We start from the raw sequence: 57671 nt of genomic DNA on the forward strand, positions 1-57671 counted from the left end.
CGGCGGTAATGCTGCGATCGCAACAATCTGCAAAAATAGGTGATGTTGAGTCCATATCCCGTTGGAATCTCTGGTTATCTGCCGCTAGGGAAACAGAAGAATTACGCGCCTCTAGTTGGCAGATGGGGCGATCGCTGATTCAATTACTTGGTAAACTAGAACCGCAGATTGTACCTATTGCCAATGCTGTGGGTAATCCTTGCAATTATGCGATCGCTTTTGGTATTGCGATCGCACATTGGCAAATTAGCATCAAAGCTGCATTACTCGCATATCTGCATAGTTGGGCGAGTAATTTGATTATTGCTGGCGTGAAACTTATTCCCCTTGGACAAACAGCAGGACAACAGTTATTGCTAGATTTGCAACCATTATTTAGCACTGCGACATTACAAATTTTGGCGTTGGAGGATGATGAACTCGCTTGTTGTAGTTGGGGTTTATCACTAGCGAGTATGCAGCATGAAACACAGTATACAAGGTTGTTTAGAAGTTAGGGAATTGGGAATTGGGAATTGGGGATTGGGGATTGGGAATTGGGGATTGGGGATTGGGAATTGGGAATTGGGCATTGGGGATTGGGCATTGGGCATTGGGCAAAAACTAATGACAAAGGACAAATGACAATGAATGCATTTAGAGTGGGGGTTGCTGGCCCGGTGGGTTCGGGGAAGACGGCTTTGGTGGATGCTTTGTGTAAGGGATTGCGTGAACAGTATCAGATTGCGGTGGTGACTAATGATATCTATACTCAAGAGGATGCTCAGTTTTTAGTGCGTTCTCAGGCCTTGTCTAGCGATCGCATTTTGGGTGTAGAGACTGGCGGTTGTCCTCATACTGCTATCCGCGAAGATGCTTCGATGAATTTGGCAGCAATAGAACAGTTAGAAGAACGTTTTATCGATTTGAATTTAGTCTTTTTGGAAAGTGGTGGCGATAACTTGGCTGCTACCTTTAGTCCCGAATTGGTGGATTTAACAATTTACGTCATTGATGTTGCCGCAGGTGATAAAATTCCTCGCAAAGGTGGCCCCGGCATTACCAAGTCTGATTTGTTGGTAATTAACAAAATTGATTTAGCACCTTATGTCGGTGCAGATTTAAGTGTGATGGAACGAGATGCTAAAAAAATGCGCGGTGAGAAACCTTTTATTTTTACTAATTTAAAAACTCAGTCAGGACTTGCAGATGTAATTAACTTTGTTTGCACAAATATCTGTTGAAAAAAGATTATAAGCCCGTGTTCATGTAGGGGCAATTCATGAATTGCCCCTACAAGTCTAAGGAACGTGGATTAAATAAAATGTAAAACTTTATCCTGTCTCTAGCTTCCCTCTCCTTAATAAGGAGAGGGATTGAGGGTGAGGTTGTATGTTATTTAATTCTTATTCCTAACTACGAAGCCCGTAAATGACGACTTCGCACGCGTTCAGGACTACCAGTAGGAATCGCTGCAATTAATTTTTGCGTGTATTCCTCTTTCGGTTCCAGGTAAATGCTTTCAGATGTCCCTTGTTCAACAATTTGACCGCGATTCATAACTAAAATGCGATCGCTCATAAATTTCACCACACTTAAATCGTGAGAAATAAAGATATAAGTAAGCTGAAAATCTGACTGTAATTCTTTGAGAAGATTTAATACCTGCGCCTGTACAGAAACATCCAGCGCTGATACTGATTCATCGCAGATGATAAACTTAGGATTCAATGCCAAAGAACGGGCTATGCAAATCCGTTGGCGTTGACCACCAGAAAATTGATGAGGATAGCGGTTAATTGCATCTGCACTCAACCCTACCCGTTCTAAAAGTTCGATTACTCGCTGCTTTCGTTGTTGCTTTGTCTTACCAACAGCGTGAATTAACAACGGTTCCATCACCGCGTCCCCAACCTTCATCCGGGGATCGAGGGAACTAAAAGGATTTTGGAAGACTATTTGCATTTCCCGCCGCAGTTTTTGCAACGGTTCACCTTTGAGGCTAGTAATATCTTGTTTCTCAAAGATAATTTGACCACTCATCGGTTCAATTAAGCGCAGCAGGGTTCTGCCAAGGGTAGTTTTACCACAACCAGATTCTCCCACCAAACCTAGTGTTTCCCCTGGTTTGACATCAAAAGAAACGCCATTCACTGCCATATTGTAGCGTTTTGTTCCACCAAATACCCCGCGCACCGGAAAACCAACTTTCAGGTTGCGGATTTGCAGCAGGGGTTCCAATTCATTGAAGTTTGCCAATCTTGTAGCAATCTCTTCGGTGGTGACATCTATGGGTTGTGCGGGTTCTTTTGCCTGAATAACTACTTGTCCCGTTGCTGTCTCCTCTGCACTCATGTAGTCAGAAACGGTGAGTAATTTTTGGGGACGGCGGTCAAGTTTAGGGCGACAAGCTATCAAACCTTTAGTATATGGATGCTGGGGACTGCTAAAAATTTGTTCAGCAGTCCCAGATTCGACAACTTTGCCTTTATACATCACCGCTACTTCGTCAGCAATTTCCGAAATTAGCCCCAAGTCGTGGGTGATGAAAATCATTGCCATATCACGGCTTTGCTGCAAGTCTCGCAACAAGTCCAAAATAGTCGCTTGCACCGTCACATCTAAAGCTGTGGTTGGTTCATCGGCAATTAAGATTAAAGGGTTGCAAGAAATTGCCATTGCAATCATTACCCGTTGCAACTGACCCCCAGAAAGTTCATGAGGGTAGCGTTCTAGCATGGCTTCTTTGTGTTCTTTAACCAACCGTGCCAACTTTGATGGTTCTGGTTTTGATGAAGTTTCGGTATACTGCTGCTGGATCTCCTCATCACTAGGTAAAAGTTTAACCTCTTGCAAACCTGCGATCGCAATTTGTCTTGCTTGGGATACTGAGACATTTTGATGTCGCACAATCGCTTCTGTTAGCTGAAACCCAATGTTATAAACCGGATTAAGCGAACTCATCGGTTCTTGAAAAATCATCGCAATATCGCCACCCCGGTATAGCTGCATTTGCTCAGGAGGCAATTTTACCAAATCGATGGGGTTGCCATTCTCCTGGGGACGAAACCAGATTTCACCGCCAGTAACTATACCGGGAGTTTGCAACAAACCCATCACAGCTAGGGCTGTCACTGATTTACCACTCCCCGATTCTCCGACTATTCCTAGAGTTTCACCTCGATGTAGGCTAAAGGAAATACCATCCAAAGCTCTGTTAATGTTGCCATCACCGGGAAATTCAACTTGTAAATTGCGAACCTCTAGGACAGTTTCTCTCATAGGAGTTGGGTAGAAATATTATCTTAAAATTATTTGGATTTTAACAAGAGCTTTGATCTATTATGCCGACAAATCTGGTTTTTACGCTCCCTAGAGAGCCAGTCCAGTAGAAGGTGTTGACAAACTAAACAGATTGTGGATTGTTAAAGCTAGCCATTTCTTGAGTAGTATCGGATATCCGAGCAAGAACGTGGAGATTGTGGACAACAGCCATACGTCGAAGGTCAAAAAGGTTTTTACGTAAGCCAATGTAGCGAGCTTTATCTCCTTGCCATTGACCAATATGAGCAAGAGTATGCTCAACACTGACACGTTCGCGGAGTTTGGCACGTCCGCTTTCAGTGGTTTGACGTTCGCGGAGTTCCACAAGTAAAGACTCATCTGGGTGAATTGAGATGCTACGATCAAGCTTGCTCTGGGTACATTGAGAACGTTTTGGACAACTGTCACATTCGTGTTTGGAGAAGTGAACAACACTCCCCTCTGTAAATGGTAAAGTGACTTCATTGGGACAACGAATTAAATGATTTTCCCAATCGAGAACAAAAGCTTTTTTATCAAAAAACTTACCGTTTTGAACTTTCCAAGCTTTACAAACAATAGTCATACCTGGGATGCGCTGTTTAACCCAATGACTAACCAAATATGCACGGTCAATTTGCAATTCTTTGATGTTTTCGAGAGTTAATTGCTGGGCATTTAAATCGGACTCAATCTCTGTAGTTACAGATGCTTCCGGTTCATTTGCTCTGGTAACACCAACAGCCCTGATCATTTGCAGTTCTAAATCTTTGAGAACATGACGTTTGTAACCGTCAACTTTTTGACTACGGCTTTTACGACCATGACGCATATCCTGATCCTCAATTGAAATGCGTCTTTCCTTAGCAACACCTTTACGGAGCTTTGGGGAACCATCCACTGCCTCCTCGACATCCTGCGCTTCAATTTGTCTTGCATCTTGAATGCTTTTGTTTACACGCTTGGTTGTCAAGTCATCCAAATCTGTTTTTTGTGTGACGCAAGATTCAACTGAGTTTAATGCTTGCAATATTGTAGACAGTTCCACATTACGAGCTTCTGGGTCATCCCAATCTAAATCCAAAGCGGCTTTCAGGCTCGTTCCCGTGATAATATCTGCCCCCATAGTCGCTGCAACAGTTGCTAAATCCTGTTGATAATTTTGGGCTATTACTTCTAGTGCTTTCCTGAGTGCATGACCTAATAAGTTGTACGTATCTTCAACTCTTGCTGCTCCCCATAATGGGCTTGAATCTAACGCTACTCTTAATGACTTGGAATTGTAACCTTTGCTCACATGTGCCATTTCAATTGTTTTCTCTACTAGCCTTCTATCAAACGATTTAGACATTAAAAGCGCACGAAATCTTACTAATGTTCCTTTGCCAAAAGGTGATTGTTCGCAATCGAGACAATCTAAAACTAGTTGCCATCGTCTATTCATTTCAATCGCTTCCATTGCCTCCTCATCTGAAACCCCTGTATATGCTTGTAGGATGACTACAAGTGCTAGTTGTGCAGGTGCTATTGGACATAACCCGACACTACTGTCTTTGAATACCGTTGCTAACTCGGTTTGAAAGTCTGAGTCAAATAATTCGTGGCGTATTTGCCTCAAAAATACGAATAATTTCGCTTTGCGTATACGTTTTACGACTTTTTCTTCTTTCGTTGACAGGGAGATTGGTGGGTTCCAGATTAATGGACGCATAGTGCAAGACTCCTAATACCGTATTCTCCAATAATTTAGCCTCTGCAAAAACTGTGCATCTTGTCAACTACTTCTACTGGACTGGCTCTCTAGCAGTTTTTCACCCACAACAAACATCACATACTTCCACAATATATACACATTTGCGATGTCCAACTGCTTGTGATTTCTGCAAATCGTCATCGGCTCATGGTATCCTCTGTTTTCAGAGTTCCAGTCTTTAACATAATAGAATTAACTAAAAAAATTGCCACCACGAACAAAACAGCCAGGAGAACAAATCCGTAAATTGGTTAATGATCGTCGCCAGTCTGCAATGCTGAGTTATGCATTTGCAGTGCTTGTTCTCATGGGGACAGTACTGTTATTCAGTATCTTCAGAACTTCTTTTGTGGGGATGTTGCTCTCGCTAGGGGCATTGGTAGGCTCATCCTACCTGTATCGTAATGGGCAACACTTAATGAAAAGAGCGAGTGATGCTCAACGTGGTGCTACAGCCGAAACCGAAGTAGCTAAATTATTGCGCCCTTTGGAACATCAAGGATGGAAATTAGAATACAACCTCCGAATTAGGAGATGGGGAGATGCAGATGTAGTGTTGCATTCTCCTCAAGGTAAGTGGTACGTAGTCGATGTTAAGTCCCATAGCGGCACTAAAGTTTATGAAAGCGGTCGTCTACGTAAACGCTACGGCAGGAATACCTTTGATTTTAACGAAGGTGATTTGATAGCCAAAGTTAAAGGACAAGCAACAGAAGTAAAACACTTAAAAAGCGCACGGTGGGTGACTGCACTGCTTTGTTTTACAAAAGGTAATGTCAATATTTCTAGCAATCAAGTTGATGGTGTTTATGTTGTAAATGCCGATAATTTAGTTAATACTTTGTTACACTTAGACAAGTAATAGATATTCTCTGTAAAATTGCTTAAGTATAACTTATATAGATAGAGTTAAATGAAAGTGAGCGATAAATTTACTCATGGTTATGCACTATTAATTGGTGTAGGGGAGTCTAAGTATAGTAAGTTTTCGCTACCAGTAACAGTAAAAGATACTCAAGCAATTTATGCTGCTTTAATTGACCCGCAACTATGTGCCTATAACGATGATAAAGATCATATTCGGGTGCTAAATAATCAAGAAGCAAATAAAGCAGCTATTCTAGAAGGATTGAATTGGTTAAAAGATAAATCAGCCACAGACCCACATGCAACGGTATTTGTTTATTATTCAGGACATGGCTGGGTAGATAAAAATACACAAAACTATTATTTATTACAACATGATGTTAAGCCAGCTAAACTCGCTAATTCTGCACTTGCAGCCGAAACTTTCACGGATGCATTAAGGCAGATAAAAGCAGAACGTTTATTAGTTGTGATTGATAGCTGTCATGCAGCAGGAATGGCAACTTCTAAAGAGGCCGATTTAGAGCTAGAAGAAGAATTTGAAGATTTTATTCGTGTTGCTCCATCTGAAGGTTTGATTGATAATTTGAAACAAGGCAAAGGTAGAGTAGTTTTTACTTCCTCTGAAGGAGAGCAACAATCTTGGATAAAAGATGAATCAAGTAGCATCTATACTTATCACTTTCTCGAAGCTTTGCAAGGTGCTGGAAATCAGCCCGGTGATACAGAAGTTCGGGTTTCTAATTTAATGAATTACTTAGGTAAAACTGTTCCTGAAAGTGCGCGTAAGCTGTTCAATGCAGAACAAATTCCGCATTTTGATATGGATGCAGGGGATTTTGTAATTGCCAAACTTCAGGGTGGTAAAGGTTTACCTGATAAGGGATGGGATGAAGTGAAACCCCAAGCTACACAAAAGATTAATAAAATTGCCCAGACGATAAACCAGTATGGAAAGTTTATCACGAATATTAATGAAGCTCGCTATCTGCATATTGGTGATGTGTACAACAAATAACTGCTGCGTAAAATATATACTTGGCGTAATTTTTATTAGTATCCCAGTTAATTAATAATAATACATAGAAAACTTAAATCAGTAAGGCAATCTGGAGGTAATTTTGAACGCAGCTAGCAAAGTAGATGCAATTATCAATGCGTGGTTCGATTACATTGCTTTGGATGATTACAGCAACGCTAGGATTGAAGCAGCTAATCAGGATACGGTAAAACAGCGTGGTGTCAAGCTAGCGAACGACCATGTATTGATTGAGTCAACCATTTTTTTAGAACTGCAACAAAAAGTTTCCAAAGTGCAACAAGGTCAACAGGAAACTTTGTGGGCATTGTCTTTCCCCCAATTTATTGATGTAGACAAGGGACAATCTTTTTTCTGTCCTCTGTTTAGTTTGGATGTAACATCTATCCTCAAAGGAGAGTACCGAGAAACTGGGTGGAGTCTTGATAAGTTAAAACTAATGGAAGCAGGAGATAACCTAGCCACCTTTCTTGGATTGGATGATGAACAACGTGAACAGTTGATTACCCAAGATGGACTACGACGATTTCTTGAAACCACATTTGGGCAAGAATTTCAGACCTATGAGGAGTGGATGCAACACGTTACGATACCTCGTCGCTACCAAATTCAACGACAGCCATACTTGTTTGCGTTTACAGGAGCAATATATTCTAGGAATCTCAAGCAAGACTTGAAAGAAATTAAATCAGGTTCCAAAAATTGGTTAAAACTAAGACATCCAGCTTATGAATATTTGTTCGGTTTGCCTCAAATCCCAAAACACGAAGTTACTTATATGGGTGCTTTCCCAACCCACGCACCGACTAAATCGCAATCAACAGCACTCAAGCACGCCCAAACCGAAGCAATGACGGCTGTCCAAGGGCCACCAGGTTCTGGGAAAACGACTCTTATCCTTCATCTCATTGCTCAACAGGTAGTCCAACGCGCACTCAGTCTAATTGAAACTGACCAAGACATTAATAACTTAACTGTTATTAGTAGTACCAATAACAAAGCTGTTGAAAATGTCATTGACAAGTTAGATGATTGGTTAAAAGATAAATCTTTAGAACATGATTTTCTGTATCTTAAAGGAGGGAGTCAAATTAATATCCAATCTACTGGTGGCGCTTTAGAACATTTACAGCAAGCACTAGACTATTTACAAAAGAATACTTTTGACAAAAGCTGTTTTGATACTCTAAAAAAGCAAATAAAACAAATTAAAAATGAGTTAGAGGCTGAAGAATCTAATTTTTTAGAAAAACGTCGCCAAAGAATCTTAGATGAAAAACGACTTACTGAAATTTTAGAAAAAATACAAACATTTCAACAGTATTTAGAAGAAATATTAGATACCAGAACGAGCTTTCAGAGACGAGCATCACAATTATCCGACTATGACAAACTTCCAGTAGAAGCTTATAGACAACTTGAGGTCATACTAAATACTGCTAAAATGCGACTACCGGAAGGAAAAATATCTTGGTGGAAGAAGATATTACTTTGGTTTTCTGGCAGAACAGAAAGACAGATTTTGACAAGAACGGCTGAAATCTGTCAACCAGCAATTTTAAACACTGTTAACACTATATTTCCTATCAAAGTTCCTGAAACTCGCAATGATTTAATTCAACAATCATGGTTAGTTAATGAACGACTAGCAAAAGCGGATGAGTTAAACACTGTAGCAGGAAGATTACAAAATATTTCTGGAGATATTGTAACTACAGAGCAAAAAAGAGATGAGGCAAATGAAGAGTTAGTTTTTTTAAGAAATAGGTTGGCTAATCAACTAGAAGATTTTTATGATTACTTTCATCAAAATTTTCATGCACAGCAGCAGGAACTATTTAAGTTATCACAGGAATTGCTTATTCAACAAGCACTATGCTATAAAGACCGTGTAAAATCTTCTTTAGAACTGTATTCAAATGTTCTTTCTAGAGATCGCAAAGATATCAAGAAGATGGCAGAAAATCTAAACGAGCATCTTAAAAATGTGAGTTTATTTTTTCCTGTCATTACTAGCACATTGCTTTCCATCAGAAATATACTTCCTTGGGTTAAGGAATGTGTTGACCGCACAATTGTAGATGAAGCGGGAATGATTCCTCTGCATCAAACATTTCCCTTATTGGTGCGATCGCGCAAAGCTATTATTGTAGGCGATCCTCTACAAATAGAGCCTGTAATCACTCTCAGTAACCAAAGACGCGATGATTATCGCCAAACAGCGTTTATTGACAGAGGATTAACTGAACTTGATTACCATCGTTACAGTCCAGAGGAAGAACATAGTGCTACTAGCTATCACCGTGCTGCTGGAGCAACTGGAGAAGACAATGATAAAGGTCAAGGGATTTGTTTGATTGAGCATTACCGTTGTCAACCTAGCATTATTGAATATTGCAATGCTATTGCTAAATATGGATTAGAAGTAAAAACAGAACTAGTTACTTCTTTATTAAACTCACACTTAGTTGCTTATCATGTTGAGGGAAATATTAGTAAGAATGTTAATGATGAAGAAATTTTGGCTGTGATTGATGTAATCCAGCACTTGCAAAAGCAAGGTTATTCATTACAAGATATCGGCGTTATTTCTCCTTTTAATGTTCATGCTATGGCTTTAAGAGAGGAGCTAACTCAAAAATTCTCTGGATTAGACAAAAAATCTGTTGGGACAATTCACACTTTCCAAGGTTCTGAGAAAAAGGTCATTATCTTATCTACAAAAGTGTGTGGAAGACAAGATAATGTTAATTGGCTTAATAAGCGCCCAAACCTACTTAATGTTGCAGTATCTAGAGCAAAAGAACTATTTATTTTAGTTGGTAATCTTCACAGATTACAAAAAGGCAGACTGACTGGTAAGCTTGTTGAACACATTGGGGAGCATGGAGATATCTTAGACTACAAATCTGAAGCTGAAATACCTCCGCAGCAGCCTGGAACTACTCTAGTTTATGATTGTGATCATTTAAAAGTTTTTAGAGAAGCTCTTGAGCAAGCTGAAGAAGAATTGGCAATTGTCACGCCTTGGATTCGTGATGATGAATCAAAACGGTTTGTGAATGATATTGTTTTAGCTTTGGAGAAAGGAGTTAAGGTTAGACTAATTTATGGTAATAAAGGTAGCGAAGATAATGATGGAAACGATGCTCAACTTGAAAAAGATTTGGAGAAACTCTTTTCTCAGTATCCCGGTTCGCATCTAACTTGTCTAGGTAAAAAAATACATATAGAAAGTAGAGGAACTAATGAAAAAATATTGCTTTGTGACACTAAATTTGCTGTAATAGGAAGCTGGAATTGGCTTTCTCATCCTTATAGAAACCACTGTAGCAGATCATCAATAAATTATAAGGTTCAAATTCGCAGAGAGACAAGCATACAATTTTCTGATTCATTATCTATCGATGAGATAAAAGCGAGAATTTTACAATTAATTATATAACATAATAATTCTCAAATTATTGTATGGTGTGTTAAGCATATATTTAGTAGTAACACATCCTACTTAAAATTTACTAAAAATTAATTACATTGACATCTAAGAACAGACAATCCGAAAACCAAATTCTTTATCAGTGACACTTGCATTTTCAGAAAAACGAGATGCAGAACGACATAAATAAGTAGGAGAATCCCAAGAACCCCCCCGCAAAATTCGATATTCCGAATTTCCATCATTCAGCCAAGAGCTACCATCTAATGGTGCGCCTTGATAGTCTTTGTGTTCATAGTCAGCACACCATTCCCAGACTAAGCCGTGCATATCATAAATTCCAAAAGTATTGGGTAGAAAACTGCCAACTTCTGTTGTCTGCTGGTGATAAATACTATTAATATTTTCACTTTGTCCACAATAATTTGCTAAATTAGTCGTAATTATTTTGCCAAAATGGAATGGAGTTGATGTTTGGGCACGACAGGCATATTCCCATTCAGCTTCGCTAGGTAAGCGGTATTTTCTTCCTGTTTCTCGTGAAATTCGCTCACAAAACTCTTGTGCATCATACCAAGAAATTCTTTCTACAGGTAAGTTATCTCCTCTAAAACAAGATGGCTCTAGTTCAAGACGGCGTTTAATTTTTGGAAGCTTTGCAATAACTCTCCACTGGGCTTGAGTAATAGGATACTTACCTATAAAAAATGGATTCAAAGTTACTATGTGCTGGGGACGTTCATCTTCAAGTGATTCAGATTCATCTTGAGGTGCGCCCATTTGAAATTTACCACCAGCAATAGAAACCATTTGCGATATAATGCCATCTGCTAAATTTTCTATAAAATAATCAGCTTGTTTAAGACAACGCTTAGTTTCTATTCCTTGAATGTCTACAGTTATGACTTCAAACTCGAATTGTGTAATAGCTGGTAGGATTGAAGGAGTAGATTGTTGTTTTTGTAAATTGCTTTTTTCTAGTAAATCTTCATTTACAGTTTGAGATAAAAAATTAGCTTGAGCATAATTTTCTTGAGGCAGTTTGTCTGGATTAATACTATGAAGTAGCTCCGTTAATACTTCTTGAATAACAGCTTTGATGGTTTGAGCATCTGTATTATAGTAAGTGCGATCGCCAATATGAATATCCTTGCCATCAGCAATATTTATAATGTTATTGCCCACTTGTAGGACTTTCTGATTATTGCTATTTTTCAGAAATTCTTCTAATAGTAAAATATCTTTATCATCTTGAATCCCATCCCGGATACGGTCAAATATGCCAACTAATTCGTCAGATGTAGTCATTTCCTATAAAGTGAAACGCTGTCCAAAAAGAATATATCGTTCTTTATTCTTGACTTGCCACTGGAGTCAGTGATGTTTTACCACAAGATGCAAAATATCAACGCAGACAAAAAAATAGCACATCCTAAAGGATGGCTATTGGTAGAAATTGTCTAATTGTAATGTTAGTTAGCAAACTGAATACACGCTCAACTACCAACTTTAGAAGGGAATATCATCTGGATCTGGTTCTTGCTCTTTCACTGCTGGATAAGTGGTTCGCTCATAATTTGTGGGTTGAGGTACGGGTTCGTAACTTGGCGCTGGGGTAGGTGCTGGACGTGGTGAATCGTAAGTGTTAACTTCTTTTTGTGGAGGACGAGATGCTGAAGATGCTTGTCGGGGAGTAGTTTCAGCAAATGATTGATTTACGGTTGCAGAAGGTAATGGATCGGTATTAAAACTACCTCCAACAGGTTGAATTTGTTGCACTGTCAATTCAGCACGTTTTTCTTTAAAACCTTCCATCGGAACAGTATTCATGCCTAAACGACCTACCAGGATGACGCGATCGCCTTGGTGATAGTTTTGCTGGATTTCTGTCGCTAAATTCCCCCAGCCGACAACTTTTAGGGTAGCTGGCGGATCTTCTGGTTTCAAGGAATTGGGAAACTGCACCAGCATTTCTGTAACTCCCAAATTGTCTGCTGTGTAGCGGAGTTGCGGCTCGTTAATAATTTCCGCCATCAAAACGCAGCTGTTCATTAAAATTACTCCTGACTGCAAAAAGTACTGATTGAAAAAGAGGGATTTTTCTATGTAGTGCCAATTAATATCTAGATATGTTTAATTGATCGCATTTTTTAATAATGCCTGAGTTTTTAGTTATTTCTAGCATAAAAGCCAAGCGATCGCTTTGAACAGCATTAAGTATACCGTCCGCCACTTTCGCTTGACTAAATTGAGCATTCAATTCTGCATGAGTAGTATAAGTGTACCATCTATTCCAGAAATATCAAAAATTCTTGGCAAAAATTAAGTCTTGACGTGAGAGGGAAAAACACCGAAGGCGATCAACCTGGCTGGTAGATCGCGCAAGATGGGGAAGCGCAAAAATGCAGGTGGTACAAAGGTGCTATTTGAGGTGAGAACGGGGGCAAATACCCGTTTTTGGATAAAAGTTTGAAACGCCTGAATGATGCGTGTGGGTAACTCGCGTTGACGTTGTACTTTTGCTAGGTCGCTAAGTTGTACTTTTCGGTTCTTAAGCGGTTTGCTGAGTACATTCGCCGCAACTACAGCATCTTGAATCGCGTAGTTAATGCCAACTCCACCCACGGGGGACATTATATGAGCTGCATCACCGATTAGTAATAGTCCTGGATGATACCAGCGTTTGACGCGGCTAGATTCGACCGAGAGAAAAGCTATTTGTGACCAATCATGTAAATTTTCGATGCGTTGCTGGAATTCTGGTACTACTTCCACAACAGATTTTTTTAATTCCTCCAAACCCTCAGCCCGCAGTTGTTGATAGCCTCCCTTGGTGATGACATAAGCAACTTGCCACTCATCACCACGATCAAGCATGGCGATGATTTTACCTTGACCAAAGCGCCCCATTCCCCCCTCTGAGTCTTCTGGCTGACGCGGTAGGCGAAACCAAAGAACATCCATTGGCGGCGACGTTTCGATGGATTCAAACTCACCCAGGTGGCGCAAACGTGAGTGGCGACCGTCTGCACCCACTGTCAGTATTGCCAGAACTTCATGCCAGCCACCGCTTCCCCGATAGCGGACACCTTGAATTACGCCATTTTCGGCAATTAATTCTTGCACATTCGCACCCATTACCAGATGGAAACTCGGATATTTTTGGGCTTCTTGAGTGATGAACTCCAGAAATTTCACCTGGGGAAGCATTGTAATGTAGGGGTAGCGGGTTTTTAGATGGCTAAAATCTGCCAATGTGACGGTATCTTCAGGAGTTTTAAACCTAATTTGGCGCATTTTTGCATGGGGGAGTTCTAGCAAAGCTTTACTAAGTCCCAATTCTTCCATAATTTCCATCACTGATGGATGAATAGTATCACCGCGAAAATCGCGATCGAAGTCTTTGTGTGTTTCCAGCAGCATCACCGAAATGTCTTGACGCGCTAATAACAGCGCCAAAACTGCTCCGGCTGGCCCCCCACCCACAATGCAACAATCTGTGGTTTGTACGTCTAGAATGTCATGGACAGGATTAACGCTTGGATCTTGGGTAATATTTTTAGGTACATCGGTAGTCATAACAACACCTCCTGACAGCCCTAAAATTAAGCGTAGTTTGCTTTTGATAGTGCAAACTATTTTGTTAACTTTTCGTATTTACAGAGAACGTGTATTATGGGCGCTAAACTGTCATTAGTCATTCGTAATTATCCTCCAATTCCCAATTCCCAATTCCCAATCCAATAATTAGTTGTGTCTCAAGTTGTTTTAGAAAACGTTTATAAAAGTTTTTCCCCACGTAAAGGGGAAAGTGTGACCTCACAAAACCAATCTCCTTTCACCTCTGGAGATAAAACTGATGCAGCCCAAGAACGTGCGGGAAGTGTTAATGTCTTGCGGCGGATTAACCTGACGATCGCAGATGGCGAGTTTATGGTGCTGGTAGGCCCTTCTGGTTGTGGTAAAAGCACCTTGCTGCGGTTAATCGCTGGTTTGGAAGTAATGACTGGCGGTAATATCTGGGTAGGCGATCGCTTGATCAATGACTTACCACCCAAAGAACGCGATATCGCAATGGTGTTTCAAAATTACGCCCTCTATCCCCACATGAGTGTGTACGACAACATCGCCTTTGGGTTACGCCGTAGGGGAAGCAGGGAAGTAGGAGTAGAAATTACTCCCTCATCTCCCTCATCCCCCTATCTTCAGACGTGGGCAGAAAATCTCTTCGTAGGGGTGACAAGAAAGTTACCTAAAGGACTGCGCTATGTTTCTGATCAGGAACGGGCGGTTGATCAACAGGTGCGTAGTGTTGCTCAACTGTTACAAATTGAAACATTGCTGAATCGCTTACCCAAACAGCTATCTGGGGGACAAAGACAACGGGTTGCATTGGGAAGAGCGATCGCGCGTGACCCCCAAGTATTCTTAATGGATGAGCCGCTTTCTAATTTAGATGCCAAACTGCGGGCGGAAACCCGCGCTCAAATTGTGAAATTGCAGCGCCAACTGGGGACAACGACAATTTACGTCACCCACGATCAAACAGAAGCGATGACAATGGGCGATCGCATTGCGATTATGTCTGAGGGTAAAATTCAGCAAGTTGCTTCTCCCCTAGAACTTTACAACCGTCCTGCCAATCTTTTTGTCGCAGAGTTCATTGGTTCACCACCAATGAATTTTATACCTGTAGAATTTCATGCCCCACAGTTGATTACGCATTCCCAGTTTCGTTTCACTCTTCCAGAAGTCTGGGGAAAAGCTCTACAAAAATACGATCGGAAAACTCTAATTTTAGGCATTCGTCCAGAACACTTAAACTTGAGTATGCCTGCCACCAAAAATTTACCAGTGCAAGTAGATTTAGTAGAGAATCTCGGCAACGATTCCTTTCTCGCCGTTAAGATTGCCGAACCAGGATCTCAACCTGCTACTACAGCTAATTACTTACAAGTGCGAATCCCACCAGACCGATTTGTCCAACCTGGTGAGCAACTATGGTTATCACTAACTCCAGAAAAAATTCACTTTTTTGACCCGGAAACTGAGTTGGCGATATTTCCATAAAATTAATTTCCCACTTTACTTTTTGCGAAGTAGATCATTGATATTTTGATTTGGGAAGTTAAAGTTACACTACCAAAATTACCAATTTTTCTACCTTAGATGATTATATTTAAGACTTCCTGTATTTTTCTATACTTTTGCTTTTTACCAGTGAAATATAACTTAGGTATAATACTTGGGATCTTTCTTTATTTATATGCAACTAGATAATCCAACATTAATTGGTGTATATATCGCTAGTATTACTGCTGTAACTAGTGTAACTACTAATTTAATCACTACTGTTATTTCTAACTGGTTTCAAAACAATAGAGAAAAAAGAAGCGAGCTTCAAGACATATATGTTGGTTGTATTAAGAGTCTTGCAACAGTATCAACTCTTTCGGGCGCTACTGAAAGTAATATGGATAATATAGAGCTATCTTTAATTGAAGCTAAAAAATACTTGGCTCTTTTACTAATACGCAGCAAAAAAAGGAATCAAATTAAGCTTATTGAAAAAGAAGTATATTTATTTACTTCAGGACAGTATGAACAGCTTTTAAACCAAACCAGTACAAATGTATTGCAAACTTCAGAAAAATATGAATATTTGCCAAATCAACGTCAAAAACAAGTTCTTAATGCAGCAGATATGATGCTTCAACTAATTATTAAAATTGCGCCTCAAGATAATAGACTATCGTTATAATTCTATATTATTCCTTTTCTATCATTGTCATAGTTATAAATCTTTTAATCAAAATTTTCATGCACTTATAAGAGGGACTTCAATCTCTTCAGCCCGCCATGCAGCGTAGGCAAGTGCCTCATAGATGTCGGCTTCTTCGAGGTAGGGATATGCTTTGATAATGTCGCTATTACTGTGTCTAGATGCCATTAAACCGATGATAGTACCAACAGTGACACGCATTCCTCGAATACAGGGTTTGCCGCCCATCACTTCAGGATTACGAGTAATTCTAGTGAGATTTTGCATAATTTTTGTAGAATGAGAGTAAAGTTATGGGATTGAGAAACTAAAAATGGCTGTGTCAATCTTTTTTATTATTGAACTTTTACCACCTTCCAGGCTAACTGATTGCTAATCTTCACTTAAGGATAATTGTAGCGACTGTTTTAAAAGTCAAGTGATCGCTTTGTTTGGGGAGATTTCTGAAAGCGATCGCACTCTTGTATCTCACTGAACGATGAATCAAATAAATTTAACAAAGCTTTCGTCGTCCCTTCTGGCAAGCATTACAGGCAGAAGTTTTCGGCTCAAAATCAATACAAGCGATCGCTTCCTCAGAACAAGCTTTTTTTGGATGTACAGTACATTTGAGGCGGTAGTCGTTAGTGAAATATTCACAACCAGAGCAAGGAATTTCATGCAGCGTCTTTAAATGAATTATCCCTTTTTTCAAAGTTAACCAGACACTACCAATAAATAAAAGCATTATTGTCCAGCCACAGAAGGCGCACAAAATCATAGTTAGCATTATTTATCCTCATCAAAATTCCAAAAAAATGCCTGCAATCGACTGCTGTTAACCGCAGGCATCGAACTTTATTTAGCTAGTGTTGAGCGAAACTTAATTAACTATTAGCTTGATGCGATCGCCAATAGTGCCAAACATAACCTAAGAAGGCCACTACACCAAGGAAAAACTGAATATCTGCTAATCCTAAACGTTCAGAACCGTAAAATTCTCTTGGAAAAACTGTCGTGTTATATCCCACAAATGCGGCAGAAATCCAAGCCATCAAAGCTAAACCCAGCAAGCTATAAGAAAGAATTTCTTCACCATTCTCAATTGGTAAAATTCGTCTTAACCAGCTAAAAGGTTGTACAAGAATATGCCATGCACCACCAGCAATTAAAATGAAGCCAATCCAAATATGTCCGCCAATGACATCTTCTAAGTTGTCAACACTTGCCATCCCTAAAGGAGTCCAGCTACCATTTTTCAGACCAACTAAGTAGCCAAAAATTGTTGACGGGTTTAAATTAGGATTGCTAATTAGACGGACATCTCCCAAATTAGTATCATAAATTCCGCCAAAAATCATCGCCTTTAGCACTAGCAAAAAGGCTCCTAAACCTAGAATTATTAGGTGATGACCTAAAATTAAACCCAATTGCTTGGGGTCATTCCATTCATAGTGAAATTTCGCTACTTGTCCACCGACATTATATAAAATTGCCGGAGCGCGAAAAACATGAAAAAGTCCGCCTGCGCCTAACACAGCAGATGCAACTAAGTGCAAAATGCCAATTACAAAATAGGGATAGGTATCGACTACTTCACCTCCAGCACCTACACCCCAGCCCAAAGTTGCTAAGTGTGGTAACAAAGTTAATCCCTGTTCATACATTGGTAAGTTAGGAACAAAACGTGTAACTTCAGATATTGTTATTGCTCCTACCCAAAACATAATTAAGCCTGCATGAGCAATATGAGCGCCTAATAATTGACCAGATAAATCAGTTAAACGGGCATTACCTACTAACCACGATAAATTTGTGTCTGCTGCTAAGGTTCTGTCAGTTGTAATTGTCATAGTTAAATACCTTTAAAAGTGGGGAGTGGGGAGTAGGGAGTAGGGAGTGGGGGAGGAATTTCTAACTCTTAACTCCTAACTCCTAACTCAGCACTTATTATGATTCGCTACCAATGGCATTTAATGCCTTTTCAATTTGCCTAAAGTCAACGCCAATTGCTCGCAGGGCGTGCCACAGATGACCTTGCAAGAAGAAAAACGCTAAGAAGAAATGAGCATTTGCTAACCATGCTCTAGAAGTGTAACCACCGTTAGCTAACTTAATGCTGTCAGCAAAATAAGGGCTGACTCCGAGTTTTACTTCCAAGGTAGAGCCATAAAACTCCACGGGATAAGCTAAGGTATTCACCGCACAGAAGTAAGCTGCAACAAATCCTGCTAAGGCAATACCGCCTAAAGAGTAGGAAAGGATGGCTTCACCGGAGAAGATTAAAAGCTTTTTCGCCCAAGGTAAAGGCTCTATGAGAATGTGCCAAATACCGCCGCCAATGAGTAACAAGCCTACATAAATATGACCGCCGACTAAATCTTCTAAGTTGTTAACAGTAGCAAAGTGGGTTTGATAGCCATAAATCACTAAGGGATTGAGGGTGGGGTCGGTGACAACTCGAACATCGTGAATTGTCGAGTCATACAGCCCTCCCCAGAACATGGCTTTTCCTACTAGGAGTAAAGCCGCTACTCCCAAGAAAATCAGGTGATGTCCTAAGATAAACCCAAGTTTTTTAGGGTCGTCCCATGCAAAGTGAAATTTCCGAGCGTTACCTGTGGCATCTTTTAAGTTTTTTGGAGCTTTGAAGGTGTGGAAAAGTGCCCCTGCACCAAGCACAGCAGAGGAGATTAGGTGTAAAGCGCCGATTACAAAATAGGGGTAAGTATCAACTACCTGACCACCTGCACCTACACCAAAACCCAAGGTGGCTAAATGGGGAAGTAAAATCAACCCCTGTTCGCCCATAGGTACTTGGGGATTGTAGCGAGAGATTTCAAACCATGTAAACGCCCCAGCCCAGAGCGTCGTCAGCGCTGCTTGTGCCACATGAGCGCCGATAAATAAGCCAGAGAGATTGGCGAAGCGGGCGTTACCAGTCCACCAATCAAATTTGAGGTTGGGATTGCCGTATGTCTGCATTGTTAAGCACAATTAGCAATTATTGCTAATAATATTCAATTAATTGGTTCTTGTCTCAGCAGTGAAATGTCGCGTGAGGACTATTAAAGTAGACCCGAAGCTTTTATCTGAACGAAGAGAGGTTCTTCCAATTCACCGCAGGCGTTATCGATCTTCGTCAGATATGACTTCTTGCCACATACTCTGCTTATTGACAGCTAACTACCAATTATTGAGATTACAAATTTAGTCTATTGAAAGTAATTCCTATTTAGGTTATCTCTTTACAAATTGTAATAATCAAGAATGGAAGGAAAATAGGCAACGCAAGCGGAGCGATGATAGTAACTATCACCGCTCTAACAACTCTTGGCTGCAAGCAAATATTAGTTTTTAAGCATGGGTTATCACCAAATCAAGGGTTTAAATCCCCGACTCCAACCGTCTTTAATTTTGAAGTAATGAGTAATAAGTAATGGGTATTTACTCATTACTCATTACTCATTACTGATTTAATCTGCTTTCTGCCTTCATGAATAATTTGTAGAAGTGCTAAGAGATAGTGGAGATGCTTCCAGTAAATGTGGATGGTGACATTGCCAAAAACTCAAAATCTCTTCGCCAACCTGTTGAGGGTAGAAGTAGTGAAAAAAATGATACCCTTCTGGGCATTCCCAGAGTTTATCTTCTGGCTTAAGCCAATTAAACCAGTCATGCAATGCAGTTGGGTTGACTACCGGATCGCTATTGCTACCACATACCATCATTGGCATAGAAACTCCACCCTTGGGCAAATAAACTAACTTAAATAAAGAGTGTGGCGAGGGAGATTGTTCTAAATCTTTATCTAAAGCAGCGACTAACTTCTTAGTGGTATGAGGTGGTTGATTTCCAAATAGACTGCGAACGTTGCTTGCTAAAACTAGCTCACGGCTAATATTAAAAAGTTGTCGCTGAAAGTAATAGTGAGCTTGCCAATTGTTTGCAGGTTGAGCAGCTACAGCCAGCATAGTGAGCGATCGCACTTTTTGGGGAAATCGTCGTGCAAAGGTTAAGGCGATCGCACCACTCATTCCATGTCCTGCAAAATGCACGGGGCGATCGCGGTATTCTAAAAACTCATACAGCAACTCCACAGCTTGATCTATGGAACTGCCTTCATCTTTGGTTTGCTGGTATTCCCACTGGGCGATTCTCATATACCCAGATAAGTAATCGAGTAATGGTTCATCAAAACGCTTCAAAACAGGACTAGCATTTAACCACAAAACATCAAATAAATCAGACATAAATACCTATAACTTCTAAATTATCAATTTCAGCTAAAAGGGCGAACGCGTCTACACGGGTTAAAAAACCTTGATTTTTTCTTAACTAGGCTTTGTTTGTGTAGACGCAAATTCTATTCACAAAGGCTTCTACAAACCAAATTCTGTCTTCAACTGAGTCACCCAAGTTTTAATTCGCTCGTCTGTTAAATCAGATTGGCTACCTGAATCAAGTGCCAATCCGACAAACTTGCCATTTTTCAAAGCTCTAGATTCGTTAAAGTCATACCCATCTTTTGGCCAGTAACCAACAGTTTTACCGCCGCGCCCAGAAATTTTTTCTTCTAGAATTCCCATTGCATCCTGGAAGTTATCGGCATAGCCATATTGATCTCCATCACCAAAATAGGCAACCAACTTACCTTTAAAATCTATTTGATCCAGATCGGGTAAAAAGCTTTCCCAATCGCTCTGAAGTTGACCTATATCCCAAGTTGGAGAGCCAATAATCAGCAATTCATATTCATCAAAAGTGCTAGTATCCGCCTCATAAATGGGATGTAATGTTACAACATCACCACCAAACTCATCCCGAATTTTTTCAGCATCAGATTCAGTGTTGCCAGTTTGAGTACCGTAGAACAGACCAATTTTTTTCGACATATTTTCACCTGATATATAGATTTGCAATTTTTTTTAGAGATGGTGCGGTATGGTGCAAAGCACCCGCGTGAGGCGATCGCAACGACACCTATTTGTCTAGTTCGTGCAACTTAGAAAAACAAACTGCTATTGGTTAAAAGCAGGAAGGCAAACAAAGCTCCTCCACAGCTACCTACCGTCCACCCAGCATTGAACTCACTCCAAGACTTAGCTGTTTTCAAGTTTTCCGGTAGCTCACCTTGAGCAGGTTTGCGCCCTTGGAACGATACACTACCGTACAGCCACAGACAAATTGATAAAATCAACAGTAGACCGATTGTGGCCAGTAAACCTGCTTGATTCGCCAACTCCGTATCCCGCAACGGGCCTAACTTGACAAATGGGCCAATCAAGAAGTAGCCGTGCGCCATACCGATTTCCAACCCCCTTGAAAAAGCAGACAAGCCTTGACGGTAAATAGGAAGATTTGCCAACAACTTCAGCGTGATATCCGAAGCATTCACTGGGGTATCAAAATTCCCGATTTCCGGCATCCCCGCAGCGTTAACAACTCCCTGCTGAAAATCAAGTCCAGTTGCTATGACACGAACTCTCAAAGCGTGCCAGATATGACCAGCTAAAAATACAACTGCCAAAGCAAAGTGACTAGTTGCTAGCCAACTACGAACCGTAATCACTCCCAATGCACTGGTACTCAATCCCAACGGGCCATAGAAAACTGTGGGATAAACGGTATCATTTACCGTCACAAAATAGGCAGCCAACAAACCCATGTAAGCCAGAGCGCCCAAACTATACGATAGGTAAGCCTCTCCAGACCAAAACAGTACCTTTTTTGTCCAACCAAAAGGTTTGGTAAGAATGTGCCAAAATCCTCCGGCAATGCAAAGTATTCCTACCCAAATATGTCCACCGATGACATCTTCTAGGTTATTAACTGCTGCCATCCCCTGTTTGCCAAAAGCACCGAAGAGATAGCCAAAGATGCGACTAGGGTTAAGAGTTGGTTCAGTAATTACTCGTACAGATGCCACTGCCGGATCGTAAAGGCCACCCCAAAACAGCGCCTTTGCCACCAATAACCACGCCCCGAACCCCAACAACAGCAGATGAATACCAACGATAGTGGTCATCTTGTCTTCATCTTTCCAGTCGTAGCCAAAGAAGCCAGGGAAAGATGTGTTTTCACTTAACAGTTCCGGGCCTAAAAGGGCATGGTAAATGCCACCAGCACCCAATACAGCCGAACTAACCAGATGTAAAACACCAATGACAAAATAGGGATAAGTATCAATAATTTGGCCACCGTCACCAACACCAAATCCTAATGTTGCCAGATGAGGCAGTAAGATTAACCCCTGCTCATACATTGGTTGTGCAGGGTTATATTTGGTGATTTCAAACAGGGTCATTGCTCCTGCCCACAGGACAATCAAGCCAGCATGGGCAACATGAGCGCCCAAAAGCCTCCCCGACAGGTTAATAAACCGGGCATTGCCAGCCCACCAACCCGATTCTTGGGTCGTTATCGTTGCAGTTGCCATTCTTAGATTGCCTCCCCACGAGTTGAATGAATGACTCTACCCTTCGCAAAGTCGAATCCAGCAGCGCGTAAAGCGTGCCAGAGATGCCCTTGAAGAAAGAAGAAACCTAGCCAGAAATGAGCATTCGCCAGCCAAACGCGAGAGGATAGTAAATTTCCACTCTGGAAGTAGGGAAAACGGTCAAACCCAATACTGAGGGGTGGGCCATAAAATTCTGGTGGGTAAGCTAGTGTGTTAACAGAGACAAAATAAGCAGCAATCAAACCCATGAGAGCTAAAGCGCCCAAGCTGTAAGAAAGGTATGCTTCTCCTGACCAGACAAAAAGCTGCTTTGCCCAGGCGAAAGGTTGAGTAGTAACATGCCAGATACCGCCTGCAATGCAGAGAATGCTGACCAAAATGTGACCACCAACTAAGTCTTCTAGGTTGTTGACTCCAGCAATCCAATGTTTGCCACCGCCACCAAATAAGTAGCCAAAAATTACGGCGGAGTTCCAAGTAGGGTTAGAGATTACGCGCACCTGACCCACTGTAGAATCGTACAAGCCGCCAAAAAACATAGCTTTGGCAACCAGTAAGCCGGCTCCTAGACCCAGCAATACTAGGTGAATACCCAGAATGGTAGTCATTTTATTAGCATCTTCCCAGCGATAGCCAAAGAAGGAAAATCTGTCTTCTAAGATGGCATACCCACGTAGGGCATGAAATATGCCGCCAAGTCCTAGAAATGCGGAGCTAATTAGGTGCAATACTCCAATGACGAAGTAAGGATAGGTATCTACTATTTGTCCACCACTTCCTACACCCCAACCGAGAGTTGCTAAATGAGGCAATAGGATCAACCCCTGTTCGTACATTGGTTGCGCTCTGTTAAAGTGGGCAAGTTCAAAAAGAGTCGTTGCACCAGCCCAGAGAACAATTAACCCTGCATGAGCAACGTGAGCGCCCAAAAGTCGCCCTGAGAGGTTGGTTAACCGGGCGTTACCTGCCCACCAGGGAATCGATTCTGGTGTTTGAGCAGCCATCCTTGTCATGGCGTTACCTCCTGAGAAAGTTTTGAAATAGCTGAAATTTATTATGACTTAATGAATATCTATCTCAAGAAGCCTGAAGATATCCTACCAGAATTATTGATAATTTATAGCAATTAATTGAGGTAAACTTTTGTAAAGGATTTCAGAAAACAAACCGAAAAGGTGGGCGGCGGTTCATTCTAGCCGAACAATGAGTAGGCTAGAAGACAAGTTATTGTAAGTGCCTTACGATACACACAATATTACAGGTAATTACGGGTTCTAAATAATACATCGATAAAGGAAGCTAGAGAGAGCAAATTTTATGTGCATTTATGAAATTAATCCAAATACTAAAAGTAGCTGCAATTCCTGTTTTAACTGTATTTAGCTTGTTGTCTGCATCAAATCAAGCACTAGCTGACTATTTAAATAGTCAGGGTTCAGGAGGTAATTACCGTTACGAGTTATGGTCTACTGATGATAATAATCATTACTATTTGAAGGTTTGGTCATCTGAAGCTAGTTCAAACAGTGACGCTTACCACACAAGTAGCTCATTCACCTCTACTAGAGAAGCTTTAATTTATTTTGATTGCAATTACGCTAAGAGAAGTTTACCAGAATGTCCTCGATGATAATTTTTAATCCCTCTCAAAGTATTGTGGGAGGAGTAAGCTGTCGTGCATTTTATTTGCACAGCTAGGGCGGGCAAGATGCCCACCCCACAAGAGATTTATTTTTTTGAGGATGCAAATTAAAGTATTTTCAGCTTAGACATTTGCGAAAATTCGCGGTGTTTAGATCCCCGACTTCTAAAAGAAGTCGGGGATCTGAATTTTTGCGACTGATTATAGCGGTTCCAATACTGCGTAGGTTTTTCCTAAAAAATAAAAATGTGTAGGTTGAGGCAATGCGTTACCCAACCTACGAATATTCAAAACCTACGCAATATTGATAGCGGTTCCCATTCAGATGCAGTACAACATTAATTGCGAAGTGTAAGGGCACAGCAGTGCTGTGCCCCTACGGGTGTATCTCACTGAACCGAGAACTGCTATAAGTAGGGGTAGTCACCACAATTCATAACTCATAATTTGTGATTAAAAAAATTAATTACGAATTACGAATTAAGCTTCGGCTGGTTGATATTCTTGTTGTCTTTCTACAAAACTTTGGACACGGGTGCGGTAATTTCTGACAGTTTCATCTACCCATTCGCGATCGTTGCTATTTGCATACAAATGCACCAGAGGTTCGCTGGCATCTGGTAAAACTAATAGCCAACTGTCATCATAAGGTTGACAAATTTTCACTCCATCAATGAGTTCTAGGTTTTGGGCTGGGTGAGTTTCCACCAAGTAACGCATTAAAGCACCCTTGGCTGTCCACGGACAACGGACTGTATAAGTTTTGTGAATTACACGGGGCAATTCCGATCGCGCAGCAGCAAGACTCCGCTCCTGTATGGTTAACATTTCAATTATCTTTGCAATGCAGAACATGGAATCAAAGCCTGGATGCAGTTGTGGGAAAATAAAACCAGTCTCTCCACTACCTCCCAGCACCACATTGGGATTTTTCTGACAAGCTTCCATCAAAGCTGTAGGGTTGGCTTTGGTGCGAATCACTCTGCCATCATGACGACGGGCGACTTGTTCAATAGCGCTAGAAGCATGAACTGGGACTACTACCGTTCCTCTGGGATTAGCCGTTAAAATCATGTCTACCATCAGCGCTGTTAAAGTTTCCCCACGAATTGGGTAGCCAGATTCATCAACTAAAATTAGCTGTTCTCCATTAGCTGATACTTGCACACCAAAGTTAGCTTTCAATGCCTCCACTACATGACCTAATTGAGTCAGCAATCCTTCGCGATCAGCTACAGACATAGCTGTTTTATTGACACTGGCATTTAATACGACTGCATCAGCACCAAATTTATCCAACATTTGGGGTAAGACTGCCCCTGATACGGCATAAACATAGTCAATTACCACTTTTGCCCGACTGTTACGGAGTGTATGAACATGCAAAAGTTTCTCAAAAGCAGTGCAGTAGCGATCCATCACTTGGCTGGGGTAAGACACATCGCCAATTTCATGAATTAGCGCCCGCCGCATATCCTCTTTAAAGTAAGCGCCTTCAATTTTCTTTTCCAGGGCTTTGGAGATATTAATACCCTTAATATCCATGAATTCTATCAGAATGTAATCAGGGCGATCGGGGTGGACTCGCACATGGATACCACCAACTACCGACATTGTGGGTATAACCGTGCGGGCGATGGGGATAGCTGTAGCATCGAGGTTTTGAATATCAATACCTACTGACATTAAACCAGCAATGAGCGATCGCGTCACCATTCGAGAAATATTACGCTGGTCACGAGAAACAGTTACTTTAGAACCAGGTTTTAAGGTAGAACCGTAAGCAGATCCCAATTTCACAGCGAATTCTGGGGTGATGTCGATATTTGCTAATCCTTGGACACCTCGTTGTCCAAATAAATTGCGTTGGGCGGTGTTTCCCCAAATCAAGTTAATGTTTAAAACTGCACCTGATTCAATTTTTTTACTGGGCCAAACGCGCACACCTGGACTAATTTGGGCTTCTTCTCCCACCGTAGAAAGGGAACCGACAACAGCAGCTTCTAATACTTGAGCGCGACGATCTACACGAGCGCCACGGGAAATCACACAGGCAGAAAGAGCCGCTTCTTCGCCAATAAATGCCCCATTCCACACTATGGGGCGTTTGAGATTTGCATCAGCGCCAATAGTGACATTATCGCCAATAACAGTTCCGGCTTCTATATGGACTCTTGCACCGATGCGGCAATTGTCACCAATCACTGCTGGAGTTTCAATCACAGCCGTTTGGTCAATGTAAGTATTTTGACCTACCCATAACTCAGGAGAAACTTCTTTATAGGCACAATCGAGATTTACCTTCCGATCTAAGGCATCATACTGAGCCTCCCGATAAGCATCTAAGTGACCAACATCGCACCAATAACCTTGAGCAATGTAACCATACATTGGCTCATCTTTTGCTAACAGTAGGGGGAATAAGTCTTTGGAAAAGTCGCATTCAATGTTTGCTGGCAGATATTCTAAAACTTCTGGTTCGAGAATGTAAGTACCAGTGTTGACTGTATCGGAAAAAATTTCACTACTAGAGGGTTTTTCTAAAAATCGCCGAATTTGTCCTTCCTTATCGGTAATCACCACCCCAAACTCAATAGGGTTGGGAACTCTGGTCAAAATCAAAGTAGCTTTTGACTTATTTTGTTTGTGAAATGCGATCGCAGCCGTGAGGTCAAAATCTGTTATGCTATCACCGCTAATGACTAAAAAAGTTTCATCCAGAAGTTCGGCAATGTTTTTCACACAGCCTGCTGTACCCAAAGGCTGATCTTCTTCGACAGCATAAGTCATCTGAACACCAAAATCGCTGCCATCTTGAAAATAATCTCGCAAGACATCAGGTAAATAATGTAGTGTTGCAATAACTTCTGTAATTTGATGTCTTTTGAGGAGATTGATTATATGTTCGGCAATTGGTCGATTTAGGATCGGTACCATCGGTTTGGGCACATCGCAAGTTAACGGGCGAAGCCGCGTTCCCGAACCCCCTGCCATCAGTACTGCACGCATAAATACTCCTTAACTGCTTAAAAACGTGTCAGATAAATTTTCTTCTTCTTTCTCTAGTCTCCTATGGATATTGATATTTGAGGAACTTCCAGAAGATGCATCTATATTGGGGATTGGGGATTGGGCATGGGGCATTGGGCATTGGGCATTGGGCATGGGGCATTGGGGATTGGGGATTGGGCATGGGGAAGAGATAAGGAAGGAACTTTGTTAAATAATTCCCCTCATCTCCCTCATCTCCCTCATCTCCCTCATCTCCCCTGCTTCTTATCGGCAGTGATAAAGTTGATATTCGTAGCCGTCGACACCTGGCAAAGATTGACTATCAGACATAACGCATGTTTTGACGGCTTCTGCTACAGGGGCGTGAAAGTTTACTAACCACAAATCTAAAGGTCGTGGTAATTTTTTTAAAGTATTTTCTAGAGCAATAGTAGAAGTATTCGGATCTCGATCTTGATGGGCAAGGAGAAACAAAGAATTTTGGGGTGATTTGGCAAGTTTCAATTGCCTAGCTACTCCCATCATTTCCCCAGTGTGTACATAAGTTTTGTGAGTGGTGGCAATTAGTACTGGTACTGGGGATGTTTGTTGAATTAGCCGCACAAACTCGTCAGGGCGATAATATTTTTGATAGCCGAGATTACAGATTACTGTGACTGCACTAAAAAATCCCATTAACCAAACTAACATCACGGCTTTTTTACCGTTTATTCCCCATTTACCTATGGTTTTTATCCCATTTTCTTCCATCAATTTCTTGGGATAATGCCAACAAACTGCGAGGCTTGCCGCTAATAAAATAACGATCGCAGGAAAGTAAACAAAGTTATATCTAGCACCTCTAGTTAAGTCAATACCCAAAAAGTACGTAAATATCATGAATAAAGCGATCGCACTGGTTACAATTCCAATAAACACCTGAATCATAATCCGGTTTTCTGGATGCTGTAGCTGAATCCTGATGCCACGCAGCAAAATTGGTACTGCCCAAATAAAGAAAGTCAACATTACTATTCCAGAAGGAATCACCACCAATAGCTGTGAAGATTCAACTGGTAACAGCGAAATCATTGCAATCAATGTTCCCAAAGCTTGAAAAATGGGGCTTAACCAATCTAGCCCAACGCGCGAACCTCGAATCCACTCGGTTAAATTACTACGATTTTTATTCTCTAAAAAGATTGGTAGCCAAATTAGACTCGCAACAATTGTACCTGTAGCAACGGCGTATATACGCCACCAGGTAGAAGAAAAGAAAATTGAAAATTTTTTGCTAGTCTGCAATTGAAGCCAAGCAAGAAAAATCAAAACTACAGCTTCTGTACAAATAGTAAGGGTGAAGAGGTAATGAGTCGCAACACCTAAAGCATTAATTCCTATCCAGAAAAGTGCTATCGAAATGGGTAAAGGTGTGCGGTTTTGAATATGACGTGTAGCAATTACTAAGCAGGTAAGAGAGGCAATTACCCATAAGGCTCCCAAACTGTAATGGCGTGCTTCTTGTGATAAAAAGATAGCATAAGGTGATACTGCCATCATCGCAGCAGCCAAATGTCCTACTAATGAAGAACGAAATGCTACTCTGCCTAATATGTAGATGCACGGTATGGAAGCAGCACCTACGATCGCAGGTAGCGATCGCGCCCCAAACAGTGACACTAATCCGCCAACGCTTGGAAATAATTTCATCCACAGGTGAGCTAATACAAAATACAGTGGTGGATGAGTATCTTGTGTAATTAAGTTATGAACCACATCGCCAATACTAGCTGCTGGGTTTGGTTGTAGTGGTTGTAATAGAATATCAGGTGCGATCGCTTGATCTAAGGGTACTGATAAAAAAGTATTCCCCAAGCTAAATACTAAAGTGGAAAATTCATCAGTCCAAGGAGGCTTTACAGTCAAGTTGGTTAGGCGCAAGCTGATGGCGATGATTAACCATATCAAGTTTAGAAAAAGGTGAAGCCAGAAAGGTGGTAGGCGAACCTGCAAATTATGCCAATACTTGCGTTGTAAGGCAGAGTTTGAACCTAGCATTTGGAGGAAATGAGTAGCATGGGCAATAATTTTTCTGTAAAAATAAAATGCACCTTGGGAAATAACTCTCATTGCCTGGCCTCACACTTATGGATTTGTTGTAGATTTGACGTTTTAGATTTTAGTTCCTTCTAAAGTCTAAAATCAAAATCTCAAATCCATCATTGTGACTATTTCACATCGGTAATCCGCCAGCTAAGTTTCAAATTAATCCAGAAATTCCAGATTGTAGCAATTGCGATCGCAATAAAGTTAGCAATGTAGCGGTTAGGAATCAAGAAATTGAATACTAAATTTAATATCAGTACATTCAATATCAGTCCAGCCAGACAGATGGTGTTGAATTTCAAAAACCGCTTCAGGCGTTGCTGCAATTCTTGCTGTCTGGCGCTGACATCAGCAAATGTCCAAGCGTCATTCCAAAAGAAATTATTTAAAATGGCAATTTCACCAGCAATAATTTTGCTGCGTGTCAGTGGCCAAGCTAAGGTAGTGGGATCGCTGAGTAAATAAAGAATTGTCATATCGACAAATACCCCACTTAGCCCAACCAGCCCAAAGCGGACGAATCTACCAACGGGGAAATTGACTTTTCTGCTAAATCTTCCTACTCGCCCTGTGGAAAGCCGCAACCGCACTAGATGATGGATGTAATCTATATATTGCTTCCATGTAACCTTACTCTCACCTTCTTTGCGTTCGCAGAACACATACCCAACTTCGGCAACTTGATCTACTTTTCCGCGCCCGATTACTTCTAAGAGAATTTTATATCCGACTGGATTGAGTGTTGCATTGGCGATCGCACTCCGGCGCACCATAAAATAACCACTCATGGGGTCAGAAACTCTGCCCAGTACTCCTGGTAATATTACCAAGCCTAACAATTGAGCGCCACGAGACAAGACACGTCTAGCAACACTCCAGCTACTAACACCGCCTCCTTCAACGTGACGGCTGGCTACCGCTAAATCTGCTCCCTGCTCAATATTACGCAACAATTGCATCAGTACTTCTGGTGGATGCTGTAAATCCCCATCAATCACTCCCAACACACTTCCCCTAGCTGCTTGCCATCCGCGAATCACTGCCGAAGAAAGCCCCCGTTCCTGCTGCCGTCGCATTACTCGCAGCTGAGGATATTCTTGCGTCAAAGATTGTGCTATTTCCCAAGTTCTGTCTGGGCTATCATCGTCTACCACAATTAATTCATACTTTCCTGCAATCGATTCATCCAGTAACCGAGTCAATATACTGACCACATTTTGGATGTTGTCACGCTCTTTATAAGTAGGAATTACTAGAGAAAGATCGATAGATTCAGCACTTATACCCAGATGGTTAGGGGGTAACTCTGAAATCTTTAGCAGACCAGTTGGGACTGTTAACAGCGATTGGGATGAGTTAATCTTCATAATTTCACATTACAGAACGAGGATGTGTAAAGACCCAGGCAAATAAAGCCAAGCACTTGCTGGCCTTATTAATTGAAGTCGGTTAGTCAAAATTCGATGAACAGTTTTGTTAGAGTTAGCTGTTCATGAAAAGTTTAATAATTCCCGCACCTCAATTCAAAATATTTTTATCAAGTTCATCTAAACTTTACATTTCACCGCTTGTCCTTATGGTAATGCTTGTTTCCTTACAACATAATTTTTATACTGGTAATAGATACTGTACCATTAAGTCCACAAAGTCAGGAAATATACAGTTTATTAAAACTATGTGAAGACGTTTTAGTATTAGTAAGGCTAATGCATAAGTCTAAAATTATTACTGAAACCTAAACCTTGTTTACTCGTAATATTAGATACTGTAGTGTGGATTTTATTCCTGTTGGGGTGTTAATGTCTGTTTTACATAAATATACTGTTATTGTTCCTGTTAGTCTGAGCATTGCTTTGTTGGTTAGCAGTTGCACTGAAAACAAAGTCTCCCAGTGTCAGCGACTGATTCGAGTTGTGAATGCGGGAAATTCTCTGATTGATAAGAACAAAGGAACGCAAGTGATCACAAGCATACAACTGTCTAAAGATTTAGAATTTGTGACTAAATCGATTAAGGAACTGAATTTAAGAGATCCCAAACTGAAAGAATTTCAAAGCGGTTTTGTGAAAATTTTTCAAAGTCTCAGTCAATCGATAGCTAAAGCGGGTAGGGCACTTGGTGTAACCAAGACAGCAGAAGCCTCAGCATCTGGTAGAGAAAAAATCCAAAAGGCGAGAACTGAAATTGACTCAGCACTGACAACAGCTACAACGCTTGGCAAGCAGTCGGATACGTTAGTCCAGCAAATGAATAAGTATTGTAAGTAGGTAGGCGTAATTAAATATAAGATCAAACCTCACCCTCAATCTTTCTCCTTACTAAGGCTATGTTGTACACACAAGTCTTTGGTGAGGCGATTTGCCCTAGCCCCTAAGAAACCTCACCCTGATTTTGCTGTGCAAAATCTGTCCCTCTCCTTATTAAGGAGAGGGATTAAGGATAGGGTGAGGTTTTTCTTTTGTTTTGGGTAATTCGATGACTTGTTGACCCACTTACTTAGCCAGCCAGAATAATCTATCTGGGGCATTGGATATTAAGCATTTATAGGGGCGCACAGCTAGCTGTGCGCCCCTACGATATTAGGATGTTTTTTACTGAAATTCCCTTAGCGATCGCCCCTTAAATACCAGTAGCTTATATCACCCTTTTTTATAATTCTTCCTGATATACACTAACTTTATTTGTCAAGAGAAATATTGGTGTAAGTCAAATAAAATACTATGAGTGATATTAGTCTACTGATGGCGAGTGTGTTAGCAACAGCGCCAATTTCTGCGCTTCAGTTACCAGAACAGCCTGTAATTAAGTCAGATAAAGTGGTGCAGCAGTCAATACAAGAAAATTTATCTCAAGTTATCTCACCTGCTGAAATTACACCGCCGGAATTTGTGCAGCCAGATATAACTATCTCATCAGCGATCGATCATAAGTACGAAAATATACTTAATAGAGGTAGAGAAAAAATTAAATTTATAAATTCTCCTAACTCACCCGAATTAAAAGATCCTCAAACTGTAATCGAAGTTGCACACAACCAGGAAAACACAGAAGAATTCTCTCTATCTCCAGACTCAGACAACGCAATGTCTCAAGTCACCTCGGTGTCGCAACTTAAAGATGTGCAACCCTCCGACTGGGCTTTTAATGCTTTCCAATCCCTAGCAGAACGCTATGGGTGCATTGCGGGATATGCTGATGGAACTTATTCAGGAAACCATCCCATCAGCCGTTATGAATTTGCGGCTGGTTTAAATGCTTGTTTGGAAAAGATTAACGAAGCGATGCCTGCGGCGGGCTACGCCGACGCTAATCATAAAATTAATACTGTTCATAATCAAGATTTAATCCTGCTGCAAAGGTTGCAAGACGAATTCAAAGCAGAGTTGCAGCAATTACAGCAGCATATTGAGACTATCGAACACCGAAGTACTGAATTACAAGCCAATCAATTTTCCACAACTACCAGATTATTTGGTCAAGCCGTTTTTAGCGTGCAGGGAAGCAATAGCCCCAATGTAGATTTGTTTCCTAGAGATGGAGTCCCTGAACGCCAGGGAAAAACCAATGTGACTTTCACAAGTAGCGCCCAACTAACCTTAGCAACTTCATTTACAGGGCGAGATTTATTGTTAACAGGGTTGTCTGCGGGTAACTTAGGTTCTAATGCATCGTTGCTATCTACTAATATGGGACGGTTGGGGTTCGAGTCAAATACAGACAACAATCTAGTTATTAGTGACTTATCTTATCGATTTCTAGCCGCCGATAACTTGGGAATTGTCGTAGGTACGGCGGGAGTCAACCCCATCAACACCTTTCGCGGTATTAACCCTTTAGAAGGTTCTAGCGACGGGGCAATCTCTCTATTCTGTCAGCGTAACCCGATTTTAAGTATTGGCAACGGCACTGCTGGTATAGGCTTTGATTGGCAGATTAGCGAACGCATCAGTTTACAAGGCGTTTATAGTGCAGAAATTGCCAGTTATCCTGGCAACATCAAACAGGGCGGACTATTTGGCGGTAGATTTACTGCTGGTACCCAGTTAAGTTTAGCACCCAGTAATAATGTTGATGTCGGCGTACATTATCTTTATTCCCACTCCCCAGATGGTTTACTAGCAAGTGGTATCGGTGATTCTCAATTAATTTCGCCTTTTGCAGATGCAACAGCTTTTGATACCCAAGCCATTGGCGCTACCGTTTCTTGGCGAGTTAACCCTAACTTGCAATTAGGCGGTTGGGGTGGCTTTACTTCTTCCAAACCATTCAACCTTCCTGGAAGCGTAGAAACTACAAACTGGATGGTGTTCGCAGCCTTCCCCAACTTGCTGCGTCCTGGTAATTTAGGGGGCGTTCTCGTCGGACAACCGCCCAAAATTACTTCGAGTACTTTACCCGATGGCTTTAATTTTCCTAAGTTTTCTGATGGGGGAACAGCAGGCGGACGTAGTGACACATCAATTCACGTAGAAATTTTTTACCGCGCCCAGTTTAGCGACAATATCGCCTTGACTCCGGGCTTATTCGTTATTTTCAATCCCGATCACAATTCGGCTAACGATGCTTTAGTTGTTGGAGCATTAAGAGCAACTTTCCGGTTTTAAATTTATACTGATGAAAATGTAATAAAATACGCTATTTTCGTACTAGTCAATTCAGTATACAAATGCTTGTATTCCCCAATAGAAGCAAGAAAAAATTGTGCGTATTCTTTTTATATGTGATTAAAGGAGCAAATTTTCTCATGAAATTAGATTCATTAACTAAATTGAGTTGTGCAGTTGTTAGCAGCAGTTTAGCCGCAGTTATCATCGGTTTAGGTGGCACAAGCGTTTCGGCTCAAATCACCATTCAAAGCACTGGTACATTATCGGGCACTATCCAACTTCCCAGTATTAATCCCAATTTCAATCAAAGTACTACTCGTGTTGATACAGATGGCACAGGAACTTACTCGCGGAACTTAGGAACTAAAAACAATCCTAATTACGTTCCGGTGTATAAGTCAGGCTATGTAAAAGTAGAAACACGTAAGGATGGTAGTTTGCATTACTTTGTTGATTTTAAAGGCATTCCAATTGTCTCCTTTAACGGCATTTTGAATTCGCCGATTCTCTCTGGCGGTGAGTTGACACCTTATAAATACCAAGGAAAATTGGCAGGAACGACATTTCAAGGAGTCGTTCAAGATGAATTTAATCTCACAAAAGCCTTCTATACTGGCACTGTCACCGATCCAAAGACTGGGAATCATTATCAGGGAACCTTTGAAGTGAGTGGATATGGAGTCCGATATAGCGATCGCTTAGGTGGTGCAACTCCCACAGTCTTTGATTTCAAGTCCGATCTCCCAGGTTCGCCAAAGGTGACATCCTTGGAAATGACTAACTCTCCCCTAGCGAGAATAACAATCAAAGTACCTGCAAATGCAACCGTCATAACTCCCACACCGATTGGTGGTAGTACACCCACTCCAGCAGCCATAGTTAATGGTGGAAGCCAATTCACTGTTACACCAATAGTTAATAGTGGAAGCGAATTCACTGTGACACCGATAGTTAATAGTGGAAATGAATTTACTGTTATACCGATAGTTAATAGTGGAAGTGCGATCGCTTCCCCAACACCTACAACCTCACCCTCTACTACACCTAAAATGGAATTCAGTAGCGGTAACTTAGAGGTCAATCAAGTAGTAGTTAACCCTGCAACCCTTGTTCAAGCCACTTGTTCACAAGATTCTAGCAATAGTTGCACAATACCAGTTTCACCCAAACAAGCGATCGGCCCCCGTAGTCGAGTGCTACTGCGTTAGTTATTTGACAGCTTCTTATATCCCCCTTTTTTTAAACTACGGAGCATTTCCGGTTAAGTCTCATAGTCCCTGAGATACCTCAAGAAAGATTTTGCTATGCAAAACCTGTCCTAATACTACGGTGTACACACAAATCATCGAATCACCCAAACAAAAAGAAAAACCTCACCCTGTCAACAAAGGACATCCCTCTCCTTAGTAAGGAGAGGGACAGGTTTTACACAGTAAAACCAGGGTGAGGTTTCTTAGGGGCCATAATACCTTTCTGAAACTCTAGCAAGGCAAAATGAAATTAATATAATATTGAACCTCCCCACGTCTAAAACCGGGGGCTTGCGTCTCGCTTTTCGGTCAAGACAGGGGCAACATTGTAATTAAAAAAGTCTACTAGAAGTTATTTACAGCGTTTTTGTTGCTCAGGCTTCATTTCGGTGGTAGATTTTACCCCGATCATTTTCTGGCTATACTAGTTATTTAAGCTGATTGATAAATTTCATCTCCCTCCATGAAAGACATAAAAACTCTAAACTTTAGACATATATCAATGTGCATTTCCTTTTAAGTGACACAAAAGCCTTCTCTGTCCTTAGAGTAAATAAATTTCGTTGGGGGTAAAAAAATTATCAGTCAATCACTGAAGTTAACACTAACACTACAAAGTAAATCTAGATCAATCAAACGTCTTCTGAGTTAGCACCTATGAAAGAAGAATTGATAGCCAGAGTTATACAAGTATTACGAATTAATATGAGTTGGATGACTTGGAATTTATTTCTGGCTTTTATACCTTTAGCTTTGAGTGTGTGGCTATTTCGCATGAGGCGTGGTGGCTCTTGGCTTTGGTGGCTGGGATTCTTAGTTTTCTATGCTTTCTTACCAAATGCACCTTATTTATTGACCGATGTAATTCACTTGATAGATGATATCCGCAAAATTCAATCAGTGTGGATGATTACATTGGTACTAATTCCTCTGTATTTGCTAGTAATTCTAGGTGGATTTGAAGCTTATGTAATATCGTTAATTAATTGGGGTCATTACTTACATCGGATCGGCAAGAGCCAATGGATTTGGCGCGTTGAGTTGATTACCCATTTTCTCTGCGCTGTTGGTGTCTATTGGGGACGATTTTTACGTTTCAATAGTTGGGATTTTATTACTCAACCCGATGCCGTAATAACTAAAGGAGTAGAAGAAATTCTTGGTAAACAGCCATTAGTAATTATCGCTATCACATTTGTGATTCTTATTGGGCTGTACTGGATTATGAAACGAGTGACTTTGGGTTTTGTTAGGCAACCCAAAAATGTATATCCTATCGAGTCACAATCAACCGATACTAACACTCCAAATGCTTGATAAATCAAGTACTTACACCTGCTCTTGCTGCCCATCAAACACTTCGCAAACGACGTAACGCTTGGCGAACGGGTAGGTGTAGGCTTGTCACAACAAAAACCTAAAACCTGAACAACCAGCAACTAATTTAATTCTGAACCGCTTCTAACCAAGCCAGTAAATCAGCGAAACTGGTGAAATCTAACAGCCCTTCACAATCACAGATCATAATAATGCTAGGACTAGCCCTTTCAAGGTGACTCCTAAAATCTCTTATTTTTCTCAGCGCTCTCTGTGCCTCTGCGGTTTAGAAGTATTTTTTTAACCGCAGAGGCGCAGAGAACACAGAGTAAAGAGCTTAAAGAGGAGTTTATTGACCACAATTTTTATCCACCTTAAAAGGACTAGTCCTAAATGCGATCGCCTGTTGTCGCTCTGTCTATCCAGCGATATCTAATAACAAATCACCTTGTGTCTACACACTCCCTAACAAAGTGAGGCGATATCACTCGTGACGGCAACCTAATATTTTTAATGTATTGAATAATACCCAAGAAAACTGAATGGCACGGCGATCCCACACATTCAACCCTCTTCAAAATGCACCACAACCACGTTAAGCTGAATTAGAGTAGCAATTTATTGCGCTTTTTAATATGAAAACCTCTGTTCTTGTCAAATTTTAATTTTTTCTGCTTGAGAAACCCGGAATGCTAGACCAAATTTTTAATTACCTCGACTTTCATTTCAGCGTTGAAGCCCCCATAGTTTTGCTGATCCTGGTGCTTTTAGAGGCGCTGTTATCTGCCGACAATGCCATCGCCTTGGCTGCGATCGCAAGGGGGTTGGAAGACAAGGAACTAGAGCGTAAAGCCCTCAACTTTGGTTTAGTCGTTGCTTATGTGCTGCGAATCACCCTGATTTTAACTGCCACTTGGGTGCAACAATTCTGGCAATTTGAATTATTAGGCGCTGCTTATCTGTTGTGGTTGGTATTTCAACACTTTACCTCTCAAGAAAGTGAAGACGATCAGCATCACGGGCCGCGTTTTAATTCCTTGTTGCAAGCGATACCTGTGATTGCATTTACAGATTTGGCATTTTCTTTAGATAGCGTGACAACTGCGATCGCAGTTTCTCAAGAAAAATGGCTAGTACTGACGGGTGCAACAATTGGGATTATTACGCTGCGATTCATGGCAGGATTGTTCATTCGTTGGCTAGACGAATATGAAAATCTAGAAGACGCAGGCTATGTAACTGTAGCGTTAGTAGGCTTGCGCTTATTGTTGAAAGTGGTGAACGATAGTTTAGTTCCACCAGAATGGATCATGATTCCTGCCATTTTCCTGATTTTAGGTTGGGGATTTTACAAGCCCAAACGTGTTAGCACAGAAGTGCCCGAATTAGAACCAGAAAAAAGCGAAGTTTCTAAGTAAGAAGGGCATGGGGCATAGAGCATAGGGAGGAAGACAAAGGAAAGAATGAGACTAACCCATATTCCAATTCCCAATTCCCAATGCCCAATGCCCAATGCCCAATTCCTAATTTCTTACTCGTGCAACCAAGGGGTTGAGTGTGGTTGCCAATTGACTAATTCTTCATCTTTAAACCATAGGGCTATTTCCTGTTTTGCGGTTTCTGGAGCATCAGAACCGTGGATCAAGTTGCGACCAATATTTATGCCAAAATCGCCTCGAATCGTTCCTGGCTCAGATGTTAAGGGGTTCGTGGCACCAATAATCTTTCTAGCAGATGCAACAACGCCATCACCTTCCCATACCATCGCTACCACTGGGCTAGAAGTGATAAATTCCACTAAACCAGCAAAAAAGGGACGTTGCCGATGAACACCATAGTGCTGTTCAGCCAATTCCTTACTGACTTTCAAGAACTTTAAACCAACTAGGGTAAAACCTTTAGTTTCAAAGCGACGGATAATTTCCCCCACTAATCCCCGTTGTACACCATCTGGCTTAATTGCTAAAAAGGTACGTTCCATTGCCATCTCCCAAAGCTTAATAAAGTTTTTATCTTGTCAAGAGTCATTTGTCCTTTGTCTTTGTCCAAGGGTTTTGCACTAATGACCAATGACTAATGACCAATGACTCTTGACCAATCAGAGTTTATCTTAGAAATTATCTTTGGGTACATATACGTTCCCAAATGAATGCGTTAAATTGTTAAGTCGTGGGCGAAAAACAGAGGTTAGGAAGAAATGGGTGTTGAGTCAACTGCTACATCTGACGAGGTGGTACCAGTACCGTCCAATGGACAAAAATCTGAAGTGAAAAATCATAAGCAAAAAAAACTTTTACCACCTACTACTACCACAGGAAGTTTACCTCGCTCCTGGAAAATTGAGGATAGCGAAGCGTTATACCGCATTGAAGGTTGGGGACAACCCTATTTTTCCATTAGCGCTGCTGGTCACGTCACCGTGTCACCCAAGGGCGATCGCGGGGGTTCTCTAGACTTGTTTGAATTGGTCAACTCCATGAAACAGCGCAACTTGGGACTTCCCATGTTGATTCGCTTTTCGGATATTTTGGAAGACCGGATTGAACGGTTGAATGCTTGTTTTGCCAAAGCGATCGCCCGCTACAACTACCCTGGCGTATATCGGGGTGTGTTTCCTGTCAAGTGCAACCAAGAACGGCATTTGATTGAAGATTTAGTCAAATTTGGCAAACCCCATCAATTTGGCTTAGAAGCTGGTTCCAAGCCAGAATTAATGATTGCCCTGGCTGTCCTCGATACACCAGGAGCATTGTTAATTTGCAACGGCTACAAAGACCGAGAATACATAGAAACGGCAATGTTAGCCCAAAGACTAGGGCAAACACCAATCATCGTCATAGAACAGATTGAAGAGGTTGATTTGGTAATTGATGCCAATCGCCAGTTAGGTATTAAGCCGATATTAGGTGTTCGTGCTAAACTCAGTACCCAAGGTATGGGACGCTGGGGAGCCTCTAGTGGCGATCGCGCTAAATTTGGTTTGACAATGCCGGAAGTCATTGAGGCTGTTGACAAGTTACGAGAAGCAAACTTGCTCGATTCTTTGCAGTTGATGCACTTCCACATCGGCTCACAAATCTCTGCCATCAATGTAATTAAAGATGCCATCCAAGAAGCCAGCCGTATTTATGTGGAATTGGCCATGCTAGGGGCAGATATGAAATACCTTGATGTTGGTGGCGGCTTGGGCGTAGATTATGATGGCTCCCAAACCAACTTCTATGCATCGAAAAATTACAATATGCAGAACTATGCTAACGACATCGTGGCAGAGTTAAAAGATACCTGTGCAGAGCGGCAAATTACCGTACCAACACTGATTAGTGAAAGTGGAAGAGCGATCGCTTCCCATCAGTCGGTGCTGATTTTTGATGTTCTTAGTACCAGCGATGTCCCTCTCGATTCACCAGAACCTCCACAAGACGGAGAATCCCCAATAATTAATTACCTTTGGGAAAGCTACCAATCCATCAACCAAGAGAATTACCAAGAGTTGTATCACGACGCGGCCCAATTCAAAGAAGAAGCCATCAGCCGCTTCAACTTAGGAATTTTACGCCTCAGAGAACGAGCCAAAGCCGAACGGCTCTACTGGGCTTGTTGCCAGAAGATTTTGAACATCACTAGACAGCAAGAATACGTACCAGATGAACTAGAAGACCTTGAAAAAATCATGGCTTCCATCTACTACGTTAATATGTCAGTGTTTCAATCAGCACCAGATTGCTGGGCGATAGATCAGCTTTTCCCCATCATGCCAATCCACCGCTTGGATGAAGAACCAATCCGACGAGGAATTTTAGCCGACCTTACCTGTGATAGTGATGGTAAAATCGACCGCTTTATTGACCTGCGCGATGTCAAATCGGTTTTAGAACTGCACACCTACAAGCCAGGAGAACCCTATTATTTAGGGATGTTCTTGAATGGAGCTTATCAAGAAATCATGGGGAATTTGCACAACCTATTTGGCGACACTAATGCTGTTCACATCCAATTAACGCCCAAAGGCTACCAGATTGAACACGTTGTCAAAGGTGACACCATGAGCGAAGTAGTAAGCTACGTTCAGTATGACTCCGAAGATATGGTGGAAAACATTCGCCAGCGTTGCGAGAAAGCATTAGAAGAAAAACGTATCACCCTAGCAGAATCTCAGCGATTACTCCAAACCTACGAGCAGAGTCTGCAAAGATATACGTATCTAAATAGTTAGGATTGGGGATTGGGGATTGGGCATTGGGGATTGGGCATTGGGCATTGGGCATTGGGCATTGGGCATTAGTTCTTTCTCCCCATGCTCCCTCATCTGCCCCATGCCCGATTCCCCATGCCCCATTCCCTAATTCGCGTTTGTCCCCAACAATTCCTCTATCGCTTGTCGCTCAACAGGGGTATGTGATGGCGGTGTCTGACGGGCATCGGTAATCAGCCAGTCTAAAGCAGCAGCTTGAACATCAATTGCTGCTCCAGTTTTATCGACGCAATAACGCCCAAATACCAGCTTATCAACTAAGCGGACTCCTGGTCCTAGACGCGACCATTCAAAAATCACGCTATTTTCTACAGTTGCGCCACTACATATCCAACAATTGGGGCCAATCATCGCTGGCCCGACAATTTTTGCTCCGTCTTCTATTCTCGTCATCCCGCCAATGTAAACAGGGCCTGTGATATCCACTTTGTCCCAATTTACGGCAACATTTAAACCAGTATAAATACCAGGGGCGACTTCATGACCGGGGATTTGCACATTTTTGATTTCACCCAGTAGTACACCGCGAATCGCCCGCCAATAGTCTGGAACTTTACCAATATCTACCCATTCAAAATCCATAGGAATGGCGTAGAAAGGGGCTTTGATTTCTACCAATTTAGGAAACAATTGGCTACCAATGTCATATTCCGTATCAGAGGGAATATAGTTAAAAACCTCTGGTTCAAAGATGTAAATACCTGTGTTGATGTTGGTACTGAGGGCTTCTTCCGTTGAAGGTTTTTCTTGGAAAGCTTGAACACGCCCCTCTTCGTCAGTTACTACCACACCGTAGCTAGAAACTTCTTCCTTGGGGACAGATTTTGTAATAATAGTAGCGATCGCCCCTTTAGCTCTATGCCATTTAACCGCCTCAGTTAAATCTAAGTCAATTAAAGCATCACCGCACAACACCACAAAGGTATCATCAAAAAATGGTGAGAAGTCTTGAATGCGGCGCATCCCTCCTGCAGAACCGATTGCTTCCCCTACCAGTTTACCGTCATCATCAATTTTGCCCTCAAAGGAATAGGCAATCTGCACCCCAAACCGTTGACCATCACGGAAATAGTTTTCTATTTCTTCAGCCAAATGACTGACATTGACCATAATCTGGTCAAATCCATGTTGGCGTAACAGTTCCAGCAAGAATTCCATCACTGGCTTTTGCAGGATGGGAATCATTGGTTTAGGAATTGTATAGGTAATCGGACGCACGCGAGTACCCTTGCCAGCCGCGAGAATCATCGCTTTCATAAAAATTTATTCCTCAACCACAAGCCAGTTTACTTTCATCGAGTGATACTTAATCATCAGTTTTTATTTCTGCTCTAAGTCATCCTCTAAACAGGGATAACAGGAATTAAGTGGTTATTGCAACCATTTATATACTTAGATGACAAGCGATCGCTTATCTTTTCAATTTACCCGGATTTTGGGGCTGAATCAAAAATCTGTAAATTATCTGTAGGGCTAATTTTGACTTTTTTAGTTCATTGACTGCTCAAAAGCTTTACTGGTCTTAGCTGAATCTATAATTAGCCGAATTTTAATCTCATGGTAAAACTCCTCTTGAAATAGCTCTACTTTCGATTGAGCCGAAAGTAGTAGTAACGCCCAGAAAACGCTAACTACATGACTATGTTTAGACTCATGTCCAAACCCATTTTGGTTGAGAAGCTTTGTTTGAGTCCATAACTCTACAAGTTGTTCTAGATTCAACCAATTTTGTTCTGAATTTAGCTCCCTTGCCGATAAATTCAACACTTGTTCAAGTTCCCCAGCTACTTCCGTCAGGTTTTCTTGGTGAGCTAATTCCAGCGCCTCCCGCATACTTTGAACGCTAGGCAAACGTCTGGGACGAATAGGCTTGCTAACTTTTTCTACTAGTTTTAGCTGGTTTGCCATAATCTGCAATTGCTTGATTAACTCTTGCAGAGTCACCCGCCGCTTTGGTGGCGGCATTGCCGATGGACGACGGCGCAATTGCCGTTCTAATGGTAGACGATGACCTTGATGTGATATTCCGTCTTCACCTTCTAAGAAGGCATCATCTAATACCCCATCTTGGATATCTCCTACTGTTGACAATTGCATCAAGGTATTAGCTTTGAACAATACCAGCATTGATGCTGATAAAAATGCCTGTCCAGATTGAGACAAATCAGCTTCATAGCCTCTTCCTATTGACTCCGGTGCCATCAGTTCTAAGTAACGGTCAATCACCTCAATCACTTGGACATCCCAAGGGTCAATTTCTCCTTGTTCAGCTTGGTAAATCAGGAGTGTGATTGTTTCTAATAGCTCGGAAGCTTCCATCAACAGGTTCTAAGTTAATTAATAAGAATTCAGCACTAAACTCATTGACTATCGGCAAAGCCTGTACTTTATACATCTGCTTGCACTTCTTTTAATCAGGAATTGCCTGCTGGCAGTATCCCCTGAAATTGTAATCAACCACCATTGTGAATTGTGAGATCGGAATGTGCAACTTTTGATATTTTATATTTGGGAATTGGGCATTGGGCATTGGGCATTGGGCATTGGGCATTGGGCATTGGGCATTGGGCATTGGGCATTGGGCATTGGGAAATAATTAATAGTTATTCTCCCCCTGCACCCTGTCCCCTGCCCCCTGCACCCTCAATCTGGGGGTGGGTCATGAGGAATGGTGACAGTTGGGACAAAATTACCAGGCTTGCCGCTTTTAATCGCATCGAAAGTGCCTTTAATAGTACCAGCAATGGGAACAGCAACAAGCGTTCCTAACAGCCCAGCAATCTCAAATCCCATTAAAATAGATACAAAAATCCAGATGGGATTCAACCCAATAAAGTTGCCAAGTAACCGGGGAGCTAACAGGTTATCTTTAAGCTGCTGCATAATAACTGCTGCTATGGCAACTTGAACTGCTAACACCCAATTTTGCAACAGGACTAAAATTGTCACTAAACCAATGCCAAGAGATGCCCCGATAAAGGGAATGAGTTCTGAAATCCCAATTAATATGGCAAACAACAGAGCAAAGGGTACCTTCATTACCAAGAAAATTGGCGTGAGGGTTAGCATCATGAATAGTCCTAGCAACAACTGGCTAAGAAAGAAGTTCTGAAAATTTAGGCGTAAGGATGCAGTGAGGGGATCTGCAATATTAGAGGGCAAAACATTTACTAGACCATACCAGACGCGATCGCCATACAAAAGCATATAAAATGCAAGCACAATGACTAACACTACGTCAAGTAAGCCTGATAGCAGTGTTCCAGCAAATCCCACCGCCCCAGAAGCTAGCTGTTGTACCAGATTCTGAATATTTGCATTGATTTGACTGCTTACAACCCTTAGATCAATTGGCAAGTGTCGCTGTTTTGCCAACATCTCAAATTGCTTTAAGTTTGCTTGACTAGCGCCTAACCAATCAGGGATCTTATTTAACAGTTGGATTGTTTGGTCAATGATCAACGGCACTAGGGTAACGCCTAGAATCCCGAATAGGGTAAGCGTTGCCAGTAAAACTATAATTACCGCCTGAGTGCGAGTGATTCGCGCACGTTCAAAGAACTTAACCGGGTAATTGAGTAGAAAAGCCAAAATTGCCGCAATGCTCAAGACGGTAATGGGATGCTGGAAGTAGCGAAAAAGTACTGACAGTAGCCAGACATTAAGAGCGATAATTGGACCGCTCAGACCATAAATTAATAAGCGTTGAAGAGAGGCTGAACGGCGCATTTTATGCAATCTATTTTAATTTTAAATATTCGTGAGAGAATTTGTAAAATTCTTGATGAGACTGATTATCATGATAGATATTTTTAACAAAGATATGTATAAGCGTAACTGAAAACAAGGAAGTATATCAAAATGGACAAAACTGTAGGTGATCTTCGCAAAGACTACGCTTTGGAAGCTTTAAGCGAACTCGAAGTAGACCTCAATCCTTTTATTCAATTTAAAAAATGGTTCGATCAGGCTTTAGCAGGGCAACTCCTCGAACCTAATGCTATGACCCTTGCTACTGTCACACCAGACGGTAAGCCTTCAGCCAGAATGGTGCTACTAAAAGATTTTGATGAACGGGGCTTTGCTTTTTTCACCAACTACAACAGCCGCAAAGGACAAGAACTCGCAGAAAATCCTCTAGCAGCTTTAGTCTTCTGGTGGGCAGAACTGGAACGTCAAGTTCGCATTTGTGGGTATGTGGAGAAAGTATCCGTTACTGAATCCGACCAGTATTTTGATACTCGCCCTCCTTACAGTCGCCTTGGTGCGTGGGTATCTAATCAAAGCGAGGTGATAGAAAGTCGAGAAGTGTTAGAGCGCCGTATGCAGGAGTTCTCCAGTAAATACGAAAATCAAGAGATCCCCCGACCGCCTCATTGGGGAGGCTTACGAGTGATCCCCACAGAAATTGAGTTTTGGCAAGGACGCTCTAGCCGCTTACACGATCGCTTACTCTATACTCGTTTAGATAATGGCACTTGGAAAATTGAGCGGTTATCACCTTGAAGATGAGGGAGATGAGGGAGATGAGGGAGAAAAAATAAAGAACTAATTCCCAATTCTCAATGCCCAATGCCCAATGCCCAATGCCCAATTACCAATGCCCAATTACCAATGAGCGATCGCGTTTTGAATTGCTGCCCGTGCTTCTGCTAGAGATTTGGTACGGGCATCACCCTCGTTGAGGCTGTTGGCGTTAATAAATTGAATATCTGTAATCCCAATAAAGCCGAAAATTGTTCGCAGGTATGGTTCTTGGAAGTCATAGGCAACGGCAGGGGAGGTTGGGCTAAAGTCACCACCACGGGCTGTAATGATAACTGCCTTTTTGCCCTCGACTAACCCTTTAAAACCTTGAGCATTTAAGGAAACAGTCCGGTTAATGCGAACGATTTGGTCGATGTAAGCCTTAAAAGTGGAAGGTATATTGAAGTTATACATTGGCACTCCAAAGACGTAGCGATCGGCTGCCAAAAACTCATCAACTAGTTGATCAGAAATTCTGATTGCCTCAGATAATTCTGGGGTATGGGTTTCTGCTGGTGAAAATGCCGCCGCAATCCAAGCTTCATTAACGTGAGGAACTGGGTGATGCCCTAAATCTCGATAGGCGATCGCATCTTCAGGATGTGATGCTTTCCAGGCACTGACAAATTCCTTAGATAGTTCTCGTGAGTGCGATCGTTCACCACGGGGACTGGAATCAATATGTAGAATATTTACCACCAAATATCTCCTGATTAGCTAGGATTTACTGCTTTGATAGCGTTTCTCGACAACCGTGAGGTACAACCCTACACCAAGCGATATAATGTTGTACCCCATCTGAATGGGAACCGCTATAGTTTTTTTGATTCTAAACTTCAAAGCATTACATCAGATACTAAAAGTAACTAGTTACTAAAGTAAAGTAGTTACTATAAAGTAACTATTGGAAATTTTTGATTAACATTTGATTAACATATTCATGTCTGTTTCTAAAATCCAAAATTCTTCTATCAGAAAATAATCCAAGAGTTAGAATCTAGAATTCAGAATTCAATATCTGTGCTAATTTCAGGTGAATAAATTGGTTTAATCGGTCTCATTAATTATCCTGTTGCACTCCATTTACTACTGGCTTCACATCAGAAAATGGATCGGTGCCGCCACCCCAGTTAAAATCACTAATTCGGATACTGAAGCCGCCTAACTCCAACACTGGATTGTAACGCAAGGTGATCCCATAGGTGCGACGGCTATATTCCACAATGTAGTCAGTGCTAGTTTCTTTACCTGTATCCAAGTTAATAGATGTTTGAAAGCCTAAGCGAAAAGGGCCGTAGATTTGCTGTGATATCCCAGCACTTAAAACTTTGTTATCAACGGAACGATCAAACAAAAAGGGAGATAATCCGCTATTTAAGCCTTGTGAGTAAGTAATATTAAAGGCGGTATAGTCGAAAAAAGGTCGAGAAAAATGACCAATTTGCCCTAGTAAGCCAATTCTACCAGTTAGGGTGCTTTGGTTATCCCCATTGGTGTAATAACTGGTAGTGCCCGTAAGTCCAGCGATCGCCTGCAAGTAAGGAACTACAGGGTTAGCTGTATATCGTAATCCTTGGCTGGCAGTAGATGGTAATGGTTTTCCTCGCCAGAGTAACAGCCCTCTACTGAGGTCAGCACTAGCTTGGAAACGACCTAGTGAGATGCGATCGTTTTCCCGTATGGGTTTTAGCAAGTCTTGGCGATCGGTATTGGCATCGATATACTGAGCGCTTGCCTGATAGTTGAGGTTGATGCCACTTTTTCCTAAAGGAATCACAGGAGAGGTAATAATGGCACCAAGACTGCTCTGGACAGTTTGATAGCCCAGAGTACCGTTGTAGAGGCGATCGCGGTAATTATATTGCACATTCAAGACATGGGGAAGGCGATCGCCTACTATTTGGCGCAATCCCAAATTCACCCGCAAACTGTTTTCCAAATTGTCGAAGTCAAAACTGGTTAACTGCCCAGTCCCTTGAATTACTGCTTTTGGACTCAAAACAGAACTTATCTTTGTTTTAACGGCAAACAGTGAGCCTAAGTTACTCGTACCTCCTTCCAAAGCTTTCTGTACTAGCAACTGAGGCGTAACTGTCCAGATTGTCCTCTGTGTATCGATCACTGGAAAGCCACGCTCAATATACAAACCACCCCGCTTATCTCCATCGTAGCCAGGAGAAAATATTGTAGGTGTAACGTCCCGCTCTCGCCGATCAATCGTCCGTTGATTCAGGGGTATTGGTAAGGAAGTTGTTTGATCCAATACCAAACGCTGTCCCTGCGTCGTAATCCGGTCTACTAAGGGTGCCTCTCGCGTCAGAGTTATTGTATCTGCGCGTAACTGTAGTTCTGGCGGCGAAAAAGGATCGTTGGTGATGCGAGCATCTTTTGCTTGCCAGCCTTGGGGATAAAAATCAATGTGTTCGGCTTCAAACCTGAGTCGATTGACTGCACCCCCTGCTTTCGGGGGTGGGATGTTGCTGGCACTTGACTGACCACCAAATGCCACATCAATCTGTCTGGGGCTACTCACACCAGAAAGTGGCTGATTGGCTCTAATGCGATCGCTAGGCGGACGTTTTGGAACTCCACCCGCAGGAACACCTGCGGGTGAGAAAGCAAAATCTGTTTGGCTTGAGGGTACATAAATTTCTCCTCTACCATTTACAAGTTCCCCACTATCTTGAACAAAGTTATAAGTAAAGCGTTGTCCACGGAGTATTTGATCGCCCCGTGTTAAAGTTACATTGCCCTCACCCGCAGCAATTAAGTTGTCCAAATTGACTTGCAAGCGATCGGCATCCACCACCGCCCCATCAAATCGCAGAATTACATTTCCAACAGCTGTAATAATTCGCCTTTGCTCGTCATATTCTTGCCGATCTGAAGTGACTTCTACAACTCTCGGACTGGCTGGCGGGTTACTAGCTGGCGCTTGTGGCCGATTGGTGGTGCCTACTTGTGGTGTTTGTGCTTGAGTTTGTTCTTGAACTTGGGAACTGAATTCTACAGTTATCGGTGTTGAGGATTGCTTTGTCGGGTTACGAGACTGGAATTTTATAAAATTTTGTTGTAATTGAGAACTCGGTACAAGATCGGCAGCAGATACAGAGATATTCTCTTCTTTTGAAGATTGTTGTGCAGTAATATCACTTTGCTGTTTTTGCTGGGTTAACTTCTCAGCTAAAATTTCTGCCTTGGATTCGACTAACTTGTTGCTGTTTGGAACAGTTGGGGCAATTTTAAGAGTAGGCGGAGATTGGGCGACAAGGGGATTTGGGGAAACTCTATAGCTAAAACTAGAAGAGTCCAAAAAGGTTTGCTTGTCTCCACTACTAGAGTGGAGATTTAGCGTATACGCAGAGCGGCTTGTCGTCAGACATGGTTGACTAAGTGTTTGAGAAGGTTCACATTTTGGCTCAGGGGAATCCCTCGCACCAACTTTTTTTGGCGGCAATGTAATGGCTTCTCTTTGCCTCTCCCGTTTACGTAACGCCGCTCTTAGCAGAAGTTCTGAGGGCCGAACTATCTTTGTGTCTTTATTATCTTGGCCATTAGAGATTTTAACCTCCTGCGTGGGATAACCAACAACCACTGACTGCCCCAAAAGTGCAGCACTTCCATCGGTGATGGGGGAAATTTCTGGTGGGAAGGTTTCTGGTGGATGGGGTACAGAATGAGTTTCAGGAACTACCAAGTTATCCTGAGTTGAGTTTATCGGAGTTGGCAATGGCGAATTACTCTTGATGTCATCCGCAATTGTCAACTGAGACAAATCCTGAGACTGCTTGGATTTGTCTGTCTTTTCCTGCATTCCCGTTTCTACAGCTGAAAGAAACTTTGTATGACTAGCAGATGAGGCGGGATTTACAGGTTGTACAGATTCGAGAATAGCAGGCGGAACTGGATGAAGCATAAGTGAGCAAAATCGGGCTAACAAACAGCCAAATGACGGACGGAAGGATAAACTATACATTTTGCCTTCCGGCTGTCGCCTTCTGCTACCTACAGCAAGCTACCTGGAGGAAGAAACTTACTAACTTTCTCTTAGTAAGTTTCCGTGGCGTTTAGTATTTTCCGCCTTCCAAAGTCGCGGATAATTTATCGCCCTTTTACTCTAAGTCCCGACGGCCGGGGTTACGAGCAGGATCGTTCGACAAAAATCCGAAGATGAAGATAGTTACGAAGAGGGCAACAACAATATAAACAGCGATTTTTAAAGTCAGCATAGAAATATCTCCAAGGGGTAAAACAAAGAAAGCTTTTCTTTGAGGATCTGCCATGCAGAAAAGATAGCTACTTTATATTACCCAAATCTCGTCCCTTTTTTAGAGGACTCTGGGGACTGGGGATTGGGGACTTGGGACTGAGGACTGGGGATTATGGGCTAGCAGTGCCTATCCTGCGGTTATTGAGAATCATCTAAAATGTCAGTTGTCTAACTTTCAGATCCCCTTCAAAAATAACTCACAGACTGTCTACTCTTGTGACGTTGACTGACAGCAAAGGTTTCCCAAAAAAGTTTACAGGAAATACTTCTAATACCCCATGCCCAATTCCCAATGCCCCATGCCCAATTCCCTATTTCTCAGTTTTAACTTTTGCTACCTCTTTACCAATCCGGTTTTTGATTACTCGTGCAGGTATACCGACTGCAACGGAGAAAGGAGGAATATCTTTATTGACAACTGCTCCTGCACCAATAACACTGCCTTTGCCGATGGTAACGCCATCTAATACTGTTACTCCATGCCCTAGCCAACAGTCATCTTCAATCACAATTCCCTTGCGAGTAACACCTTGGTATTTAATTAGCTCCATCGGCTCGGCAAAATTATGATTATTGGCATATATACCTGAGTGGGCAGCAATCATGCAGTGTTTACCAATTTTAATGTCTCCTGGCCCCTCAATACACACGTTGGGAGCAATAAAGGTGTCTTCATCAATATGTATACACGTGTCTTCCAAGCATCCTATATCAACGTTACGCTCAATAGCTACTCTATTTCCTAGATAAATTCTGTTATTTTTGTGTCCTCTAGCATCCAACCGTACACCCTTGAAAATATATACTCCATTGCCAATTTCAATACAAGAAGTACCGTTAAATTCAACACCATTTTGAATATAAACTGGGCTGCCTATTTGAGCAAAAATCCTCCGATATCCTAAATTACGCAATTTTGACCCTAAAAGAATCGTGGGAATATCCCCTAACACAGTAGTCACGAAAAGTTCTTGCACGCGCTGCAATTTTGAAAAATATTGCTCGTTATGCATAGCTACATATCTCTTCAATTAATTGTTGTTGGCAGTATTGAAAGTTGTTTTGCCTGTATCCTTATCTTCTGCCAAGACTAAAAAACAAAAGTTTTTTAATGCTAGGACTTACGCAAAACTACACGCGGTAGGAGCAATTCATGAATTGCCCTACGGAGAATCAAGATTTGGGCTATTTTTTGCGTAAGTCCTTAATACATTAAATTGGTTTGGCAGTATTACCGAAATTTATCCATACTTTTAGATGGCTTTCCAACATTTGGAAAACTTGGATTCTGGTTTTGACTATGTGAGCAATTCTTGAACTAAGGTGTGTATAATTACTCAATTGATATGCAAAGTTGGCTTGGATCGCTAGAATATTTTGCACCAGTCAAGGCACATACAAACTTTGCTTCTCTTCACCAAATTAATTAATCAAAAAACCTTAACGCATTGCAGAGCCAAATCTCAGACTATTAAATTGTCTGATGGATAAATTTCTGGTTTAGATAGGGTACTTTTTTGGCTATCCGGGAAATTTGCAAAGCTTGTTACGCAACTAGGGATAGAGTTGTTAGACATGGAGGCTATTTCCTCTCTGGCAATTTTAGTCTTTTAAAACAACTCACTTCCACAAGCTCTTTTGCAACAAAAAATACATTTAACTAGACTATATTCAAAAATTTGGATAAAATTTATGCCTAGCATCACAATGTAATTATTGTTGGGTTTTTCTGGGCAATCTTGCCCCAATAAAAACCCAATTATGGTGGATTATCTCCCACATCAGCCATCACATTGAAGTTAACCATCGGTGCAAACAAGTAAGCGCTTCCCCGACTGCTATGACGGCTTTCTTGCAACGAATTTCTAGAGTATGTTGCTCCAATCATGTCGCACACGGATGATTTACAGACTAGTAAATTCATGTTTGTAATTACATGAATTGTTTTTAATAACAGTTGTTTTTAACAATAACACATTTTATTTTTAATGGAACACTCTCAATAAATCAGTTGGTTATCAAGTTGCTTGTTGATGATAATGTAAATTAGCTAACTTTTTTCTGGTGCCATGCCTACGGCGGGCAAAGCCTACGCGACTATTAAATAATTTTATACACTTATACTAATTCTATTTGAGGAAAAATATCCTGGTGGTACTTCATTGGATAACTTCTAGAATAGACACTAAGCAACTACACAAATTGACTTTGAGTGTATGTAGTTTTGCGTAAGTCCGATAGTTTAATGATTGGATGTTAAATCTATAATGATATCTACTATACTTGTGACACCCTCTTACTTCAAAATCTCAAAATTTATTTTTTCTAATTACTTGTATTTAAATAATCTGTAAATCACCCATTCGGGTGAGCCAAGAGGGTGATGCGTGCTTGGTACTACTCATTATAAATTTTATTAAAGAAAAGCTAAAACGTAGCTTAGTTTTTAGGAGAAATTCACAAAACAATATTTAATGCCCACATTGAGGTATCGGTTTTAACTCACACACTTGGTTCAAATTATGGCTTTAATTAAAGAAATTGTCCAAGAAGCTCTAGCTATCGGCTATCTGAGTGTTTTAGCCGAAAAACAACTGCGATCGCAACTTCAAAGTAATTATGACTCAGAAGACTTAGATGCCTGGATCGTTTTACAGCGAGCTATTGCAGCAGGCGATGTCAAACAAGAGTCGCGCCGAAAAAAAACTTCCGTCTCTCCTAAAGCCAAGGACGCTTCATCGAGTATCAAACTTGCTTATCAAATGGCAGCCGAGATTGCTTATGCAGCAGCCGTAGCTTTGTCAATGACAAAAAATACCAAAGATCAGCCTTCACTAGGCGCGTAGAATAACACGCTAATATAGTTATTTTCCTGATTTAGTATCAAAAATTATACCAAGTAGTTAGCGCTCGCTTTTCCTAGTTAACTGCTTGGTATTATTTTTACACGTTCCAATTTTAAGTGATGTCTACCTGGATTATTTGGTATCCCATCTCTTTTAACTCACCTTAACCTAAGAATCATAACTGCTTCTTTGTCAGGGCAATTTTATTAAAAAATGATTAAAATTATAATTTTCATGGCAACACCTATGAATAATTTTCACCCTTATCCAAGACCACAGACTGATCCCCGCAAGCAATACTAAAATAAATATAAATTATTTATTCAAAACTAGATTTTTTTAAGTGATGTATGCCACTCAATGATTAAATCTTAATATACCAAGTACATGGCCCAGAGTAACGCATAGAATTAGAAACACCTTGGTGTAAACTTTAGCAACGATGTTAAAAAGAATTCTCAATGCTTAACAAAGTCATCGCTTTTTCACAAACTACAGTATAAAGAATTGGCAACATTGGTAAAGACAGTAAACAATAACCATAACTAAACTTGGAGTTTTGCTAACCTATGCAGCCAATTCGTACATTTAACGTATCCCCTTCATTACCGGCGCGACTCGAACCACTGCGTCGGCTAGCATATAACTTGCACTGGGATTGGAACGTTGAGAGTAAAGATGTATTTCGTCGTTTAGACTCTGACTTGTGGGAGTCTAGCCATCATAACCCGGTGTTGATGCTCGGTACTATCTCTCAATCGCGGCTTTTGGAAGTTGTCGAAGATGAAGGCTTTCTCGCGCAAATGGATCGGGCTGATCGTCAGTTAGACGATTATTTACAAGAGCGCACTTGGTATCAAAAACAACGGGAAGATCAACCAAAAGAATGTTACGCCTATTTTTCGGCGGAATTTGGACTTGTTGATTGTTTACCCGTTTATTCTGGGGGCTTGGGAGTTCTGGCGGGGGATCACCTCAAATCTGCTAGTGACTTGGGGCTACCGCTTGTAGGTGTAGGTTTGCTGTATCAGCAAGGCTACTTTGCCCAATACCTCAATGCTGATGGCTGGCAGCAAGAACGCTATCTGCTGAACGATTTCTATAATATGCCCTTGCATCTAGAGCGCAATGCCGATGGTTCAGAACTACGGATTGCGGTAGATTATCCAGGACGCAAGGTGTATGCCAGAGTTTGGCGCGTACAGGTAGGAACGGTTCCCCTGTATCTGATGGATACCAATATTGAGCCCAACAACACTTACGACCACGACATTACAGATCAACTGTATGGTGGCGATATCGATATGCGTATCCACCAGGAAATCATGTTGGGGATCGGTGGTGTGCAAATGCTCAAAGCTTTGGGGCTGAAAGTCACAGCCTACCACATGAATGAAGGACACGCCGCCTTCTCTGCCCTAGAACGCATCCGCTTGCTGATTCAGGAAGAAGGACTGAGTTATATCCAAGCTAAACAGGTGGTAGCTTCCAGCAATATCTTTACTACCCACACACCAGTACCGGCGGGAATTGACTTGTTCGCTCCCGACAAAATGTTGTACTATCTGGGGTACTATGCAGAGATATTTGGCTTGCCCAAAGAGCAATTTTTAGGATTGGGGCGCGAGAATACAGGCGATTTATCTGAGCCTTTTAGTATGGCGGTGCTGGCGCTGAAAATGGCAACATTTTCTAACGGTGTAGCACAACTACATGGTGTCGTATCGCGGCAAATGTTCCAAGGCTTGTGGCAGAAAGTGCCAGTAGAGGAAGTACCGATCGCAGCAATTACTAACGGTGTCCATGCTCGGAGTTGTGTTGCTAAATCAACTCAAGAGTTATACGATCGCTACCTCGGCCCAAATTGGTCATCAGCACCACCAGATAGCCCATTGTGGGAGCGGATGGAAGCTATACCCGATGAGGAATTGTGGCGCAATCACGAACGCTGCCGCTTAGATATGATTTTGTATGTGCGGGAGCATTTGGTCAAGCATTTGCACGATCGCGGTGCTTCCGCTTCCGAAATTATCCAAGCCCAAGAAGTTTTAGATCCCTACGCTTTCACCATTGGCTTTGCTCGTCGCTTTGCCACCTACAAACGCGCCACCCTCTGGATGCGTGATTTGGATCGGATTAAGCGGCTTTTACTGGCTAACAAAGACCGGAAAGTGCAATTTGTAATTGCTGGTAAGGCACATCCGAAAGATATTCCCGGTAAAGAACTCATCCGCGATATCAATCACTTTATCCGCGAACAACATTTAGAAAAACAGGTAGTGTTTGTTCCCAATTACGATATTCACATAGCCCGGTTAATGGTTGCGGGTTGCGATATCTGGTTAAATACACCGCGTCGTCCACGGGAAGCTTCTGGTACTAGCGGCATGAAAGCGGCAATGAATGGATTGCCGAATTTAAGCGTACTAGATGGCTGGTGGGATGAAGCTGATTACGTCCGCACAGGCTGGGCGATTGGACATGGAGAGAATTACGACGATCCTAACTACCAAGATGAAGTAGAAGCAAATGCTCTCTACGAATTATTAGAGAAGGATGTTGTACCACTATTTTATGAGCAACGGGATAGTGATGGCTTACCTCGTCCGTGGGTTGCCAAAATGAAGGATGCAATTCGGTTGAATTGTCCTTTCTTTAATACAGCGCGGATGGTGGGAGAATATGCACACCGAGCTTATTTCCCAGCTAGCGATCGCTATCATACCCTGACTGTTAATAACTATGCCCCAGCTAAAGAACTAGCTGCTTGGAAAGAAAAACTGAGCGAACACTGGTTCAACATCAGAATCAAAGATGTTGACGTATCGGCAGCTTCAGACATTGAGGTTAACCAAACCGTTACTGTCAAAGCCAAGGTTGACTTAGCAACTTTGGCCAAGGAAGATGTGCAGGTGGAGTTATATCAAGGTGCGATCGATGCCAATGGTGATATCGTCAACGCTGTAACAGTGGTGATGGATTACCAAGGTGAAGATGCACAGCAATTGAGTACTTACACGGGTAATATCACTTATACCGCTTCTGGTTTACAAGGCTTGTCTTTGCGTGTATTGCCGAAAAATCAAAATCTGGCTAATGCTTATGAACCAAGGTTGATTGCTTGGGCAGAGTAAGAGTGCTGAGTAGTTATTAAATACTCAAGATTAGGCGTTGCTAAAAATCAGCAACGCCTTTTATGTTAAAAGTTTTCAGGTAGATAATTAATATCTAGTAGCTGTTCTAAGGTGTAAGTACAAAATTGAGGTAACTTATCGAGTTTTCCCTCAGTTTTATCAATTACATATCCTAACGCATCTTCATAAATTGATGCTAACTCGGTTTCTAAAAATTGATGTAAATTTGTTGTTAGCTGACGTTCTAATTGATTCCTAAAACTTCTAATTTCTGCTTTCCAATGCCCAGAATTATATTGAGACTCTTCTGTCCAATATTGCAGCAATAAAAGATGTCTAATAATTTGTTCTAATAAACTAGCAACCTTGGCTTTGTCTCTACGAGCCAAATTCTCTAACTCCTCAATTAAATTTTCTAAATCTAATTCTCCTAATTTGTTAGCTTTTAATAGCTTGATTGTTTCCTCCAACCAAAGATGATCGTCAATTTCATAAAGTTGCTTTAAACTAAAATTAGGACTAACTCTTTGCATAAAAACTCCTTGAGTTAAATCTTACAATATTACAATTTTAGGCTAATATTCTTTGGGGGATGATAATGTAGCCTGTGGTGCGATCGCCTAATACTAAGTTACGTTGTTCTCCCCAATACCACCAGTATGCAGCAACGTAAGCGCAAATTAGGCTATCTAGTTGGTCTTCGGTGGCTTTGAGGGCTGCGCCTGTGGTGGGGATTTCAAGAGGAAACGAACCGCCAAGCCGCCAAGGACGCAGAGGAGGAGAAAGGGAGGGGAGGATATCTAGAAGATAATTTTGGAGTTTGATTAGTTCTAGGCGGCGATCGCTTAAGCGCCCTTTTTTGTATTTGAGGATGCGTTCTAGGTTGAATAGGTTGACGATTGCTGGGTGGGGGAAGACTTCTATTTGATATCTGCTCAGTTTTTGCGGTTCAATGGTGGGTGCGTGGGCAAAACCACGTGATTCTAATTCTAAACCAAAGTTGATGGTGCGATCGGCGAAGGGTAGGTTTTGATTAGCTGGGTAGCATCCTGCATGATATTTGCCAAAGTATTTGTGGCTGAGTTTGTCGGGGAGGCGACTCCCGGTAGGGTTGGGGATGAGGGTAGGTGCATCTACGGCGATGATGGCTGGTTCGTCTGGTTGGACGCTGCAATCAATCCAGGTGAGGATGTCTGCAATGGCTTCTTTGCGATCTAGATCGAGTAGTTGCAGTTGGCCATCTATCCATTCTAAACAGCATAGTCCGCTTGGTTGCGATCGCCAGCCTAAATCAATACCAATAAATTTCATTGTCATAACACGAATTTGCGATTATTTTCGCATTTCCTGACAACCATTTACCTAATTTTACTTGCTCAAAATCTTAATAAATAATCTTATAATCTTAAAAAGATTGTCTTAATTTATTTTATCTTGCAATAAATTAATCAAGATTGTTCCAATGAAAATATTATTTTTACATCCCAATTTCCCCTCGCAATTTCGCAATCTAGCGATAGTTTTAGGTAAAGATCCTAATTGCCAAGTGGTCTTTGGAACAAACCGTCTAGAAGGGGAAATACCTGGCGTTTTTAAAGCTATTTACACTCCTTCTCGTGAAGCTGCTCCCCAAACCCACCATTATGTTCGCAACCTGGAAAATGCTGTTCTTACCGCGCAGGCTGTCTATCGCGTGTCCGAAAAATTAAAAGCCGAGGGTTTCGTTCCAGACATAGTTTATGGGCATTCTGGTTGGGGGCCGACTTTATTTATGAAAGATGTTTTTCCCAAAGCAGAGTTATTGTGTTATTTTGAGTGGTTTTATCACGCTCACGGTTCCGATGCCGATTTTGATCCCAACGAACCACTAAATGCTGATGATGAATGCCGTATCCGCGTGAAAAACGCGCCGATTTTGACTGACTTATATAGCTGCGATCGCGGACTTTCTCCAACTAATTGGCAGCATCAGCAGTTTCCCAAAGAATATCATAGCAAAATCACTGTCCTTCATGATGGTGTTGATACTAAATATTTTGTTCCCAAACCAGACTCAAAATTAGTTTTACCAAGAATAAATCTTGACCTTTCCCACGTTGAAGAGTTGGTAACTTATGTAGGACGGGGG

Annotated in this window: 48 protein-coding genes (2 of these 48 running past the window's edge); 18 read left to right on the forward strand and 30 right to left on the reverse strand. The window is 41.5% G+C overall.

Annotation, left to right across the window (positions count from 1 at the left end; all coding sequences use genetic code 11):
* Positions 1-497, forward strand: partial view of an urease accessory protein UreF gene (locus V7K98_RS13700; RefSeq protein ID WP_335022607.1) — the 3' portion only. The gene continues 196 nt to the left of window position 1, outside the view; 497 of the gene's 693 nt are visible here — the last part of the coding sequence; its start codon lies off the left edge, out of view; its stop codon occupies positions 495-497.
* 129 nt (positions 498-626) lie between these two features.
* Entirely contained in the window at positions 627-1223 is a 597-nt protein-coding gene (ureG, locus tag V7K98_RS13705; RefSeq protein ID WP_335022609.1) for an urease accessory protein UreG, read from the forward strand.
* A 172-nt stretch (positions 1224-1395) separates the two neighbouring features.
* Here the strand turns inward: ureG and V7K98_RS13710 are convergent, their stop codons facing one another.
* Both V7K98_RS13710 and V7K98_RS13715 read right to left on the reverse strand, forming a co-directional pair.
* Entirely contained in the window at positions 1396-3261 is a 1866-nt protein-coding gene (locus V7K98_RS13710; protein ID WP_335022611.1) for an ABC transporter ATP-binding protein, read from the reverse strand.
* A gap of 124 nt (positions 3262-3385) precedes the next feature.
* A complete protein-coding gene (locus V7K98_RS13715; RefSeq protein ID WP_335022613.1) occupies positions 3386-4993 on the reverse strand; it encodes an IS1182 family transposase in 1608 nt (535 codons plus the stop codon).
* Positions 4994-5240: 247 nt separating this feature from the next.
* Here V7K98_RS13715 and V7K98_RS13720 point away from each other — a divergent pair, with 247 nt between their 5' ends.
* The 3 genes from V7K98_RS13720 (at position 5241) to V7K98_RS13730 (ending at position 10386) form a co-directional block, all read left to right on the forward strand.
* Positions 5241-5897 (forward strand): nuclease-related domain-containing protein, encoded by a 657-nt coding sequence (locus V7K98_RS13720; RefSeq protein ID WP_335022615.1) that lies wholly within the window; start codon positions 5241-5243, stop codon positions 5895-5897.
* Positions 5898-5948: 51 nt separating this feature from the next.
* On the forward strand, positions 5949-6920 hold the full coding sequence (locus tag V7K98_RS13725) for a caspase family protein (RefSeq protein WP_335022617.1): 972 nt from the start codon (positions 5949-5951) through the stop codon (positions 6918-6920).
* Positions 6921-7023: 103 nt separating this feature from the next.
* Entirely contained in the window at positions 7024-10386 is a 3363-nt protein-coding gene (locus V7K98_RS13730) for an AAA domain-containing protein (RefSeq protein ID WP_335022619.1), read from the forward strand.
* 96 nt (positions 10387-10482) lie between these two features.
* On the opposite strand, the gene V7K98_RS13735 is transcribed toward V7K98_RS13730, so the two are convergent.
* The 3 genes from V7K98_RS13735 to V7K98_RS13745 form a co-directional block, all read right to left on the reverse strand.
* Positions 10483-11685 carry an SUMF1/EgtB/PvdO family nonheme iron enzyme gene (locus V7K98_RS13735; RefSeq protein ID WP_335022621.1) on the reverse strand — a complete coding sequence of 401 codons (1203 nt, stop codon included), beginning with the start codon at positions 11683-11685 and terminating at the stop codon, positions 10483-10485.
* Between the two features lie 201 nt (positions 11686-11886).
* Positions 11887-12429 carry a single-stranded DNA-binding protein gene (locus V7K98_RS13740; protein WP_335022623.1) on the reverse strand — a complete coding sequence of 181 codons (543 nt, stop codon included), beginning with the start codon at positions 12427-12429 and terminating at the stop codon, positions 11887-11889.
* A 270-nt stretch (positions 12430-12699) separates the two neighbouring features.
* A complete protein-coding gene (locus V7K98_RS13745; protein WP_335022625.1) occupies positions 12700-13956 on the reverse strand; it encodes an FAD-dependent oxidoreductase in 1257 nt (418 codons plus the stop codon).
* 174 nt (positions 13957-14130) lie between these two features.
* Between V7K98_RS13745 and V7K98_RS13750 the strand changes: the two genes are divergently transcribed.
* Positions 14131-15447 (forward strand): ABC transporter ATP-binding protein, encoded by a 1317-nt coding sequence (locus tag V7K98_RS13750; RefSeq protein ID WP_335022627.1) that lies wholly within the window; start codon positions 14131-14133, stop codon positions 15445-15447.
* A gap of 196 nt (positions 15448-15643) precedes the next feature.
* Positions 15644-16138 carry a hypothetical protein gene (locus V7K98_RS13755; protein ID WP_335022629.1) on the forward strand — a complete coding sequence of 165 codons (495 nt, stop codon included), beginning with the start codon at positions 15644-15646 and terminating at the stop codon, positions 16136-16138.
* A gap of 57 nt (positions 16139-16195) precedes the next feature.
* On the opposite strand, the gene V7K98_RS13760 is transcribed toward V7K98_RS13755, so the two are convergent.
* From V7K98_RS13760 to V7K98_RS13795, 8 genes are all read right to left on the reverse strand, one after another.
* Positions 16196-16426 carry a DUF433 domain-containing protein gene (locus tag V7K98_RS13760; RefSeq protein WP_335022631.1) on the reverse strand — a complete coding sequence of 77 codons (231 nt, stop codon included), beginning with the start codon at positions 16424-16426 and terminating at the stop codon, positions 16196-16198.
* Between the two features lie 226 nt (positions 16427-16652).
* Positions 16653-16928, reverse strand: a complete 276-nt coding sequence (locus V7K98_RS13765; RefSeq protein ID WP_335022633.1) for a hypothetical protein — start codon at positions 16926-16928, stop codon at positions 16653-16655.
* A gap of 97 nt (positions 16929-17025) precedes the next feature.
* On the reverse strand, positions 17026-17991 hold the full coding sequence (locus V7K98_RS13770; protein ID WP_335022635.1) for a chlorophyll a/b binding light-harvesting protein: 966 nt from the start codon (positions 17989-17991) through the stop codon (positions 17026-17028).
* 97 nt (positions 17992-18088) lie between these two features.
* Positions 18089-19123, reverse strand: coding sequence for a chlorophyll a/b binding light-harvesting protein (locus V7K98_RS13775; protein WP_335022637.1), 1035 nt, complete (start codon positions 19121-19123; stop codon positions 18089-18091).
* A 509-nt stretch (positions 19124-19632) separates the two neighbouring features.
* The gene (locus tag V7K98_RS13780) at positions 19633-20391 is read right to left on the reverse strand and encodes an alpha/beta fold hydrolase (protein WP_335022639.1); all 759 of its coding nucleotides are present in this window, start codon (positions 20389-20391) and stop codon (positions 19633-19635) included.
* Positions 20392-20520: 129 nt separating this feature from the next.
* Complete coding sequence (gene fldA / locus V7K98_RS13785; RefSeq protein WP_335022641.1) at positions 20521-21033, reverse strand: flavodoxin FldA; 513 nt, start codon at positions 21031-21033, stop codon at positions 20521-20523.
* A gap of 110 nt (positions 21034-21143) precedes the next feature.
* Complete coding sequence (locus tag V7K98_RS13790; RefSeq protein WP_335022643.1) at positions 21144-22577, reverse strand: chlorophyll a/b binding light-harvesting protein; 1434 nt, start codon at positions 22575-22577, stop codon at positions 21144-21146.
* Positions 22578-22579: 2 nt separating this feature from the next.
* Positions 22580-23602, reverse strand: a complete 1023-nt coding sequence (locus V7K98_RS13795) for a chlorophyll a/b binding light-harvesting protein (protein WP_335022834.1) — start codon at positions 23600-23602, stop codon at positions 22580-22582.
* A 323-nt stretch (positions 23603-23925) separates the two neighbouring features.
* Between V7K98_RS13795 and V7K98_RS13800 the strand changes: the two genes are divergently transcribed.
* A complete protein-coding gene (locus V7K98_RS13800; protein WP_335022645.1) occupies positions 23926-24228 on the forward strand; it encodes a hypothetical protein in 303 nt (100 codons plus the stop codon).
* 492 nt (positions 24229-24720) lie between these two features.
* Here the strand turns inward: V7K98_RS13800 and V7K98_RS13805 are convergent, their stop codons facing one another.
* The 4 genes from V7K98_RS13805 to V7K98_RS13820 form a co-directional block, all read right to left on the reverse strand.
* Positions 24721-27249, reverse strand: coding sequence for a mannose-1-phosphate guanyltransferase (locus V7K98_RS13805; protein ID WP_335022647.1), 2529 nt, complete (start codon positions 27247-27249; stop codon positions 24721-24723).
* A gap of 61 nt (positions 27250-27310) precedes the next feature.
* Positions 27311-27433 (reverse strand): hypothetical protein, encoded by a 123-nt coding sequence (locus tag V7K98_RS13810; protein ID WP_335022649.1) that lies wholly within the window; start codon positions 27431-27433, stop codon positions 27311-27313.
* A gap of 83 nt (positions 27434-27516) precedes the next feature.
* Positions 27517-29361, reverse strand: coding sequence for a glycosyltransferase family 39 protein (locus V7K98_RS13815; RefSeq protein WP_335022651.1), 1845 nt, complete (start codon positions 29359-29361; stop codon positions 27517-27519).
* A 98-nt stretch (positions 29362-29459) separates the two neighbouring features.
* Entirely contained in the window at positions 29460-30704 is a 1245-nt protein-coding gene (locus tag V7K98_RS13820) for a glycosyltransferase (RefSeq protein ID WP_335022653.1), read from the reverse strand.
* 432 nt (positions 30705-31136) lie between these two features.
* Here V7K98_RS13820 and V7K98_RS13825 point away from each other — a divergent pair, with 432 nt between their 5' ends.
* The 5 genes from V7K98_RS13825 to V7K98_RS13845 all read left to right on the forward strand — a co-directional run bounded on the left by V7K98_RS13825 (position 31137) and on the right by V7K98_RS13845 (position 37929).
* The gene (locus V7K98_RS13825; protein ID WP_335022655.1) at positions 31137-31604 is read left to right on the forward strand and encodes a hypothetical protein; all 468 of its coding nucleotides are present in this window, start codon (positions 31137-31139) and stop codon (positions 31602-31604) included.
* A 453-nt stretch (positions 31605-32057) separates the two neighbouring features.
* Positions 32058-33941, forward strand: a complete 1884-nt coding sequence (locus tag V7K98_RS13830) for an iron uptake porin (protein ID WP_335022657.1) — start codon at positions 32058-32060, stop codon at positions 33939-33941.
* A gap of 140 nt (positions 33942-34081) precedes the next feature.
* Complete coding sequence (locus V7K98_RS13835; RefSeq protein WP_335022659.1) at positions 34082-35152, forward strand: hypothetical protein; 1071 nt, start codon at positions 34082-34084, stop codon at positions 35150-35152.
* 699 nt (positions 35153-35851) lie between these two features.
* The gene (locus V7K98_RS13840) at positions 35852-36511 is read left to right on the forward strand and encodes a DUF1361 domain-containing protein (RefSeq protein WP_335022661.1); all 660 of its coding nucleotides are present in this window, start codon (positions 35852-35854) and stop codon (positions 36509-36511) included.
* A gap of 689 nt (positions 36512-37200) precedes the next feature.
* Complete coding sequence (locus V7K98_RS13845; protein ID WP_335022663.1) at positions 37201-37929, forward strand: TerC family protein; 729 nt, start codon at positions 37201-37203, stop codon at positions 37927-37929.
* 113 nt (positions 37930-38042) lie between these two features.
* Here the strand turns inward: V7K98_RS13845 and ndk are convergent, their stop codons facing one another.
* A complete protein-coding gene (ndk, locus tag V7K98_RS13850) occupies positions 38043-38492 on the reverse strand; it encodes a nucleoside-diphosphate kinase (RefSeq protein WP_335022665.1) in 450 nt (149 codons plus the stop codon).
* Positions 38493-38708: 216 nt separating this feature from the next.
* On the opposite strand from ndk, the gene speA reads away from it, so the two are divergent.
* Positions 38709-40727 (forward strand): biosynthetic arginine decarboxylase, encoded by a 2019-nt coding sequence (gene speA, locus V7K98_RS13855; protein WP_335022667.1) that lies wholly within the window; start codon positions 38709-38711, stop codon positions 40725-40727.
* On the opposite strand, the gene V7K98_RS13860 is transcribed toward speA, so the two are convergent.
* The 5 genes from V7K98_RS13860 to V7K98_RS13880 all read right to left on the reverse strand — a co-directional run bounded on the left by V7K98_RS13860 (position 40716) and on the right by V7K98_RS13880 (position 44495).
* Positions 40716-40850: a histidine kinase gene (locus V7K98_RS13860; RefSeq protein WP_335022669.1), complete on the reverse strand. Its 135-nt coding sequence runs from the start codon at positions 40848-40850 to the stop codon at positions 40716-40718. The two genes, speA and V7K98_RS13860, sit on opposite strands and share 12 nt — an antisense overlap.
* A 3-nt stretch (positions 40851-40853) precedes the next feature.
* Positions 40854-42023: an NDP-sugar synthase gene (locus tag V7K98_RS13865; protein ID WP_335022670.1), complete on the reverse strand. Its 1170-nt coding sequence runs from the start codon at positions 42021-42023 to the stop codon at positions 40854-40856.
* A gap of 231 nt (positions 42024-42254) precedes the next feature.
* Positions 42255-43085, reverse strand: a complete 831-nt coding sequence (locus tag V7K98_RS13870) for a ScpA family protein (protein WP_335022672.1) — start codon at positions 43083-43085, stop codon at positions 42255-42257.
* A gap of 134 nt (positions 43086-43219) precedes the next feature.
* Positions 43220-43345, reverse strand: a complete 126-nt coding sequence (locus V7K98_RS13875) for a hypothetical protein (protein WP_335022674.1) — start codon at positions 43343-43345, stop codon at positions 43220-43222.
* Positions 43346-43409: 64 nt separating this feature from the next.
* Complete coding sequence (locus V7K98_RS13880; protein WP_335022676.1) at positions 43410-44495, reverse strand: AI-2E family transporter; 1086 nt, start codon at positions 44493-44495, stop codon at positions 43410-43412.
* A gap of 132 nt (positions 44496-44627) precedes the next feature.
* Here V7K98_RS13880 and pdxH point away from each other — a divergent pair, with 132 nt between their 5' ends.
* Positions 44628-45272, forward strand: coding sequence for a pyridoxamine 5'-phosphate oxidase (pdxH, locus tag V7K98_RS13885; protein WP_335022678.1), 645 nt, complete (start codon positions 44628-44630; stop codon positions 45270-45272).
* A gap of 102 nt (positions 45273-45374) precedes the next feature.
* Here pdxH and V7K98_RS13890 read toward each other — a convergent pair whose 3' ends face one another.
* From V7K98_RS13890 to V7K98_RS13910, 5 genes are all read right to left on the reverse strand, one after another.
* Complete coding sequence (locus tag V7K98_RS13890) at positions 45375-45992, reverse strand: FMN-dependent NADH-azoreductase (RefSeq protein WP_335022680.1); 618 nt, start codon at positions 45990-45992, stop codon at positions 45375-45377.
* Between the two features lie 361 nt (positions 45993-46353).
* The gene (locus V7K98_RS13895) at positions 46354-49269 is read right to left on the reverse strand and encodes a DUF3769 domain-containing protein (RefSeq protein ID WP_335022682.1); all 2916 of its coding nucleotides are present in this window, start codon (positions 49267-49269) and stop codon (positions 46354-46356) included.
* A gap of 136 nt (positions 49270-49405) precedes the next feature.
* Entirely contained in the window at positions 49406-49522 is a 117-nt protein-coding gene (locus V7K98_RS13900) for a photosystem II reaction center protein I (protein WP_334857218.1), read from the reverse strand.
* 352 nt (positions 49523-49874) lie between these two features.
* Positions 49875-50576, reverse strand: coding sequence for an acyltransferase (locus tag V7K98_RS13905; RefSeq protein WP_335022684.1), 702 nt, complete (start codon positions 50574-50576; stop codon positions 49875-49877).
* Between the two features lie 746 nt (positions 50577-51322).
* The gene (locus V7K98_RS13910) at positions 51323-51487 is read right to left on the reverse strand and encodes a hypothetical protein (RefSeq protein WP_335022850.1); all 165 of its coding nucleotides are present in this window, start codon (positions 51485-51487) and stop codon (positions 51323-51325) included.
* Positions 51488-52085: 598 nt separating this feature from the next.
* Between V7K98_RS13910 and V7K98_RS13915 the strand changes: the two genes are divergently transcribed.
* Both V7K98_RS13915 and glgP read left to right on the forward strand, forming a co-directional pair.
* Positions 52086-52409, forward strand: a complete 324-nt coding sequence (locus tag V7K98_RS13915) for a hypothetical protein (RefSeq protein ID WP_335022686.1) — start codon at positions 52086-52088, stop codon at positions 52407-52409.
* A gap of 569 nt (positions 52410-52978) precedes the next feature.
* A complete protein-coding gene (gene glgP, locus V7K98_RS13920; protein WP_335022688.1) occupies positions 52979-55543 on the forward strand; it encodes an alpha-glucan family phosphorylase in 2565 nt (854 codons plus the stop codon).
* 65 nt (positions 55544-55608) lie between these two features.
* Here glgP and V7K98_RS13925 read toward each other — a convergent pair whose 3' ends face one another.
* Positions 55609-56076 carry a DUF29 domain-containing protein gene (locus V7K98_RS13925; protein ID WP_335022690.1) on the reverse strand — a complete coding sequence of 156 codons (468 nt, stop codon included), beginning with the start codon at positions 56074-56076 and terminating at the stop codon, positions 55609-55611.
* Positions 56077-56113: 37 nt separating this feature from the next.
* On the reverse strand, positions 56114-56854 hold the full coding sequence (locus V7K98_RS13930; RefSeq protein WP_335022836.1) for a DUF429 domain-containing protein: 741 nt from the start codon (positions 56852-56854) through the stop codon (positions 56114-56116).
* Positions 56855-57005: 151 nt separating this feature from the next.
* Between V7K98_RS13930 and V7K98_RS13935 the strand changes: the two genes are divergently transcribed.
* Positions 57006-57671: the 5' portion of a glycosyltransferase family 4 protein gene (locus V7K98_RS13935; protein ID WP_335022692.1), read on the forward strand. The gene runs 603 nt beyond the window's last position; only the first 666 of its 1269 coding nucleotides appear in the window; it begins with the start codon at positions 57006-57008; the stop codon falls past the right edge of the window.

Origin of the sequence: Nostoc sp. (genome assembly GCF_036917435.1) — a bacterium.
Classification (GTDB): Bacteria; Cyanobacteriota; Cyanobacteriia; order Cyanobacteriales; family Nostocaceae; genus Nostoc.

Excerpts from the sequence above, each read along its gene's own strand:
- V7K98_RS13930 (WP_335022836.1), bottom strand. The coding sequence starts at position 56,854 with ATGAAATTTATTGGTATTGATTTAGGCTGGCGATCGCAACCAAGCGGA.
- glgP (WP_335022688.1), top strand. The coding sequence starts at position 52,979 with ATGCAGCCAATTCGTACATTTAACGTATCCCCTTCATTACCGGCGCGA.
- ndk (WP_335022665.1), bottom strand. The coding sequence starts at position 38,492 with ATGGAACGTACCTTTTTAGCAATTAAGCCAGATGGTGTACAACGGGGA.
- V7K98_RS13760 (WP_335022631.1), bottom strand. The coding sequence starts at position 16,426 with ATGCAAAATCTCACTAGAATTACTCGTAATCCTGAAGTGATGGGCGGC.
- V7K98_RS13905 (WP_335022684.1), bottom strand. The coding sequence starts at position 50,576 with ATGCATAACGAGCAATATTTTTCAAAATTGCAGCGCGTGCAAGAACTT.
- fldA (WP_335022641.1), bottom strand. The coding sequence starts at position 21,033 with ATGTCGAAAAAAATTGGTCTGTTCTACGGTACTCAAACTGGCAACACT.
- V7K98_RS13915 (WP_335022686.1), top strand. The coding sequence starts at position 52,086 with ATGGCTTTAATTAAAGAAATTGTCCAAGAAGCTCTAGCTATCGGCTAT.
- V7K98_RS13895 (WP_335022682.1), bottom strand. The coding sequence starts at position 49,269 with ATGTATAGTTTATCCTTCCGTCCGTCATTTGGCTGTTTGTTAGCCCGA.
- V7K98_RS13805 (WP_335022647.1), bottom strand. The coding sequence starts at position 27,249 with ATGCGTGCAGTACTGATGGCAGGGGGTTCGGGAACGCGGCTTCGCCCG.
- speA (WP_335022667.1), top strand. The coding sequence starts at position 38,709 with ATGGGTGTTGAGTCAACTGCTACATCTGACGAGGTGGTACCAGTACCG.
- V7K98_RS13710 (WP_335022611.1), bottom strand. The coding sequence starts at position 3,261 with ATGAGAGAAACTGTCCTAGAGGTTCGCAATTTACAAGTTGAATTTCCC.
- V7K98_RS13800 (WP_335022645.1), top strand. The coding sequence starts at position 23,926 with ATGAAATTAATCCAAATACTAAAAGTAGCTGCAATTCCTGTTTTAACT.
- V7K98_RS13865 (WP_335022670.1), bottom strand. The coding sequence starts at position 42,023 with ATGAAAGCGATGATTCTCGCGGCTGGCAAGGGTACTCGCGTGCGTCCG.
- V7K98_RS13875 (WP_335022674.1), bottom strand. The coding sequence starts at position 43,345 with ATGCCCAATGCCCAATGCCCAATGCCCAATGCCCAATGCCCAATGCCC.
- V7K98_RS13835 (WP_335022659.1), top strand. The coding sequence starts at position 34,082 with ATGAAATTAGATTCATTAACTAAATTGAGTTGTGCAGTTGTTAGCAGC.
- V7K98_RS13780 (WP_335022639.1), bottom strand. The coding sequence starts at position 20,391 with ATGTCTGATTTATTTGATGTTTTGTGGTTAAATGCTAGTCCTGTTTTG.
- V7K98_RS13815 (WP_335022651.1), bottom strand. The coding sequence starts at position 29,361 with ATGAGAGTTATTTCCCAAGGTGCATTTTATTTTTACAGAAAAATTATT.
- V7K98_RS13860 (WP_335022669.1), bottom strand. The coding sequence starts at position 40,850 with ATGGGGCATGGGGAATCGGGCATGGGGCAGATGAGGGAGCATGGGGAG.
- V7K98_RS13880 (WP_335022676.1), bottom strand. The coding sequence starts at position 44,495 with ATGCGCCGTTCAGCCTCTCTTCAACGCTTATTAATTTATGGTCTGAGC.
- V7K98_RS13790 (WP_335022643.1), bottom strand. The coding sequence starts at position 22,577 with ATGGCAACTGCAACGATAACGACCCAAGAATCGGGTTGGTGGGCTGGC.
- V7K98_RS13755 (WP_335022629.1), top strand. The coding sequence starts at position 15,644 with ATGCAACTAGATAATCCAACATTAATTGGTGTATATATCGCTAGTATT.
- V7K98_RS13900 (WP_334857218.1), bottom strand. The coding sequence starts at position 49,522 with ATGCTGACTTTAAAAATCGCTGTTTATATTGTTGTTGCCCTCTTCGTA.
- V7K98_RS13830 (WP_335022657.1), top strand. The coding sequence starts at position 32,058 with ATGAGTGATATTAGTCTACTGATGGCGAGTGTGTTAGCAACAGCGCCA.
- V7K98_RS13910 (WP_335022850.1), bottom strand. The coding sequence starts at position 51,487 with ATGAATTTACTAGTCTGTAAATCATCCGTGTGCGACATGATTGGAGCA.
- V7K98_RS13745 (WP_335022625.1), bottom strand. The coding sequence starts at position 13,956 with ATGACTACCGATGTACCTAAAAATATTACCCAAGATCCAAGCGTTAAT.
- V7K98_RS13925 (WP_335022690.1), bottom strand. The coding sequence starts at position 56,076 with ATGCAAAGAGTTAGTCCTAATTTTAGTTTAAAGCAACTTTATGAAATT.
- V7K98_RS13715 (WP_335022613.1), bottom strand. The coding sequence starts at position 4,993 with ATGCGTCCATTAATCTGGAACCCACCAATCTCCCTGTCAACGAAAGAA.
- V7K98_RS13840 (WP_335022661.1), top strand. The coding sequence starts at position 35,852 with ATGAAAGAAGAATTGATAGCCAGAGTTATACAAGTATTACGAATTAAT.
- V7K98_RS13845 (WP_335022663.1), top strand. The coding sequence starts at position 37,201 with ATGCTAGACCAAATTTTTAATTACCTCGACTTTCATTTCAGCGTTGAA.
- ureG (WP_335022609.1), top strand. The coding sequence starts at position 627 with ATGAATGCATTTAGAGTGGGGGTTGCTGGCCCGGTGGGTTCGGGGAAG.
- V7K98_RS13770 (WP_335022635.1), bottom strand. The coding sequence starts at position 17,991 with ATGACAATTACAACTGACAGAACCTTAGCAGCAGACACAAATTTATCG.
- pdxH (WP_335022678.1), top strand. The coding sequence starts at position 44,628 with ATGGACAAAACTGTAGGTGATCTTCGCAAAGACTACGCTTTGGAAGCT.
- V7K98_RS13795 (WP_335022834.1), bottom strand. The coding sequence starts at position 23,602 with ATGGCTGCTCAAACACCAGAATCGATTCCCTGGTGGGCAGGTAACGCC.
- V7K98_RS13725 (WP_335022617.1), top strand. The coding sequence starts at position 5,949 with ATGAAAGTGAGCGATAAATTTACTCATGGTTATGCACTATTAATTGGT.
- V7K98_RS13740 (WP_335022623.1), bottom strand. The coding sequence starts at position 12,429 with ATGAACAGCTGCGTTTTGATGGCGGAAATTATTAACGAGCCGCAACTC.
- V7K98_RS13825 (WP_335022655.1), top strand. The coding sequence starts at position 31,137 with ATGTCTGTTTTACATAAATATACTGTTATTGTTCCTGTTAGTCTGAGC.
- V7K98_RS13765 (WP_335022633.1), bottom strand. The coding sequence starts at position 16,928 with ATGCTAACTATGATTTTGTGCGCCTTCTGTGGCTGGACAATAATGCTT.
- V7K98_RS13735 (WP_335022621.1), bottom strand. The coding sequence starts at position 11,685 with ATGACTACATCTGACGAATTAGTTGGCATATTTGACCGTATCCGGGAT.
- V7K98_RS13810 (WP_335022649.1), bottom strand. The coding sequence starts at position 27,433 with ATGCCCAATCCCCAATCCCCAATGCCCCATGCCCAATGCCCAATGCCC.
- V7K98_RS13820 (WP_335022653.1), bottom strand. The coding sequence starts at position 30,704 with ATGAAGATTAACTCATCCCAATCGCTGTTAACAGTCCCAACTGGTCTG.
- V7K98_RS13870 (WP_335022672.1), bottom strand. The coding sequence starts at position 43,085 with ATGGAAGCTTCCGAGCTATTAGAAACAATCACACTCCTGATTTACCAA.
- V7K98_RS13775 (WP_335022637.1), bottom strand. The coding sequence starts at position 19,123 with ATGCAGACATACGGCAATCCCAACCTCAAATTTGATTGGTGGACTGGT.